Origin of the sequence: Devosia indica (assembly GCF_003056405.1) — a bacterium.
Lineage (GTDB): Bacteria > Pseudomonadota > Alphaproteobacteria > Rhizobiales > Devosiaceae > Devosia > Devosia indica.
This window is the reverse complement of record NZ_PYVZ01000010.1, coordinates 111,566-152,760: the sequence shown is the minus strand read 5'-3', so window position 1 is coordinate 152,760 and position 41,195 is coordinate 111,566. Positions and strand designations below refer to the sequence as shown.

Here is a 41,195-nt window from a genome sequence, read left to right as displayed (position 1 = left end):
CAGCTGCCCTGTAATCGCTACAGATCGGACAAAATCACAAACTTGCCGACACGCTCACCCAAGTTCAGGCCTCCTGCCATTCCCATCCACTCGACAATTCTCTCCGTTTGGTCAATGTCCGTTATTGCATGCCCGCTGCGAGAAGCCGAGAGTCCGCCTCCCACCCCAAATCAGCCTGAGCAACACCGCCTGACCGCCCCACCCCGCCATTGACCCCGTCAGCCTTCCGGGTTCACCTAAGCGCCATGTCGAGAATTGGTTCCCGCCCGCCAAAGGATTGGGCCCAAAGGGCAAATGCCTTTTGGGATGCGGTGGCCTATCATCTCTCGCCGCCGGGGCTGCTGGTCGGGTCGATCTTTTTTGCGCTGTCGCTGACGCCCTCGCTGCTGCCGCGCACCGAGACGGTGCAGGGCATTCTGTCGGGGTGCTGCTTTGCCATCGGCTATGGCTTTGGCAATCTGGCGCATTGGCTTTGGGGGTTCCTCGGGCTCAAGGTGCCGCCGGGGCGGGTCACGCGCGCGCTGGGCCTGCTGGTCGGGCTGGTCTGCCTGGGGCTGGTGCTGGTGGCGCTGTGGTATTCCAACACATGGCAGAACTCGGTGCGCGCGGTGATGGAGATGCCGCCGGTAGAAGAAAACCAGCCGCTGCAGATCGCGACTTTTGCCCTGCCCATTGCCGCAACCATCCTGATTATCGGCAAGCTGCTGGTGACCATCATCCGGCTGATCTGGCGCTGGCTGCTGCCGCATATGCCGCGCCGGGCCGCCTTTGTGGTGGCAACGGCCCTGGTGGCCCTGCTGATCAGCATTCTGGTCAACAATCTGTTCCTGCGCTCGGCCCTGCGGGCGGCCGACACGTTCTACGAACGGCTCGACGCCCTGGTGCAGACCGATGCCGAAGCGCCCGGCCAGTGGTTCCAGACCGGCAGCGCCGAGTCGCTGATCGAGTGGGAGACCATCGGCCGGGATTCCCGGGTCTATGTGCGGTCCGGGCCCGATGCGGCCGCGATTGAGGCCATGACGGGCAAGCCGGCGCTGCAGCCGCTGCGCACCTATGTTGGCCTGCGTTCGGCCCCCACGGTGATGGAACGCGCCCAGCTTGCCCTGGCCGAACTGGTGCGCATCGGCGCCTTTGAGCGCTCGGTGCTGGTGCTGGTGACGCCGGTGGGCACCGGCTGGGTCGACCCAGCGGCCATCGACACGCTCGAATATCTCCACGGGGGTGATGTGGCGAGCGTGGCGGTGCAATATTCTTATCTCACCAGCGTGCTTTCGCTGTGGATCGAACCCGAACTGGGCACCGAAACCGCCCAGGCGCTGTTCAACACTGTCTATGACTATTGGACGCAATTGCCGCGCGATGACCGGCCCAGGCTCTATCTGCACGGATTGAGCCTGGGGGCGCTGGCCTCGCAGAATTCGACCACGGTCTATGACGTGCTGGCTGACCCCTTCGACGGGGCGCTCTGGGCCGGGCCGCCCTTTTCCAGCCCGATCTGGTCGCGCATGACCGAGAGCCGGGTGCCCGGATCGCCCGCCTGGCTGCCCCGCTTCGGCAATTCATCGGCGGTGCGCTTCATGAACCAGACCGGTGCCAAGGATTGGGAGGGCCTGTCCTGGGGGCCGATGCGCATCGTCTTCCTGCAATATGCCAGTGACCCGATCGTCTTCTTTTCTTTCGATGCCGACTGGCAGCGGCCCGACTGGCTCAACGCGCCGCGCGGCCCCGATGTCTCGCCTGCGCTCAACTGGTATCCGGTGATCACCTTCCTGCAATTGGCGGTCGATGCGGCGCTGGCGCAAACCCCGCCGGTGGGGCATGGCCATGTCTATGACCCGGCGGACTATATCGACGCCTGGGTGGAGGTCACCCAGCCTGAAGGATGGACGCAGGGCGAGCTGGAGGCGTTGAAGGCCGCGATCGATCCAGAAAAATACGCGCCGGACTGAGCAAGCGGGCCGGGGTGCAATCATCCCGGGGCTGGGGTATGCGGAGTGTGATGTGGCGCTGGGACGCCACGAATAGAGGACGAAACGGATGTCGAGCGCGCCTTCGCCGATGGAACTGGCCCTGGCCCTGGCTGAGGAGGCCGCCACCCAAGGCGAGGCGCCGGTGGGTGCGGTCATCGTCGAGGGGGAGACCGTGCTGGCCGCAGAGCGCAATCGCATGCGGGCGCTGGCCGACCCGACCGCCCATGCCGAGATGCTGGCGATCAGAACAGCGCTGGCGGCGCGCGGCACCGGACGGCTGGATGGCTGCGACCTCTATGTCACGCTCGAACCCTGCGCCATGTGTGCCGGGGCCATTGCCCATACCCGACTGCGCCGGATCTATTTCGCCGCCGAGGACACCAAGGCCGGGGCGGTGGAAAACGGCATCCGCCTGTTCGAGCAGCCCACCTGCCACCATCGGCCGGAGGTGATCGGCGGGCTTTCGGCCGGTCGTGCCGAGGCGATGCTGGTGGATTTCTTCAGGAAGCTCCGGGACTAGGCTCTGCGCCAGATAGCTATGGAAGTCTTACATAACATGATGTCAAAGATTATTGACATCATGTTTGAAATGGTTGATATAGCGACAAGGATGTTTGGCACGGAGACGATGAATGTCGATGCGGGAAAAAGTGGCGTGGATCGCGGTGACCACCTCGCTGGTGATCTTTGGCTGGTATTTCTGGAGCGTCTGGGCCGACTTTGCCGCGCGCCAACTGGACGGGGACGTGCTGTTCTGGCGGTTCCTCTGGTGCTTCGGGATTGCCGTGGTCATCATGTTGCCGGCCGCGATGATCGCAGCGCGTCTGGGCGGGCAGGCATTCGACCCGCCGGCTGATGAAATGGAAGTGCGGATCGAGGCCATTTCGAACCGCTACGGACTGGCGCTGCTCGAAATCCTGCTGGTCACCATCGTGCTGGCGAGCAAGTGGATCACCGAAATTGCGCGCACCGATTTCACGATCGATCCGGTGGGGGCGACGGCGATCATGCTGGTCAACCTGATCCTCTTCGTCACCGCCTTTGCGGCCCTGGTGCGCGAGATCATCATCATTATCCAGTACCGGATGTACGCCTGATGCCGGCGCCGCCCCCTATTTCCAACACCATCCGGCGGCTGCGCTTCGAGCATGGCGAGATGACCCAGCAGCAACTGGCCGATGCCATCGGCATGACCCGGCAGACTGTCGCGGCCATTGAGCAGAACAAATATTCGCCCTCGCTCGAAGCTGCCTTTCGCATCGCCGAGGTCTTCGGCGTCGAGATTGGCGTGGTTTTCCAGTGGAAAGCCGACGAGGAACAGGGCCGCTAGCGGCCCCAAGGAGCAAGGTAATGAAAGCCTGGTTTGCCCGCGATTATGGCCGCCCTGACGTGCTGCGCCTCGAGGAGGTCGCCAAACCCGTCCCCAAGCCCGGAGAAATCCTGGTGAAGGTGCACGCGACCACGGTCAATTCGGGAGACCGCCGCATCCGCGCCTGCGATCTTCCGCCCGGCATGAAGACGCTCGGACGGTTGGCGCTGGGCTGGAGCCGGCCGCGCCAACCGGTCCTGGGGACGGAACTCTCCGGGGTGGTCGAGGCCGTGGGGCAGGGCGTCACGCGGTTCTCGCCCGGCGAGGCGGTCTATGCCTTTCCCGGCGGCAGGATGGGCGCACATGCCGAGTATGTGCTGCTCAAGGAAACCGGCCCGGTCGCCCATCTGCCTGAGGGTGTCGACATGCAGACCGGTGCCGCGCTCTGCTTCGGCGGCACCACGGCCCTGACTTTTCTGCGGCGCGGCGCGGTGCGGGCGGGGCAATCCATGCTGGTGCTCGGTGGTGCGGGCGCCGTCGGCTCGGCCATGGTGCAACTGGGCAAGCTGGCGGGGGCGCATGTCGCCGCCACGACCAGCGCGGGCAATCTGGACCTGGTCAGGGCGCATGGCGCGGACACGGTGATCGATTATCAAAAGACCGATATTGCCCGGCTGGCTGAGCGTTTCGAAGTCATTGCCGACACGGTCGAGGCGATGGATTTCGCCACGGCACAAAAGCTGCTCACCCCCAATGGACGCTATCTCGCCATTGCCGGAACGCTGAAGGAAATGCTGGGCAGCCTGCGCAAGGGACCGGAGGGAAAACGGATGATTGCCGGGCCGGCCGATGAGCGGATCGAGGATATTGTCGAACTCGGCCGACTGGCGGCGCTGGGCCAGTACCGGCCGCATATCGACAAAATCTATGCCTTCACCGACATGCCGGCCGCCCATGCCCATGTCGACACCGGGCGCAAGCGTGGCAGTGTCGTGGTACAGGTCGCTCAGTAGGGTCAGTCGTTTGGGTTGGAGTCGATCGGCGCGATCTGGTTCTGGATATAGGCTTCAATCTTGTGCTCGAGCATGCGCTTGAAGCGGTCCTTCTCGGCATCGGCATGGGCGATGATTTCCCGTACCCGCCAGAATTCCATGGCCCCGATATGGGAAACGCGGGGGCGGATATAGATATCGGGCGGATAGGCCGCCATCATGTGCGCCGTCAGCGAATGCATCATGATCTGGGCGGAGCCGAACCAGATATCGATCGCCTTGTGGTCGGTCTTGGTGAGATTGGCCGAGGGGTCCCCGGCCACATCGATGCCGATCAGGAAATCGGTGCCGATATCGGCCTGGTCGAGCGGCAGCGGATTGACCACGCCGCCATCGACCAGCAGGTGATTGTTGTAGATGACCGGTTTGAAAAAGCTCGGAATGGCCAGGGAGCCGGATATGGCCGGGCGCAGCAGACCGGAATTGAACACCACCTGGTGCCAGGACTGGAAATCGGTGGCCACGACATAGAGTGGCACCTTGAGGTCCTTGAATTCGAGCGGGAAATTGTCCGGCAGGAAGGCGTCCACCACGCTGGTGGCTTCGATCTGCATGGAAATGCCATTCTTGAGCAGGCCGCCAAGGCCACGGATCTGGGTGGCCCAGAGCCGGCTGGCAATGGTGCGCAGCGTGCCCAGCACCTCGAAGGAATGCTCGCGCAACTCCCTGCCGGTCATGCCTGCGGCCCAGCCGGCGCCGATCAGCGCCCCGATCGAAGTGCCGGAAATCACCGTGGGCTTGAGGCCGAGTTCGTCCATGGCCTCGATATAGGGAATATGGGTGAGGCCACGGGCCGAGCCGCCGCCCAGGGCCACGCCGATTTTCGGTTCGCTGCTCGTGTTCATCCTGCCACGCTCCGCACCCTTCATGCGCAGCCTGTCCGCCAGCGCCATGCCGCGCTGTTGCAATGGCGTCAGCGGGCGTTGCGGCGGGGCCGCGTCAAAGACGGTTCGCAGCAAGCTTAGCGATTTAAGATTGAAGAATGGTTCAGCCTTCTCGGGCGATTTCGCGCCAGCCGATGTCGCGTCGGCAGAAGCCTTCTGGCCAATCAATTGCGTCCACGCCTCTGTAAGCACTTTCCTGTGCCTCTTTGACCGATGCCCCGAGCGCCGTGACATTGAGCACGCGCCCACCATTGGCGAGTAAACGGTTGCCATCACGCTTCGTTCCGGCGTGGAACACGGTCAGTGCATTATTATCGAGGCCGTCGACCCCTTTTATCTCGCTGCCCTTGCCGTAGTCGCCGGGATAGCCCTGGGTGGCCATGATGACCGTGAGGGCAAACTGGTCTTTCCAGGCGACATCGTGGCCGGCCAGGGTGCCGGTGGCGACCGCGTGGAGCAGGGGCACGATGTCGCTGTCCATGCGCATCATCATCACCTGGCACTCCGGATCGCCGAAGCGGGCATTGTATTCCACAAGCTTGGGCCCGGCCTCGGTCAGCATCAGTCCGGCATAGAGGACGCCGGCATAGGGTGTGCCGCGCTGGGCCATGCCGCGCACGGTCGGCTCGACGATGCGGGCCATGGTCTCGTCATAGATTTCGCGGCTCATCACCGGGGCCGGCGAATAGGCGCCCATGCCGCCGGTGTTGGGGCCGGTATCGCCGTCAAAGGCGCGCTTATGGTCCTGAGCGGTGGTGAGGGGGAGAATGGCGGTGCCATCGGTGAGCACGAAAAGGCTGACCTCTTCGCCCTCCATGAATTCCTCGATAACCACGGACGCGCCAGATTGTCCGAAGGCGCCGGCAAAGCAATCGATAATGGCGGCCTCTGCCTCCTCGACACTCATCGCCACAGTGACACCCTTGCCGGCGGCAAGACCATCGGCCTTGATCACAATGGGTGCGCCCTGCGTATAGAGATAGGCCAGGGCCGAGGCCTCGTCCTCGAACCGCCCATAGGCGGCGGTGGGGATATCGAATTGGTCGCACAGCGCCTTGGTGAAGCTCTTCGAGCCTTCGAGCTGGCCGGCCTGTTTCGACGGACAGAAACAGGTGATGCCGGCGGCGCAGACATCATCGCCCAACCCGGCCACGACCTGCGCATCGGGGCCGACCACGACGAAGTCGATGGCGTGTTCCTGCGCCGCGGCGATGACCGCGGCATGGTTGGTGATGTCGATATTAAGGTTGGTGGCGACGCTCTCGGTCCCGCCATTGCCCGGCGCCACGAACAGGGCTTCGACCAGCGGCGACTGCGCAATCTTCCAGGCCAATGCATGTTCGCGCCCGCCCGAACCAATGACCAATACGCGCATGTCGTGCCTCCGTGCCGTTTGCGGGCGTGATGCACGAGACAGGAGAAGAGGGCAAGGGGGAGCTGCGGGTTATTGCCGGGAAGGCCTCCTCACCCGGTCCTCCGGGCCGACCCCTCTCTGAAGGGAGACGCCAAGAGTGCGAGTTCGCGTAGCGACACCTCGCCCCCAGGGGGAGATGTCGACGGCGAAGCCGGCGGGTGAGGGGTCTTGACGCCAACCTCATTCGCCGGACGCACCTCCCTTAAAGCTCGGCTTCCTTGAAGATCGGCGTCAGGTCGCCCTTCCATTCGCCGTGGAATTTGTCGAGCCAGCGCTGGGCCGGGGCTTTGCCGCTGCGCACGGTTTCTTCGAGCGGGGCGAGATAGATGGTTTCGTCCTGGCCTTTGGCGTTGAGGCGATTGCGGCGCACCAGGCCCGCTTCGGCAATGCCCACGGCCTGGGCGGCGACATCGAACAGCGAAGAGCGATCGAAGGGCGTGTCGAGCCCGAGGCGGGGCACTTCGCGGCGCAGATGCTCGCGATCATCATCGGTCCAGTTGCGCACCAGCTCCCACGCACCTTCGAGCGCGATGTCGTCATAGAGCAGGCCCGTCCAGAACGCGGACAGCGCCACCACATGCGCCTCATCGCCCATATCGGCGCCGCGCATTTCCAGGAACTGCTTGAGACGCACTTCGGGGAAGAGGGTGGAGAGGTGATCTTCCCAGTCCTTGATGGTCGGTTTCTCACCCGGCAGTTGCGGCAGGCGGCCATCGAGGAAATCGCGAAAACTCTCGCCGGCGACATTGACGTATTTGTGGTCGCGGATGACGAAATACATCGGCACGTCGAGCGCGTAGTCGGCATAGCGTTCGAACCCGAAGCCAGCCTCGAACACGAAGGGCAGCATGCCTGTGCGTTCGTCGTCGGTATTGCGCCAGATTTCGCTGCGGAAGCTGAGATAGCCGGTGTCGCGGCCGCCCGCGAAAGGCGAATTGGCGAACAGGGCCGTGGCAATGGGCTGCAGCGCCAGCGAGACGCGCAGCTTCTTGACCATGTCGGCCTCGCCGGAGAAATCGAGATTGGTCTGCACCGTGGCCGAGCGATACATCATCGATGTGCCCAGCGTGCCGGTCTGGCCCATATATTTGGTCATGATGGCGTAGCGTGACTTGGGCATGGAGGCGATTTCCTCCACCGCCCAGAGCGGAGTGACGCCCAGCCCCAGGAAATGAATGTCGAGCGGTTCGGCGACTTTCTTGGCCACCCGCATATGCTCAGACAGTTCGTCGGCTGTGCCGTGCAGGTCCACCATGGGCGAGCCGGAAAGCTCGAACTGGCCGCCCGGTTCGAGCGAAATGCCGCCGGCGATCTCGTTGTTCCGAAGACCGATCGGGTGGTCGCCATCATAGAAGGGATGCCAGCCGGTTTCCTTCTCGATGCCGTCGAGCAGCGCCCGAATGCCCTGTTCGCCCTCATAGGCGACCGGGCGCAGCGGATTGGTGTGGAACACGTGTTTCTCGTGCTCAGTGCCGATGCGCCATTGATCCGCCGGCTTGGCGCCGCGTTCCATCGCCTCGATAAGATCTGCCCGTGAAGAAATCAGGGGCGAGGGGGTGTCGGCACCGGCCATATGGTCCTCATGTTCGAGGGTCTAAACTGTGGCGCGAACATAGCGAGAGCAAGACGGAAAGCAATCGCCTTTTATCGCCAATCACCGATGATAGCCTGTATCACCGCCAATCCGGCCACCGCCGCCGTGTCGGCGCGCAGGATTCTGGGCCCAAGGCTGATGGGGACAACGAAGGGCAGGGCGCGCAGTTTTTCCCGCTCGGTATCCGAAAATCCGCCTTCCGGCCCGATGACGAGGCCAATACGCTGCCCGCGTTGCTGTTCCAGCGCATGGATCGGCGATGAAGACGCCTCGCCTTCGTCGGCGAACACCAGCTTGCGGTCGCCATGGGCTGCAACCCAGCCATCGAGCAGGGTATTGAGATCAACGGCCGGAGCAATCTGCGGCACGCTGAGCACCTCGCATTGCTCGGCCGCTTCTATGGCGTTGGCAGCAAGGCGCTCGGGCTTGAGGCGGTGGAGCTGGGTAAACTGGGTCATGACCGGCTGGATGGTGCCCGCGCCCATCTCGACCGCCTTTTGCACCACATAATCGAGCCGTTCGCTCTTGAGCGGGGCAAAACCGTACCAGAGATCGGATGGTGGGGTTTGCGGGGCGATTTGCTCGACGGTTGCCAACGCGACCGACTTTTTCGAATCGCTGGTCAGCCGGCAGAGCCAGGCGCCGTCCCGGCCATTGAACAGCACCACCTCCTCGCCCACGCTCTTGCGGAGGACCGCGGCGAGATAGAGGGACTGGTCCTTGTTCAATGTCAGTTCCGTTCCTACCGCAAGATCCGGCTCGACGAACAGGCGGGGAAGCGAGGCGTGGCTTCGGGGCATGAATAGGCACCATTTTTCCTTCTCCCCTTGTGGGAGAAGGTGCCCCGAAGGGGCGGATGAGGGGTTTTGCGCGCCACCATAAACGCTGTATGCGTGGAGAGAACCCCTCACCCTGATTTTCTGCTGAACGCAGAAAATCCGTCCCCCTCCCACAGGAGGGGGGGAAATCGGTGGCACGCGAGAGACGCACATGAATACCCCAAATCCCACCGGCACCGTTGCCGACGCGCAAAAGGACAATTGGCTCGATCGCCATGCGCCCGAGCCGGTCAAGCCCTATGGCCGTCTGGCGCGCTGGGACCGGCCTATCGGTTTTTACCTGCTGTTCTGGCCCTGCGCCTGGGGGATTGGCCTGGCCGCGCTCGCCCAACCGGCATTTGGCTTTGGCTGGTGGGCGGCCATTCTGATGTTTCTCGGCGCCATATTGATGCGCGGAGCGGGGTGCACCTTTAACGACATTGTCGATCGCGACATCGACATGAAGGTCGCCCGCACCCGCTCGCGCCCGATTCCCTCGGGCCAGGTCACATCCCGAGAAGCCTTCTATTTTCTGGTGGCCCAGGCGCTGCTGGCCTCGGCAATCCTGTTTCAGTTCAATCGCTTCACGGTTTACGCGGCCATTGCCTCGCTGGTGCTGGTGGCGATCTACCCCTTCATGAAGCGCATCACCTGGTGGCCGCAGCTTTTCCTGGGGCTGGCCTTTTCCTACGGGGCGCTGGTGGGCTGGTCGAGCCAGACCGGGGGCCTGAGCTGGGCGCCGGTGGTGCTCTATGCCGGCACCATCCTCTGGGTCATCGGCTATGACACCATCTATGCGCTGCAGGATATCGAGGATGATGCGCTGGTCGGCGTCAAATCCACCGCGCGCCTGTTCGGCGACAATGTCCGGCCGGCGGTGGCAGTGCTCTATGCCGGCGCCTTCCTGCTCTGGAATGTGGCCTCGCTGATGGCCGGGGGCGGGGTGATCTTTGCCGGTCTCTCGCTGGTAGCGGCGGGCCTGCTGGCCTGGCAGCTCTGGACGCTGGACAGGGAAATCCCGCTCAATCCGTTCAACCGCTTCTACAACAACCATTATGTCGGCATGGCCCTAACACTGGCGCTGCTGGCCGAATGGGTTTGGTAGCTGCCGCCAGAACAGCCGAAAGGGCCAACCGCACCACCGGTTGACCCTTTTCGGCTTGCTTTGGAGAGCAATGGATCTAGTGCGCGTCCGCCTGGCCGGGCTTGCGGCGGTTGAGGAAACGCGGGCGGCGCGAGGCATCGGCGGCGAGCTTCCGGCGCGGGGCGGTATTGCCCAGCATGACGCCATCGACCTGCTGGCTATAGGGCATGTAGGCGCCATCGCCGGCCTTGATGAACAGCGGCAGGCGGAGTTTCTTGCCCCAGTTCTGCCATTCGGCCACGACGTTGTGATTGCCCTCTTCCTCGAACACCTTGTAGTTCAGCTCGGCGTCCGAATGGACCAGTTCGATCGAGCTGGTCAGCATGCCGTCTTCGGAAATCGCGGTGGCCACGGCCACGCCGATGAATTCGGTGACCGGCACCTTGATCTTGATCGCCACGCCGCTCTGCTCGAGCATCTTGCGGACCGTAACGGTCTTGACCGGGTCCTTGGGACCATTGTCGTTGGCCGCCATAAAGCGGCGCTCGGCTACGGCCGGGCGGCCAAAGGCCAGAACAACCGACGACCCTTCCATCGCAACGCCATGAACCATTTTTGATGCCTTCCTGTAACTTCGAGAGCTTGTTTCTTGTGCTCCGTTTGTAAGGGCAATCTACCCCAGCCCCTTACCCACGCCCTTAATCGGTTGGGTTAAATTTATGTTGTTTTCCCGGAGGGTTAGCGGGGTATTGCACCCAGTCAGAAGCGGTTAACCCAGCCTCTTGCACTCCTGTTTACCCTGCCACATTTGCCCGTGAGCGCCGCGCTCTTGTGGAAAAGCGCCACCAAGCCTAAAAGGCCCGCACAATGCCGGCTTTCGCCCCACCCTATGATGATGATCTTGAACTGCTCCGCTCGACAGCGGTGGCAGCGGGCATCATCGCCTCGAGCTATTTCAGGCGCGACATCAAGTCCTGGACCAAGGAGAATGCCTCGCCCGTGAGCGAGGCCGATATCGTGGTCGACCGGTTTTTGGCGGCAAACCTGCTGCAGGCGCGGCCCGATTATGGCTGGCTCAGTGAAGAAACGGTGGACAATCCTTCACGCCTGGACTGCGAGCGGGTGTTTGTGGTCGATCCCATTGACGGCACGCGCGCGTTCCTGCGCGGCGAGGATTACTGGACTGTCTCGCTGGCGGTGGTGGAAAACGGGGTTCCGGTTGCCGGCGTGGTGTACGCGCCGGCGCGCGATGAGCTCTATGACGCCCATAGGGGAGGCGGCGCCCGGATCAATGGCAAACCCCTGACCCGCACCCGCCGGGCGGGAGCACCGCCCCTGATCCCTGCGCCCGGCGCCGTGCATCAGGAATTGCAGGCCGCCGGGCTCGACTATGCGCGCGGCCCCGCCTTTCCCTCTTTGGCCTATCGGCTGGTGCAGGTGGCCACCGGCAGGCTCGACGCAGCAGTGGCCCGGCGCGGCGCCCAGGATTGGGATATTGCCGGGGCGGCGGTGATCCTGAGTGAATGTGGTCTGGACTTCGCCGATGTCTGCACCGGGTTCCCACAATTGAACAAACGAGATGTGCGTCACGGGGCGCTTGCGGCCCTGGGGGACATCAGCCTAAAACCCCTCGTGCACGCCGCGCTGGTCAAGGTTTATGGTTGCCCCCAGGCCCAGGACAGCGCGGATACTGCCGAGATTCAATTGCCTCAAACGCGGGACTGACCGATGGCTGAAACGACCGAAAAGCAACTGCTGCACCTGGTGATTGGTGGTGAACTCGCCAGCACGGACGGCATCACCTTTGCCGATCTTGACCAGGTGGACATCGTGGGCGTCTATCCCAATTACGCTGCGGCCGAAAAAGTCTGGCGTGCCAAGGCGCAGCAGACCGTCGACAGCGCCCAGACCCGCTATTTCATCGTGCATCTGCACCGCCTGCTGGACCCCGACAGCGACAAAACCAAGGCCTGACCTTGAAGCTGGACCTTTGGTCCGCCGTCGGCGGACTAGCCCTTGTGGCCGGGCTGGGCTTCATGGGTACCGCGCCATTTATCGCGGACTATGTCGTCATCGTCTGCGGGTTGGTTGGCCTTGGCCTTGCTGCGTTCGCGCGGAGCAAGGCCCTGGTCGGACCCGCTGCGGTCATGATCTATGCCGCGTTGCTGCTGCTGGCTGCGACTCTGCCCTTTGTCTATCGCTCATCCATGGACCTGCTGCCGCTGGCGGCCTGCCTTCCCATGCTGGCGGCGCCGGGCATTGCGGCATTGCTGGAGCGGGGGAAGGCAGGTCTCGACAGGCTTGGCGAGCACATTTTTCCGCTCTTGTGCCTCTTCGGTGTCGGCAGCGCTGTAGCCTTTGGCCTGTGGGAGGCAATATCCACCGGAACGGCGCGCGCCGGCGTGGGCAACAATCCGATCCATTTTGGCGGCATCACCACGATCTTGGGCTTCCTGGCACTGGTCGGCATGGTGTCCAACGCAGCGCGCTGGCGGGTGATCTATCTGGCCGGACCGGCGCTGGCCATGGTCGGCGTGGTCCTCTCCGGCTCGAGGGGGCCGCTGCTCGCCTGGCTGGCGCTGGCCGCGGTCAGCCTGCCGGTTCTGCTGATCGGTTTCAAAAGCTGGCGCCTCGCCTTCGCGACCATCGCTGCCGCAGTCGCAGGTGCGGTGCTGTTCGTCGTTCTGGCAGCGGACAGCCTATTGGTTCAGCGGCTGCTGACGGTCCCGTCCAGTCTGGCCTCGGCCCTTTCCGCAGAAGATCCGATGACGGCCCTGCTGGCATTCATGACGGCCAACGACCCCTATCGCACGGCGCTCTATGAAGCGGGCTGGCAAGCCCTGCAGTCCTCGCCCATCGTTGGGATCGGCTATGGGCAGATGATGCCTCTGGTGCGTGCGCTGTACCCGGATATGACATCGCTCCATACGCTGGAAAACCTGCATAGCGACATCGCCGATTTCGCCGCGCTGGGCGGCGCCATGGGCATTCTTGCCTATTTCCTGCTGCTGCTTTCGCCTGCACTCGCCCTGAGGGGCCTCCGCCTGCGGGATGTTCCGGGACTGTGGCTTGCGGCTGTGGTGCTGATCGTTGGCTATGCCACGCTTGGGCTGACCAATGCCATGTTCGGCGTCTTGCCGCAGACCGCCCTGTTCGCGGTGGCGCTGGGTGGCTTGATGGCGCTGGGCCATCGGGCGCGGGTCAGGAGCCAAGCGCGGCCAGAACCTCGTCAATAGCGCCCGGGCCGCCAATGCGGTCCCGGCCAATGGCGCCGAGGCGCGCCCGTTCCTCGGGGGAATTGATCAGCCTTTCGAGCGCCTTGGCCACAGCCTCGGCATCACCCGGAACGGCGATGCGCGCCTCGCCATAAAGGCGCTGTTCGTCCTCGAAGCGGGATTGCCGGTCTTTCGGGCTGGTCATGTAAATGACCGGCTTGCCCAGGCCGAGCGCCTGGGTGGTGGCGGTCCCGGCCTGTGACAGCACGATGTCGGAAACGGCGAGCACATTGCCCATGGCCCGGCCGCGCAGGAGATGCACCGTGATGTCGCCGTCCGAAAGACTGCCCAGATCATCGCCTTCGGCGCTGAGCAGATTGGTGCGCTGCAGGCCACTGGCTTCGGCCAGGTCGGAGACAGGTATTTCCCCCGCCACGGCCAGGAAGGCATCGGGCCGGTGCTCGGCCGGCATGCGGCGCAGGGCATCCACCTGGCGGGCAAAACTGGCCGGTGTTTCCCCCCGGCTGCCGGGCAGCAGCGTCACCGCGAGCGGCTGGCTGCGCCGGCTCTGGGCGTCATAGTCGCCATAAGGGATGGTATCCATCATCAGATTGCCCGGGGCGGTCGCCTCGACGCCCACCTGGCGCAGTATTTCGGCAAGATTATCGGCCCGGCAGAAAACCCTTCGGCAAGTGCGGGAAATCACATGCCGTTCCAGGCCCGAATAGAGCCGGGCCGCGCCGGTCTTGTAGCAGTCGACATAATAGAGGCCGCGATGGCCGGTGATCCAGGCCAGCAAGGGCACGATGGCGTCGCCCACCACCAGGATGCGGTCATAGCGATTGCGGATCGAGCGCATATAGCGCAGCGCCGGAGGAATGGTGGCCAGCCCGCCCTTGGCCAAATCGCGGCGCAGCGAGCCCTTGGCCGTGCGCGCGCCACCCGATTCGAGCCGGGCCCGGGGCCCCACGATCGGGCAGATGCCGGCATAGGCATTGCCGCTCCCCAGCACGGGCCAGGCTTCTACAAGAAATCTATCGGTGAGATGTTTGGCAATTGCGGAGGCGATCCAGTCCTCGCCATGACCGTTCGAAATGACCAAGAAGCGCTGACGCGGCGCCGCCTCGACCACTCCTAATGGCCCCGGCCAAAGCGTTCGAAGGCCGTATTGGCGGCAATGGCGTCGGCATAGGGTTCCTGCCGGTCCACACTCCAATAGAACAGTTCATCGAGCGGAATTGGCTTGCCGGTGATTGCGCAGCGCACAAAACTGCCGGGCTTGAGCACGACATAATCGCCATCGAGATAGCGCAGGTTCGCTTCTGCAGGCGCAAACCCCTTGTCGAAAATGTTCATGGTCTCATTCCTCGGCTGACAGGCCTTTATACCGGACTGAAATGCTCATCAAAAGAGGCTTTCCTGTGAACCTTCGTCCGGACCGGACCGGGCAGGTTTCCGCTTGGCTGCGGGGGCGCCGGCAACGACAACACCGACCTCGCCATCGGCAAAGCTCAGCTTGAGCGCGTCGCCCGGCCGGGTCGCCGCATGACTGGTGACGATCTGGCCGACTTCGTCCTGTACCAGTGCATAGCCGCGTGCCAAGACATTGCGATAACTCAGGGTTTCCAAAAGCTTGCCCAATTGCTCCCATTGCGAGCGACGCGCCTGGGTCGTCTGGGTGACGGCGGCATTGAGCCGGGCACCAATGGGAGAAAGCCGCCCCTGGGAATGCCGCAGTTCGGCGCGCAGCGGCTTGTCGGACAGTCGGGGCAAAACGCGCGCCAGGGCGGTTTGCTTGCGCTCGAGCGCATTGGCGGCCGCCTGGGGCAATTGACGCGCGCGCGGCGCAAAAGTGAGGCGGGCGCGGTCGATTGTGGTCAGGAGCCCCGCCGTCCTGCGGCGCCCAAGGGCCTCCAGTCGTTCGCCCAGTTCAGCGTGACGCTGCCGGACCAGGCGCGGCTGCACCGAGGCCGCCAGATTGGAAAAGCGGATGCGCCGCGCCTGCACGAAGTGGCGAAGCGCCCCGGAAAGCTGGCTGCTGGCGAGGTCCAGGCCCTGCCGTTGCGTCGAGACCAGGTCGGCCGGGCGTGGCAGGCCAGCCCCGGCGGCCCGCAGTCGGTCCTTGAGGCTCGACAGCTCCCGCCGCATGGCCTGGCGCTGGCGCAGGCCCTGGTCATCGACATAGGCGATCAGCTCGGCGCGCACCGGCACCGAAGCTTCGGCAGCAGCGGTCGGCGTGGGTGCCCGCATGTCCGAGGCATAATCAACCAGCGTCGTGTCTGTCTCGTGGCCGACTGCGGTAATGACCGGGATGTCCGAGCCGGCAACAGCGCGGACCACGGCCTCCTCGTTGAACCCCCATAGGTCTTCGATCGAGCCGCCACCGCGCGCCACGATCAAGAGATCGGGCCGCGGTATTGGCCCATCGGGCAGAAATGCGTTGAAGCCCTCAATGGCGTTGACCACTTCGGGGGCGCAGGTATCGCCCTGCACGCGCACCGGCCAGACCAAGACGTGCGAGGGGAACCGGTCATCAAGCCGATGCAGGATATCGCGGATCACAGCGCCGGTCGGGGAGGTGATGACGCCAATGACCCTTGGAAGATAGGGCAGGGGGCGCTTGCGCTCGCGGGCGAACAGCCCCTCGGCGAGCAGCTTCTTGCGGCGCTCCTCGAGCAGCGCCATCAGCGCGCCGGCACCGGCCGGCTCGATGTTCTCGATGACGATCTGATATTTCGAAGAACGCGGGAAGGTCGTCAGCCGCCCCGTGGCGATGACTTCCAGGCCTTCCTCGGGCTTGAAGGCGAGACGCGCATAATTGCCCTTCCAGACCACAGCGTCGATTGAGGCCGCATCGTCCTTGAGCGTGAAATAGGCGTGACCCGAGGAGTGCTGCCCGCGAAAGCCGGATATCTCGCCGCGCACCCGCACATGGCCGAATTCATCCTCGACCGTGCGTTTGACCGCCTGGGCAATCTCGGAAACGGTGAACTCGGCGGCATTGGTCAGAAGCTGGGACATACGCCTCTGGTGCGACAAAGCCGGGAACGGGTCAAGCCGCTACTCGGCAGCTTCCACCTGTGCCGCCCCCTCCAGATTGCCCATGGACTGGACGATGTGGTTGGCCAGCGCGTCATAAATGCCGCCATAGGCGTGGCTGGCGCGGGTGAGGGCGATCTGCGCATCGGCCAGTCGGGGCAGGCCATATTCGTCGCCGATCACGCGCATGCCCGGCTGCAACGCGCTTTCGGGCAAAAAACCGATGGCCAGGTCCGACAGAACGGCCGAGGAAATGGCGGTGGCGTTGGATGAGGTATAGGCAACGCGATAGTCCAGCCCGCTGCGGTCGAGCTGTTCCATCGCGTCCTTGCGCCAGATGCAGCAATTGGGTCCGCAGGCAATCCCGAGCGGCTCATTGGCAAGGGCGCGGCCCCCGTGGCTGGCCACCCAGAACATCTTTTCGGTGCGGAACAGCTCCCCGAAATTGTGATCGGTGCCCTGGGTGAAGACGATGAGGTCATAGCGGCCCGCCTTCATCCCGTTCAGCAATTCCTCCGAGGCCATGCAGCTCACGTCCACCGCAATCCGGGGATGGGTCCGCTGGAAACTCGAGAGGATCACCGGCAAGAGGCGCACGGCATAATCGTCCGGGACGCCGAACCGGATGGAACCGGCCAAATCGCTGTCATTGAAGTGATCAAGGATTTCCGCATTGGTGCGCAGCATCTTGCGCGCCCGCTCATAGAGCACCTCGCCGTGATGAGTAAGGCTGACACTGCGCCCATCACGGGTGAGCAGGGTCTGGCCCAGTCTTTCTTCGAGGCGCTTGATCTGCATCGACACGGCTGACTGGGTTTTGTTTACCCGCCGCGCCGCTTCCGTGAAGCTGCCGCAATCGGCAATGGCGCAGAAACTCTGCAACTGATCGAGGTCAAGGGGGGCAGCCATCGTTCCATCACCCAAATTGATCGAGTGGATGAAATCTATTTGTTGGACGAATGGAAGTCCAGAGCCTTATCTAGGGATCATCGATACAACGTCGTGTCGACGCCCGCCGGCCTCCCTCCGGCGGCCAGTCCTGTCCATTGGAGAAGAATATGGCTCTCTCGCTTCCCGGCGAGCGGTCAGTTGTGGCCGGCTCGCACGTCACCCCTGTACGTGCTCTTACCGCCTGGTTCGCCAGCGCGAAGCTGGCGCGCGCCCGTCGCAAGACGCTTCGTGGGCTGCTGGAGCTCGATGCGGCCCAGCTCAAGGATCTCGGGATAACTCGTGGCGACATTGTCGAGGCCGGCCAGGCCTGCAATGGCCGCACCCCCGGCATGGTCCTCAATGCTGCCCGGGCCCGCAACGCCCGCATCTGAGCACATTGAGAATTCGCGGCCATCAGCGATGGCCGCACCTAAAGTTGGGACGATCACTTTTGCCGGTGCGCGTCCCATCTCCCGGGCCGGTTTTCCCACCGGCCCCGTTTCCTGAAAACTTGCCGGGCCGTGCAGCGCATGTGCCCGGTTTTTTGCCTCAGATAAAGCGCACACCGATCTCGGTTTCGCTGTGCCAGGCCAGTTCGCAATCCAGCTTGCGACCATCAGCCATGGCCAGGACGAAGCGCTGCGGCACGCCAAAGGCGCTCGTCACGGTCAGCTTGGCGCCGGTGTCCGAGAGATTGCGGATTACACAGTCAAAAGTGGACCGCCCGTCATTGAAGACGATCTTGCCGCTTTTCAGGGTGCGATGCCGCTGGGCCCCGCGTTCCTCGTTGCTCACGCGATCGTGCCTCCGCAATCAGGGCAGGGCTGCAAAGCCCTCGGAAAATCCATCGAGGGAGACCGGAATGCCAACGCCCTCCTCGGGGGTCTTGAAGACCACGAAGATGGCAGTGGTGCCCTCGGAGAGCACGCTGATGATGTCATCATCGAGTTCGACTTCCGCTATGCAACCATTCGGCAGGCAGCGCACGAAGGCGACGCGCCCCATATCGGTGCCATCGACATTCAGGCCCAATCCGTTGGGCAGCAATACGCCCAGCGGCGCCAGCACGCGCAAGAGCCGCGCTTCACGATCCGCTGTGCGCAGCACAATGACGGAGAGGCCCACATTGGGCTGATCTTCAGCCAGCACATTCTGGATGATCGCGCACTGTTCAAAACTGGCACCCGGTGGCGTATCGCAGCTCATCTGCCAGTCGCCATATTCGGCGCGCACGGTGCCCTGGGCCAGGGCGGGCGCCGCCAAAAGGGCCATTGCACATGCACCGATCACACCAAGCCGCTTTGCCCAGACCATCACTTCTTCCAACTCTCCCGTCGAATCGACGTATTGCGCGTGGGGTCAGTCTGTTTCCGACACGCACTCGATGCTGTCAACCAAACCCCTGATTTCCGGCCCGTTGTGGGTAGAAACTGCGGCGCGCATGAGGCGAGGGCGGCATCAGGCAGCACCAATATGCCGCAGTGCGCACACCCACGCACAGAATAGACTCGGGGTAAGCAATGTGATTTAGGTCAAGCACGAGTTTTGCGCTCCGAAGTTGAGTCGGGGCGGCGTTCGCTATGCCGCTATTCAACCAATCCTGCTTCGGTGCACGCCGCCAGAACGTGTCGATAGGGGGTATATGGTGACCGGGCAGTTCTTTAGGAAGATGGGTGCCGTTTCCGCGGCCGCTATGGCGCTGGTGCCGGCAATGGCATCTGCCCAGGAGGTCGGCCGAGGCCACCCTGAGCCGGGGCAGTTCCACCTGCAGGAATCGGTGACGCCGATCATGGATTCCATCGTTGCCTTCCATGATGGCATCCTGATGTGGACCATCACGCTGATCGTGCTTTTCGTGCTGGCCCTGCTGGTGGTCATCGTGGTGCGGTTCAACGCCAAGGCCAATCCCGTGCCGGCGCGCTTCACCCACAACACGCTGATCGAAGTGGTCTGGACGGTCGTGCCGATCCTGATCCTGGTGGTCATCGCCATCCCGTCCTTCGGAGTGCTGTCCGACCAGATGACCGTACCCGATGGCGAGCGCAAATATCTTGGCGCCAACATCTTCTCGCTCGGCGAAGTCGAGGTTCCTGAAGCCAGTGTCACCATCAAGGCTTCCGGCGAGCAGTGGTATTGGAACTATGAATATGTGGATCAGGGCGTTGCCTTCGATTCCAACATTCTCTCCGAAGAGGAAATCGCCGAGCTCAAGCCCGGCCAGCCGCGCCTTCTGGCTGTGAACAACGAGCTTGTCGTGCCCGTCGATACCACCGTGCGTCTGCAGGTGACCTCCAGCCCGACCGGCGTGATCCACGCCTTCGCGGTGCCCTCCTTCGGCATCAAGGTCGATGCTGTCCCCGGTCGCCTCAACGAAACCTGGTTCAATGCGCGCGAAACCGGCATCTATTACGGTCAGTGTTCCGAGCTGTGCGGCAAGGATCACGCCTATATGCCGATCGCCGTGCGTGTGGTGAGTGCCGAAGAATATGAAGCCTTCATCACCGCGTTCGCCGAAAGCCGCAACTATGCCGAAGCAGCCGCGCTGCTACCGGCTCTCTAAGCGAAGGGTCAGAGGAAAAGACAATGGCAAATACCGCTAACCTCGAAGCCCACGCCACCGGGCACGATCAGGCCAGCCACGATCACCACACCCCAACGGGCTGGCGGCGCTGGGTCTATTCGACCAACCACAAGGACATCGGGATCATGTATCTCGTGTTCTCGATCGTTGCCGGCGTGATCGGCGGGCTGCTCTCGGGTGCCATGCGCATGGAGCTGCAGGAACCGGGTATCCAGATTTTCCATGGCCTTGCCGCCATGTCCTACGGCCTTGAAGGTGATGCGGCGCTCGACGCGGGCAAGCACATGTTCAACGTCTTCGTGTCCGCCCACGCGCTGATCATGGTGTTCTTCACCGTGATGCCCGCGACCATGGGCGGCTTTGCCAACTATTTCGCCCCGCTGATGATCGGTGCCCCCGATACTGCCTTCCCGCGCATCAACAATGTGGCCTTCTGGCTGCTGCCGCCGGCGCTGCTGCTGACCGTGATGTCGATGTTCTTTGAAGGTCCTGCTGGTGCGCTGGGCTTTGGTGGCGGCTGGACCGCGTATCCGCCGCTCTCGACCACCGGTCATCCGGGCCCCGCTACCGACTTCGTGATCTTCTCGCTGCACGTTGCCGGCGTGAGCTCGATCCTGGGCGCGATCAATTTGATCACCACCATTCTCAACATGCGCGCCCCGGGCATGACGCTGCACAAGATGCCGCTGTTTGCATGGTCCGTGCTGGTCACCGCCTTCCTGCTGCTGCTGGCCCTGCCGGTGCTGGCCGGCGCCATCACCATGATGCTGACCGACCGCAATTTCGGCACCACCTTCTTCAATCCTGACGGCGGTGGCGATCCGGTGCTGTACCAGCATCTGTTCTGGTTCTTCGGCCACCCAGAAGTGTACATCATGATCCTGCCGGGCTTCGGCATTGTCAGCCACATCGTGGCGACGTTCTCCCGCAAGCCCGTCTTCGGCTACATGGCCATGGCCTATGCCATGGTGGCGATTGGCTTCGTCGGTTTCGTCGTGTGGGCGCACCACATGTACACCACCGGCCTGAGCCTCGACGTCCAGCGCTATTTCGTGGCCGCCACCATGGTCATCGCGGTGCCCACGGGCGTGAAGATCTTCTCCTGGATCGCCACCATGTGGGGGGGCTCGATCACCTTCCGCATTCCCATGCTCTGGGCCATTGGCTTCATCTTCCTGTTCACCGTTGGTGGTGTGACGGGCGTGGTGCTGGCCAATGCGGGTGCTGACCGTGCGCTGCACGACACCTATTACGTGGTGGCCCACTTCCACTATGTGCTCTCGCTGGGTGCAGTGTTCTCGATCTTCGCCGGCTGGTACTACTGGTACCCCAAGATGTTCGGCTACATGTACAATGAGTTCCTGGGCAAGCTGCACTTCTGGGTCATGTTCGCCGGTGTGAACCTGATCTTCTTCCCGCAGCACTTCCTGGGCCTGGCCGGCATGCCGCGCCGCTACATCGACTACCCCGATGCCTTCGCGCTGTGGAACCGCGTCTCTTCTATCGGCTACTACGTAACCTTCGTGGCGATGATCATCTTCTTCTACGCCACCTGGGAAGCGAGCCGGAAGAAGCGTCCCGCCGGTGACAATCCCTGGGGCGATGGCGCGACCACCCTGGAATGGACCCTGAGCTCGCCTCCGCCGTTCCACCAGTTCTCGACGCTGCCAAAGATCGAGAGCAAGGACGCGCACTAGGCGCTCCGGACGGACAGAATTGCGGATCGCGCCCCTGGGTGCGGTCCGTTCACCAAGGAAAGACCCGTGGCCTATATCGACAACAGCAGTGATGTTCCCGCCCTTGCTGGCGGTGCACGCGTCGAGGACTACCTCGCGCTGCTGAAGCCACGTGTCATGTCACTGGTCGTGTTCACCGCATTGGTGGGCATGCTGGTGGCCCCGGGCGGGATCAATCCCTTTGTCGGCCTTGTTGCCATTGTCTGCATTGCCATCGGGGCAGGCGGCTCGGGCGCGCTCAACATGTGGTACGACGCCGATATCGACGCCGTGATGAGCCGCACGCAGAACCGCCCGATCCCGGCTGGCCGGATGACCGGCGGGGAGGCCTTGGCCTTCGGCCTGATCCTTTCGGTATTCTCGGTGACCCTGCTGGGCCTGGCCACGAATTGGGTCGCCGGCGGATTTCTCGCCTTCACCATCTTCTTTTATGCCGTCGTCTACACGATGTGGCTCAAGCGCTCGACCCCGCAGAACATCGTTATTGGCGGGGCCGCCGGGGCCTTTCCGCCCATGGTGGGCTGGGCCGCTGTCACCGGCACGCTGAGTTGGGAGAGCTTTGCGCTCTTTCTGATTATCTTCCTGTGGACCCCGCCCCATTTCTGGGCGCTGGCGCTCTACAAGCAGGGCGATTATGGCGCTGCCGGCATCCCCATGATGCCCAATGTGGCGGGTGAAAAATCCACCAAGTGGCAGATCTTCGGCTACTCCATCGTACTGGCCGCCTCCAGCGTGCTGCCCAACCTGCTCGGCTTTTCGGGTTGGATCTATGGCGCGGTTGCCGTGTTGAGCGGCCTGAGCTTCATCTGGCTGTCGCTGCGCCTGCTGCGTGCGCCTGACAGCATCTCCATGCGCCGCACCGCGCGAACATTGTTCACCTTTTCCCTGAGCTATCTCTTCGTGCTGTTCCTGGCGCTGCTGACTGACAATATTGCCTTGCGGCTGGGAGTAATCTGACCATGGCTGAATCCACCGGCGCCAAGCTCGCCCCCAACGGGATGACCGAAGAGCAGCAGGAAGCCTTCCGCAAGCAACGCCGCCGTCGTTCGCTGGCACTGGCCGGCGCACTGGCGCTGTTCGCCCTGACCTTTTACGTGCTGACCATCATCAAGATGGGTCCGGCCCTGTTCGACCGGGCAATGTAATGGCCGATACAACCGCGTCCTACCACCAGGTCGATCCGGGCAAGCGCAATAAGCGCGTGGCCGTGATGCTGGCTGGCGTGGCGGCTGGCATGGTGGGGCTGGCCTTTGCCTCTGTTCCGCTCTACCAGCTTTTCTGCCAGGTCACTGGCTTTGGCGGGACCACCCAGGTGGCCTCGGAAAATCCAAAGGGTGTCATTGCCCGCGACATGAAGGTCCGGTTCGACGTCAATATCGACCGCGCACTGGATTGGACCGTGACCCCGGCAGCGCCGATCACCGACCAGATCGGGCGGGTCGATACGGTCAACTACATCGCAACCAACAATTCGGACAAGCCGGTCACCGGCCAGGCGATCTTCAACGTGGTGCCAGAAAAAGCAGGCTACTACTTCAACAAGATCGAGTGCTTCTGCTTCACCGAGCAGACGCTTCAGCCTGGTGAAACGGTTGAAATGCCCATCGTGTTTTTCGTCGATCCTGATATCGATGAGAACCGCGAACTCGACACCATCAAAGAGATCACACTCTCTTATACGTTCTACGCTTCAGACAGTGAGGGAAGCTGACCATGGCTGCCATTGAGAAGAACCATGACTATCACATGGTCGAACCCAGCCCCTGGCCGTTCGTAATTTCGGTCTCGGTTTTCGTGATGATGATCGGTGCCATCGCCTGGATGCAGGACTGGACACCCTGGCTGTTCTTCATTGGCCTGGCCGGTGTGCTCTACACATTCTACGCCTGGTGGGCCGACGTGGTGAAGGAAGCCAATAACGGCGTCGACCATACCCCGGTCGTGCAGATGCACCACCGCTACGGCATGATGCTGTTCATTGCTTCAGAAGTGATGTTCTTTGTCGCCTGGTTCTGGGCCTATTTCGATGGCTTCTTCCGCCTCGACGATATCGAGCAATATGCCCGTGTCGCCGCGACTGGTGGTCACTGGCCCCCGATGGGCGTGGAGCTGTTCGACCCGTTCCACCTGCCGCTGTTCAATACGCTGATCCTGCTCACCTCGGGCACCACCGTCACCTGGGCGCACCATGCGTTGCTGGAAAACGACCGCCAGGGCCTGCGCTGGGGCCTGGTGCTGACCGTTGCCCTGGGCATCCTGTTCTCCTTCGTGCAGTATCTTGAATACAGCCACGCCGCCTTCTCGTTCTCGGGCAATTACTATGGCGCCACCTTCTTCATGGCGACCGGCTTCCACGGCTTCCACGTGCTGATAGGCACGATCTTCCTGGCCGTTTGCCTGATCCGTGCTGAAATGGGCCAGTTCACCCCGGAACGTCACCTCGGCTTCGAGTTTGCCGCCTGGTACTGGCACTTCGTGGACGTGGTCTGGCTGTTCCTGTTTGCCTCGGTCTATGTCTGGGGCGCCTGGGGCGTGCCGCTGAGCCATTAGGGCCAGTCTTATGACGACAAGGGGGCGCGGCATGGCTGCGCCCTTTTGCTTTGTTCGGGGAGCTGCGCGATGACCGAGCCCAATCCAATCCTTGCAGGGCTGGCCTGCCGTTGCCCACATTGCGGCAGGGGCAAGCTGTTCTCTGGTTATCTCAAGCTGCGCCAGGCCTGTGCAGCCTGTGGCCTGAGCTATGACTTTGCCGATAGCGGCGATGGCCCGGCGGTCTTCGTGATCTTTCTGGTGGCGCCACTGGTCATCATCCTGGCGCTGCTGGTGGGCTCGATCTGGACGCTGCAGCCCTGGGTGCATCTGCTGATCTGGTTGCCCACCACCGTCGTCCTGAGTCTTGTGCTGCTGCCCCCGTTCAAGGGCGTCCTGATCGACCTGCAATATTCCAACGATGCCCATGAGGGTCGCCTATGAGTCAGAAGGCCACACGCCAATTGCGCTGGACTGATTGGCTGTTCACCGTGCTGATGCTGGTGCTGGCCGTTGTCTGCGTGTTTCTGGGCAACTGGCAGATGGCCCGGCTTGCGGAAAAAGAAGCCCTGGTGGCCGCCGTCGACCAACGGCTGAACTCCGAACCGGCCACCGTGCCGGAAGCAGCGGCGTGGGCTACGCTCGATATGGAGCAGTGGAACTTCCAGCCCGTCACCCTTACCGGCAGCTATCGCTACACGCAGACGGTGACAGTGTTCACCAGCCTCGCCAATGCGCGTGGCCGCTTCTCGGGGCCCGGCTACTGGGTGGTCACGCCCTTCGAGCTGGATAGCGGCGGAACGGTCTTCGTCAATCGCGGTTTCGTGCCCGAACAATATCAGGAACAGGCGGCGCTCGGCGATCTGCACGGCGACGATCCGGGCAGCGTGACCATTGCGGGGCTGTTCCGTCCTGGCGAGGCGGTCGGCTTCATGGCGCCGGAGCCCAATATGTCCGACCGCATCGAATGGGTGCGCAATCCCGAGCGGCTGGCAGCCATGGTCGATCCGGCCCTGGCCCCGATCGCGCCCTTCTATGTTGATCTATTGGCTGCAGGCGCAGGCGACCTGCCTCAGGGCGGGGAGACGGTGGTGCGTTTCACCAACAATCATTTCGGCTATGCACTGACCTGGTATGGCTTTGCCATTGTTGCGGTCGTGATGCTCGGTTTCTGGCTGTGGCGGCAACGCCGGGCGCCGGTACCATCCGCTTGATACAGGCCAAACCTTGCAGCACCGGTCTGGTTTGACTAGGTTGCGACAATTCTAGAAGGGCTCTTCCCCCCGATGCAGTTTGTTTCCACGCGCGGCCAGGCGCCAGCGCTCGGCTTCTCCGACGCAGTTCTGGCAGGACTTGCCGCTGATGGCGGTCTTTATGTTCCGGCCGCCTGGCCCCAGATTGGCGCCGACGAGATTGCCGGTTTTGCCGGCAAGCCCTATGCCGATGTGGCCTATGCGGTCATCTCGCGTTTTACCGGCGACGAGCTTCCCGCGGACAAGCTCAAAGCCATCATCGACGCGGCCTATGCCAGCTTCCGCCATCCCTCGGTGGCGCCACTGGTGGAACTGGAGCCGGGCCATTTCGTGCTCGAGCTGTTCCATGGCCCGACGCTGGCCTTCAAGGATGTGGCCATGCAGTTCCTCAGCCGGGTGATGGATCATATCCTCGCCGAACGGGGCCTGCGCGCGACCATTGTCGGGGCCACTTCGGGCGACACTGGCTCCGCGGCGATCGAGGCCTTTCGCGGGCGTGACACCACCGACATCTTCATTCTGCACCCCAAGGGGCGCACCTCCGAGGTGCAGCGCCGGCAGATGACCACGGTGCTCGACGACAATGTCCACAATATCGCGCTCGAAGGCACGTTTGACGATTGCCAGGACGCAGTGAAGGCCATGTTCAACAATCACGGCTTCCGTGACCGGGTGCGCCTGTCTGGCGTCAACTCGATCAATTGGGGCCGGATCGTTGCGCAGATCGTCTATTATTTCACGGCTGCCGTTTCCCTTGGCGCACCCCAGCGCAAGGTGAGCTTCACTGTGCCGACCGGCAATTTCGGCGACATCTTCGCCGGCTATTGCGCCCGGCAGATGGGCCTGCCGATCGAAAAGCTCGTGATTGCTACCAACGCCAATGACATCCTGAAACGCACGCTCGACACCGGGCGCTACGAGATGGCGGGCGTTGCGCCCACCATCAGCCCGTCGATGGATATCCAGATCTCGTCCAATTTCGAACGTCTGCTGTTTGAGAGCGTGGGACGCGATGCCGATACGGTCAATCGCATGATGGCGGGCCTCAAGCAGTCGCGCGGCTTCGACCTGCCCGACACGGCCATGGCGGCCATTCGCCGGGATTTCGTCGCCGGCACGACCGACGAGGCCGCGACCCGCAAGGTGATTGCCGACACCCGGAAGGCGTCGGCCTATCTGCTCGACCCGCACACGGCCGTCGGCGTCGGGGTAGCGCGCAGCCAGGCGCATGGCCAAACTCCCATGATCACGCTGGCAACAGCGCATCCGGCCAAGTTTCCAGCCGCGGTGGCCGAGGCATCGGGCATCGAGCCTGCGCTGCCCGACTGGCTGGGTGATCTCTACGAGCGGCCCGAACGGGTCACGGTGCTGGACAATGACCAGCGCCAGATTGAAGACTTCATCGCGGCCCGCAGCCGCGCCTGAACGACACGGAAGAGCCGCGGTCGTTTCGGCCGCCGGTTCAGGAGGACCAGTGTGAGCGTAAGATCAACGACCCTGAAAAACGGCATGGTGGTGCTCACCGACAATATGCCCCATCTCGAAAGCGCCTCTCTGGGCGTCTGGGTGAAGGCCGGGGCGCGGTCCGAGCGCAAGACCGAGCATGGCATCTCGCATCTGCTCGAACACATGGCCTTCAAGGGCACCAGCTCGCGCTCGGCGCTCGAGATTGCCGAGGCGATCGAGAATGTCGGGGGCGATCTGAATGCCGCGACATCCATCGAGCATACCGGCTATTTTGCCCGGGTGCTCAAGGACGATGTCGTTCTGGCCGCCGATATTCTGGCTGACATCCTGCAGAATTCGACCCTCGACGAGGGCGAGCTGGCGCGCGAAAAGCAGGTGATCGTCCAGGAGATCGGCGCGGCGCGCGACAATCCGGACGATCATGTCTTCGACCTGTTCCAGGAAGCGGCCTATCCCACCCAGCCCATTGGCCGCACCATTCTGGGCACCGTGGATTCGGTGCGCGAGTTCAACCCGGACATGATCCGCAAATATATGCGCCGCAACTATGTGGGGGACCGCATGGTGATTGCCGCCGCCGGCAATGTCGATCACGACGGGCTGGTGCGGGTGGCCGAGCAGCGCTTTGCCGATCTCGCGCCCAATGGCGCTCCGGACCCGCAGCGGGCCGAGTATCATGGCGGCCAGGAAAGGCTGATTTCCGACCACGAGCAGGCCCATATCGTGCTTGGCTTTGAGGGACGTGCCTATAATTCGGACGGCTTTTATGCCGCTCAGGTGCTGGCCTCCATTCTTGGCGGCGGCATGAGCTCGCGCCTGTTCCAGGAAATCCGGGAGAAGCGCGGCCTGTGCTATTCGGTCTATTCCTTCCACTGGGCCTTTGCCGATAGCGGCGTGTTTGGTGTCGCCGCGGCCACCGGGGAAGAGGAAGTGGGCGAGCTTGTGCCGGTGGTGATCGATGAATTGCGCCGGGCCACCGAGACCATCAGCGATGAGGAAGTGGTGCGCGTACGCAACCAGATCCGCGCCGGGCTGCTGATGTCGCTCGAGAGCCCCTCCGCCCGCGCCGGCCAGCTTGCGCGCCAGCAGATCCTCTGGGGTCGGCCCATCGAAATGCACGAGACCGTGGAGCGCATCAACCGCATCACCGCCCAGCGGGTGCGTGACGTGGCCGAACAGATTTTCACCTCGGGTACCCCGACGCTTGCCGGTATCGGGCCGATCAGCCGCCTCGCCGATGTCGAAAGCATCGGCGATACGCTCAAGCGCTGATCCCATGTTCTGGCCCTGGTCCTCGCCGGCGCCTCTGGTCACCCTGCGCGGGCAGCGCGTCTTGCTGCGCTTGCCGCAAATGCGCGACTACGAGGCCTGGTACAGGCTGCGCCGCGACAGCCAGGAGTTCCTGCGCCCTTACGAGCCGCGCTGGACCGAGCTCGACCTGGCCCGCCGCGTCTATGCCATGCGCGTCCGCCGCGCCCGGCAGGAGGTGGAAGAAGGCACCGACTACACCTTCTTTATTTTCCTAACCGGCGGGCGGCACGAGCAATTGGTGGGCGGCATCACGCTGTCCAATATTCGCCGCCGCGCCGCCCAGTTCGTCAGTCTGGGCTACTGGATGGGGCAGAACCATGCCGGCAAGGGCCTGATGACCGAGGCAGTCGGCGTGGTGGTGCCCTTCATTTTCGAAGCGCTCGACCTGCATCGCATTCATGCCGCCTTCCTGCCCGGCAATATCGCCTCGCGGCGCGTATTGGAAAAGAACGGCTTTGTCGAAGAAGGCTTTGCCGAGCACTATCTGCAGATCAATGGGCGCTGGGAAGATCACGTGCTGATGGGCCTGACCCGCGAGCGCTGGGAACTGGCGCGGCTAGGCCAGCGCCATATCGATCATTCCCGCTTCGCCTGACGCCAAATCCCTGTGTGTTGCGCCTTGGCAACAGCGGCGAACGCTTGTCGCAAGCGTCAATCTCTCGTACCAAGTGAACGTTCCGCTGGAGGATCAAGAAGACAAGGGCCTGTCCGCACCGCACACGCTGTCACCGGACTGCCGCCATAAAGAAGCCTAGCGCCGGATTTAACTGCTTTTGATGCGTCATTTTCTTGCATTCGCGTTCTGTCTAGCGTTCGCGCTGTTTGGCCTCGCGCCCGTCAAGGGCTTCGAGGTCATCTCGGTTCCCGAGGATGTCAACGCAGTCAATCTGTCCGACGTGGTCGAAATCGTGCCCGGTCAGGATGGGCGCGTGCAATTGTCCACCGCGCCCGACGCCGACGGCATCATCCGCCGCATCGAAGTGCTGGCCAGCGACCCCGAGACCAACCCCTATTTCGCGCTGATCGCGTTACGCAATGACAGCGACCAGCAGATCCAGCGCCTTCTCGTGGCGCCGTTTTTCCGCCTGCCGGGCTCGGGCGTCTTCCAGCCCGATCTGGGAGAAAACCGCGTCACCGCCATTACCCCCAGCGCCGGGATCCGGCCCGAGCGCCAGCCCGACCCGGAAGCCGATGTCTTCGAGGTGACGCTGGACCCCGGCGCCACCATGACGGTGATCGTCGAGCTGGCATCCGACGATCTGGCCGAGTTCTATCTGTGGGAACCGAACGCCTATCGCGACTACATCAACGCCTTCACCCTGTTCCGTGGCGTGGTGCTGGGCGTGGCCGCGCTTGCCTCGGTGTTTCTCACCATCATGTTCGTGGTCAAGGGGCGGGGTGTGTTCCCGGCAACGGCAGCCTTTGCCTGGGCCGTGCTGGCCTATCTGCTGATCGACTTCGGCTTGCTGGGGCGCATTCTGGGGCTGTCGGCCAATGGCATGCAACCCTGGCGCGCGGCGGCCGAGGCGGGCATCGCCACCACGCTGGCCGGGTTCCTGTTCATCTATCTCAACCTGCATCGCTGGCATCTGCGGTTCATTCACCTGGCCCTGGGGCTGGCCGCGCTGTTCCTGGCGCTGTTCCTGTTTGCCTTCTTCCAGCCCGCCATTGCCGCAACCATCTCCCGGCTGGTGCTGGCGCTGCTGGGCGTCTCGGGCTTTTTCCTGATCCTGCTCCTGGCCTTGCGCGGCTATGACCGCGCGGTGCTGCTGGTGCCCACCTGGATCATCTACATCGCCTGGCTGTTCTATGCCTGGCTGGTGATCTCGGGACAGGTGACCAATGACGTCGCCCAGCCCGCCGTGGGCGGTGGCCTGGTGCTGATCGTCATGCTGCTCGGCTTTACCGCCGTCCAGCATGCCTTCTCGGAAGGTCAGGTGTCGATCGGCACGCTGAGCGAGGTGGAACGCCGCGCATTGGCCCTGACCGGTTCGGGCGATTTCGTCTTTGACTGGAATATCGAGCGCGACCGCGTCACGGTCAGCGACGAATTGACGACGCGGCTGGGTGAAAAGCGCGGCGCGCTGCGCGGGGCCATCAAGCGCTGGCTCGACCGGGTGCATCCCGATGATCGCGACCGGTTCCGCACCGCCTTCGACACGCTTGTCGAACTGCGCCGCGGCAAGGTGTCGGCCGACATGCGCGTCGCCAGTCATGATGGCAATTACCGCACCTTCCGTATGCGGGTAAAACCCGTGCTGGGCGGCGATGGCCAGGTCAACCGCATCGTCGGCACCCTGCAGGATGTCACCGAGGACCGTGCGGCGCGCGAGCGCCTGTTGCATGACGCGGTGCATGACAGCCTTACCGGCCTGCCCAATCGTCAGCTCTTCCTGGATCGGCTGGAGCGGTCGCTGGTGCGCGCCCGCACCCCGGGTGGCACAAAGCCGGCCGTGTTCCTGATCGATATCGACCGCTTCATGGAACTTGAGGAGCGTATCGGGCATTCGGCGGCGGATTCGGTCTTGCTCGCTATATCGCGCCGCATTGCCCGCATCATGCGGCCGCTTGATACCGTGGCACGCATCGGTGGCGACCAGTATGCGGTGATCCTGGCCTCCGAACAGGCGGCCGCCAAGATTGCCGAGACCGCCGAGCAGATCCGCAAGGCGCTCAAGGCCCCGTTCAATTTCGGCGACCGCGACCTGGTGCTGACCGCCTCGATCGGCGTCACCATCTATGACAGCAATCCCTCGACCGCTGCCGATGTGCTGCGCGACGCTGAACTGGCGATGTATTACGCCAAGCGGCTGGGCGGCGACCGGATCGAGGCCTATCGCGCCTCCGCCCGCTCGATTGCGTCTTACAGCAAGGCCAGCGAGGAAGATCTGGAGCGCGGGCTGAAGCAGGGTGAGTTGCATGTGCAGTTCCAGCCGGTCATGGATATCCAGTCTGGCCAGATCGCCGGCGCCGAAGCGCTGATGCGCTGGAACCACCCGACGCGAGGCCTTGTGACTCCCGACGAATTCGTGCCGCTGGCGGAACGTTCAGGCCAGATCGAAAAGCTCGGGCGGCTGGCCTTCGAGCAGTCTGCCGCACAGGCCAAGGACTGGCTGACCACGATCGGTTTGCCAGACGAATTCTTCATCTCGGTCAATCTCTCGCCCACCCAATTGGCCACTGAGACCCTGTTGACTGACATGCGCAACCTGGTGGCGCAGGATCGGGACCTAGCCGGCCATCTCAAGCTCGAAATCACCGAAAGCCAGGTGATGACCAATCCCGAGCACTCGGCCTATATGCTCGAAGCATTGCGCAGCATGGGGCTGGGACTGGCGCTTGATGATTTCGGCACGGGGCACTCGTCGCTGAGCTATCTGCATCGCTTCCCCTTCGATACCATCAAGATTCCCGCGCCTTTCGTGCGGATGGGCAGCGATACCGGCATTGCCCATACCCAGGGGCCGATCATCCGCGCGATTGTGGCCCTGGCCAATGATCTCGATCTGATGGTCATTGCCGAGGGTGTCGAAAGTCTCGACGAGATCGAGCGCCTGCGCCAGCTCAATTGCCGCTATGCCCAAGGCTTTGCCTTCGGTCCGGCTATTGTCGGTGCCGAATTGGGTAAGAAGCTCGCCGCACAGATGGGGAAGTGAGCACTCCGCTTCTGGCGCGGGGAGTTACCCGTGTCCGGCCTCTGTGCTCAATGTGGCCCGCGTAATATTGAGGCTCGCAAGGGCCTCGTCGTAGCGGCGTTCCACCGGAACCTCGAACAGCAGGTCGCGCTGGAACGGGACGGTCAGCCAGCCATTGGCGCTGATCTCGTCTTCCAATTGACCCGGCGACCAGCCGCAGCATCCCAGGGCAAAAAGCGCAGCCTTTGGCGCGGGGCCGAAGGCCATGGCCTTGAGAATATCGAGCGTGGCGGTCAGGCCGATTTCCTCGGTGACCTTGTAGGTATTGCCGCTGTGGTAATCGCCCGAATGCAGCACGAAGCCGCGGCCTTTCTCGACCGGCCCGCCGCGCATCACCGCACGATCACGAATGGTGTCGGGCAGGCGGATGACCGCGTCCGGATCGCCCAGATCGAGCTCGTCCAGAATATCGGCAAAGCGCAGATTGGCCAGTTCGTGATTGACCACCAGGCCCATGGCGCCCTCTTCGCCGTGACCCACGATCAGGATCACGCTTTCGGCGAAGCGCTCATCGACCATGTCGGGCATGGCGACCAGGAATTGACCTTCGAGTGATTTCATGGGGTCAATAGTATGCGCCGGGTTCCGGCCTGCCAAGCGCACGCCTCGTCACATCCTTCACGAAGGCCTGATGCGGCGCTATCTGGCTGTTCATACTTACCTGCGCTAATGCCATGTCATGCGAATTTCCATTGCCCTTTTTGTCTCCGCCTGCCTTGCCTGCCTGCCCGCTCAGGCGGGTGAGACTGCATGGCAGGAGATCGCGCCCGGCGTGGCCGTGCGGCTGATCAGCGCGGGCGCGCCTGATGCCTCCGGCAAGGCGCTTTTTGCGCTTGAAATCGATATGCCGGAGGACACCAAGACCTATTGGCGCGTGCCCGGAGAGACAGGCCTGCCGCTTGAGCTCGACTTTGCCGGATCAAGGGGCGTGACCCTGATCGGTCAGCACTGGCCCTTGCCCCAGCGCGAGAACGTCGCCGGATATCTCGACTATGTCTATTATGGACACACCGTGCTGCCGCTCGAACTGGCTGTGGCCAGCGAGAATGGGCTGGTCGATATCGATGCCACGCTTGGCGTTTGCTCGGATATCTGCGTGCCGGCCCAGGCGCGCCTGACCTTGCCGGTGGCAGAAATGGCGCCCAACAGCGCCAATGCCTTGCGGATCGATCAGGCTCTTGCCGAAGTGCCGATTGCCTGGGATGGTGCCGGTCAGCCGATCGGGGTGGCGACGCTGTTGCCCGACGCCGGCGCGATTGCCGTGGAAATCGACCCAAGCATTGTCGATCCCTCCAGCCTGATCGCGGCGACCGACCTGGATGGTCCCCTGTTCGGGGCGCCGCAAAAAAGCCCGCAAGACAATCTAGTGCTGCTTCCCATCCTGGGCAAAACCGACAATAGTGCCCTGGAAGGCATGGAGGTTGAATTCTTCTTCATGTCGCCGAGGGGCGCCTATCAGGTCAGCCGGACACTAGAAACCGGCGCTGATGCGGGTGTGGACGAATTGGCCGATTAGGCCAATGGCCTTGTGTCGATGGCCAATGCCGCATATCGCAGGTGCAAGCGTAATGGAGTAAGGCGGCCCGGCCGCCAGTTATGGGGCAAATCCACCGATGATCGAACGCGGCAATCCGGTCCCGTCCGTTGGGACCAAGCTTGTGACGGCGGACGGTGTGCAAGACACCACCAGTGACATGGTGCTGGGGCAGGGAACAGTTGTGCTGTTTACCGTGCCGGGCGCCTTCACTCCGACCTGTCATGTCAACCATCTGCCCGGCTTTGTCACCAACGCGGCCAAGCTGCGCGCCGCCGGTGTCGACCGGATCGTGTGCGCATCGACCAATGACCACCACGTGGTCAAGGCCTGGGCCGAGGCCTCCCAGGCGCTTGACGACATTACCTTTCTCGCCGACGGCAATGGTGCCCTGGCCAAGGCACTTGGCCTCGAAAAGGACCTGAGCGGCGCCGGTATGGGGACGCGTTTTGCACGCGCCGCCTTGATTATTCGCAAAGGTGTGGTTGATGCTGTCTTTGTGGAAGATGCGCCTGGCGTGACGACCAGCGGCGCACCCGCTATTCTCATGGCTCTAGAAGCCGCTGCATAGTCGCCAGGAGCCAAGCAAGACAATGACCATGACCCTGACGTCCACCCTGCGTTTCTCTGCCCTTGGCGGGCTAGCCGTGCTGTTGGCCGGCTGTTCTATGGGCTCCATGTTCGGCGGCGGCGCCGCCTCGAACGCCAATCTGCAGAACGCCGCCGCAACGCCAGAAGCCGTTGCCCAGGCCCAGACCAGCGCCCTGCCGGTCATCGCGACCGAATGCCCGCCGATCCGGGTGCGGCGCGGTGGCGAGGCGATGTACTACTATGGCGGCGGTCGGGTGGGTGATGCCAACGCCCTGCAATATCAGGGCGTGATCGACGAGACCTCGCGCAATTGCGTGGTCTCGAACGGACAGATCACCGTCAACATGGGCGTTACCGGACGCGTCCTGCTGGGGCCCGCCGGTTCGCAGTCCAGCGTCAACGCGCCGATCCGTTTTGCCGTCGAGCGTGACGGCCAGGCGATCTTCTCGGAGAAATATACGCTGAGCGTGCCGCTGACCCCGCCTAGCCAGACCGCCGAATTCGTCAAGGTCGTCGAGAACGTGACCATCCCCTATCTGGGCGGCGAATCCATCACCATCTGGGTCGGTTTCGATACCAGGGGATAAGCAGACAATATGACACGCACCGCCATCTTCTATATCCGCATCCGCACCGCCTGACGGCGGTGCCGGTCCATAACATGATTGTTCTGGTGGTCCGCCGCTGGAACGTCATTGCGTGCGGTGTTTCAGCCGTTCAGCTGTTGGCCTGAACGCCGAAACGGCACCGTCTCGTCACTCGAACAGCTTTCGAGTTCCAACGAGACTTTCATGACCAATAAAAGAAACTTCAATCGCGCCCGCTCGCAGAGCTGGGACGCTGTCGCACAATGGTATGCCGGTTGGTCAGGACGGGATGGTAGTCACTACCATCGCACCCTGGCAGTGCCCCTGCTGCTTGAATTGCTTGAACTCAAGGCGGGTGAGCGCCTTGCTGATCTTGGTTGCGGCCACGGCATTCTGGCGCCGCCGGTGGCGGGGCTGGGCACCCGCTATATCGGGGTCGACCTGGCGCCCAGATTGATTGCCGAAGCGCGACGCCATCATGTCCGTCATGGGCGTTTTCTTGTGGGCGACGTGACCTGCCTGCCAGAGCACAGACTGCTGACTGGTGGCGCGTTTGACGCGGCGGCCTTTCTGCTTTCCATCCAGGACATCAATCCGCTGGAAGAAGCGCTAGAGGAAGCAGCGCGACTGCTCCGTCCCGGTGGACGCTTGGCCATGGTCATGCTCCATCCTTGCTTTCGGATACCCCGCCAGAGTGGCTGGGGTTGGGACGAAGATCGCGGGCTGAAGTTCCGGCGGCTGGACAGCTATCTGTCCCGCCTGGCCATACCGATGCAGGCGCATGGACAGGGGACAACACGGAGCTATCACCGGCCTTTGGGCGACTATGTAACTGCCCTCTATGCCGCAGGTCTGGCCGTGACAGGCATCAAGGAAGTGGCGGATCTCACGGCCCAACAGAACGGCCGGGCCGACAAGCGCGCTGCGCGTGAGTTTCCGCTGTTTCTGGGCCTGAAGGCGGTGAAGCTGGGCTAGGAAAGGGAAGGCCCGGAGCTTGGCTCCGGGCCTTCTTGCTATTCGGCCGCCTGTGGCAGGTCCGCCGGGCGTTCCCATTTGAGAATGGGCTGGCGGGCGGCGCGGGTTTCATCCAGCCGCCGGCGTGGCGCTTTCATGGGCGCAGCGGTGAAGCGGGCCGAATTGCCGGACTTCGCGTCTGTCGCCAGTTCGGCCATCACGTCGCAGAACCGGTCCAGCGTCTGCTTGCTCTCGCTCTCGGTGGGCTCGATCAGCATGGCGCCATGCACGACCAGCGGGAAATACATGGTCATGGGGTGGAAGCCCTCGTCGATCAGCGCCTTGGCGAAATCGAGCGTGGAGACATCCGTGCCATTGAGGAAGCTGTCGTCGAACAGGGCCTCATGCATGGTGGGGTAGTCGGGGAACGGCACCGAGAACAGGTGCTCGAGGCGTGCCTTGACGTAGTTGGCGTTGAGGACGGCGTCTTCGGCTGCCTGGGCGAGCCCGTCGGCGCCGTGGCTGAGCATATAGGTGAGGGCGCGCACATACATGCCCATCTGGCCGTGAAAGGCGGTGACGCGGCCCAGGGCCTCGCCCGCGACATGTTCGACCAGCTCCAGACCATCCTGGCCCCTGCGGACGAAGGGGACGGGCGCAAAAGGCGCCAGCGCTTCAGACAGCACCACTGGCCCCGCGCCAGGTCCACCGCCGCCATGCGGGGTCGAGAAGGTCTTGTGCAGGTTGATATGCATGGCGTCGATGCCCAGGTCGCCGGGCCGCACCACGCCCATGATGGCGTTGAAATTGGCGCCGTCGCAGTAAAAGAACGCTCCGGCATCATGCACGGCCTGGGCAATCTCGATCACCTGCGGCTCGAACAACCCGCAGGTATTGGGATTGGTCAGCATGATCGCGGCAACCTCGGGCGAAAGGGCATCCTTGACCGCCTGCACATCCACCGTGCCGTCGTCGCGGGCTGGGATCGGCTTGACGCTATAGCCCAGGAAGGCGGCGGTGGCTGGATTGGTGCCATGGGCGCTTTCGGGAACGAGGACTATTCTGCGATGCGCTTCACCCTTGGCGTCCTGCGCAGCCTTGATCGCCATCATGCCAAGCAATTCGCCATGCGCACCGGCCTTGGGCGAAAGGGCCACGGCGGCGGTGTTGGTCAGCGTCATCAGCCAGTGCGAAAGCTGGTTCATCAGCTCCAGCGCGCCCTGCACGGTCGAAACCGGCTGCAGCGGATGAATATCGGCGAAGCCGGGCAGGCGCGCCATCTTCTCGTTGAGGCGCGGATTGTGCTTCATGGTGCACGAGCCCAGCGGATACATGCCGCTATCGATCGAGTGGTTGAGGCGCGACAGGCGCACATAATGGCGCATCGCTTCCGGCTCGGTGAGGCCGGCCAGATCGAGCCTGGTGCTCCGGCCAAAACCGCCAAGGCGATCATTGGTGAGCGTTACCTCGGGCAGGTCGACACCGGAATGTTCGGTATCGCCGATTTCGAACAGCAGCGGTTCGTCCGGCAGCAATGCCGAACCGGATGCGCCTGTGCCTGCAGTGCCAATGCCGGTGGGGCGGCCCTGATTGTTCATGCTCATGCCAGTTCCTCCGTCAGCGCGGCGCAAAGGGCAGCGATATCGGCTTCGGTGGTCAGTTCGGTTGCGGCCAGGATAAGGAGGTTGTTGACCTCGGGATCCTCGGGCAGCAGGCGGCTCGCGGGGACTCCGGCCAGAATGCCGCGCTTCGCCAGTCGCTCGACCAGACCGGCGGCAGGTTGGGTAACGCGAATGGTCATTTCGTTGAAGAAGGTCTGGTTGAGGACGGTGACGCCGGGCACACCGTCGAGGGCGTCCGCCAGGCGGATCGCGTTGGCGTGGTTAAGGCGGGCGAGACGCACGAAGCCGGCTTCACCCAGAAGTCCCATATGGATCGAGAAGGCGAGGGCACACAGGCCCGAATTGGTGCAGATATTGCTCGTCGCCTTTTCGCGGCGGATGTGCTGTTCGCGGGTCGATAGGGTCAGGACGAAACCGCGATTGCCATCGGCATCGACCGTTTCGCCGCAGACCCGGCCCGGCATCTGGCGAATGAATTCCTTGCGGGTGGCCATGAGGCCCAAATAGGGGCCGCCGAAATTGAGCGCATTGCCAATCGACTGCCCTTCGGCCACGACGATATCTGCGCCCAAGGCACCGGGCGCCTCAAGCAGGCCAAGCGACACCACCTCGGTGACCACCACGATCAGCAGTGCGCCCTGGGCATGGGCGGCCTCGGCAGCGCCCTTGAGATCGCGCAGATGGCCGTAGAAATCCGGGGTCTGGATGACGATGGCCGCCGTGTTGCCGTCGATATGCTCGAGAATATCGCCCTGACCCTCGGGGGAGGGGGAGAGGCAGACCAGATCGGCGTCGTCTTTGAGATAGGCCTTGACCACATCCCGGTAATGCGGGTGCAGGCCGCCCGACAGCACGATCTTGTTGCGGCGGGTGAGGCGGCGGGCCATCAGCACGGCCTCGGCAGTGCCGGTCGAGCCGTCATAGAGCGAAGCGTTCGCCACATCCATGCCGGTGATCTTGGCCACCTGGGTCTGGAATTCGAACAGCATCTGCAGCGTGCCCTGCGAGATTTCCGGCTGGTAGGGCGTGTAGGCCGTCAGCCATTCGGAGCGCTGGATCAGGTGGTCGACCGTGGCTGGCACATGGTGCCGATAGGCGCCGGCGCCGACAAAGAACGGGCCGTCACCGCCTGCCTGGTTCTTGTTGGCGAGCGCGCGCATATGCGCCTCGACCATAAATTCAGGGCTGTGGTCGGGCAGGTCGAGCTTGAACGACTTGAGCGCCGATTTCGGCACTGCGGAGAACAGCGCGCCGATATCGGCAGCACCGATGGCGCCAAGCATCTCGGCGCGCTCGTGGTCGGAATGGGGGAGGTAGCGCATGGACGTCCGGTCTGGTCAGAGGGTCAATTCGGCGTAGCCGTCGGCATCAAGCAGCTTGTCCAGTTCGCCGGCATCGCTGACCTCGATCTTGAACATCCAGCCACCGGCTTCCGGATCGGCGTTGACCATGCCCGGTTCACCGTTGAGCGCATCATTGACGGCCGTGACGGTGCCCGACACCGGGGCGTAGATTTCCGAAGCGGCCTTGACCGATTCCACCACGGCAGCCTCGTCGCCCTTTTTCAGCACCTTGCCCACTTCGGGCAGCTCGACAAAGACGATGTCGCCCAACTGTTCCTGGGCATAGCTGGTGATGCCGACAGTGCCGGTGGAGCCTTCAACGCGAATATATTCGTGGTCGGGGGTGAACTTGGTGGTCATGGCGGGGGCCTCAGACTGACTTGCGGAAATAGCGGTGGGGGACGAAGGGCGTGGGCACGATCTCGGCTGGCTGCGCGCGGCCGCGCACCGAAACCTGGAGCTGTGTGCCAATGGCGGTGTGGTCGGGCGAGACGAACCCCAGGGCAATCGCCTTGCCCAGGGAAGGCGCAAAGCCGCCGCTGGTGACCACCCCAATGGCAGTGCCCGACGCGTCGAGAATTTCGGCACCCTCACGGGCAGGGGCGCCCTGGACAATCAGGCCAACGCGCTTGCGGGTGAGCTGGCCTTCGCGTTCGCTCAGAATGCGGGCCGCGCCAGGAAAGTCGGCCGCCTCGCGACGGCGCTTTGAAACGGCAAATCCCAGATCGGCCTCGATGGGCGACACGGTTTCATCCAAATCATGCCCATAGAGCGGCAGGCCGGCCTCAAGGCGCAGGCTGTCGCGGGCGCCCAGCCCAATTGGCTTGACGCGCGGGTCGTCCAGAAACGCGTCCCACAAACGGGCAGCATTTTTGGCCGAACAGAGCAGTTCAAAGCCATCCTCGCCGGTATAGCCGGAGCGGGAAATGATGAGTTCCTCGTCCTCCCACTGGAACGCGCCGAACTGCATGAAGCCCAGTTCGACCACGCCCGGCACCATTGCAGTGAGCACCCCGACGGCCTCGGGGCCCTGGAGTGCCAGCAGCGCATTGTCATCGACCCGCTGGAAATCCGCCTTGTCACCGGCGGCCTTTGCCAGCAGCTCGAAATCGGCCTCCTTGGTGCCGGCATTGACCACGACATAGAGTGCGCCGGGGAAGCGGGGCGAACGGGCGACCATCAGGTCATCCAGGGCACCGCCGGTTTCGTTCAGCAGCAAGGTGTAGCGGACCTGGCCGGGCTTGAGGCCGGCAATGTCACCGCAGATCAGCGGTTCGACGAGCGCCGCGACGGCGGCATGATCGGCCTCGGCATCGCCACTGCGATCCTTGAGGGTCAGAAAGCTCGGGCCCATATGGCTGACATCGAACAGACCCGCCTGGTCGCGGGTCCATTTGTGCTCGGCCATGATGCCGGTGGGGTATTGCACGGGCAGGGCATAGCCGCCGAACGGTACGATGCGGCCACCGGCAGCCACATGACGCTCGTAAAGCGGGGTTTGCAAAAGGTCTTCGGATCTGGCTTCAGCCATGGGCACCACTCGGGTTCAAAGGCGACACGTCAAGGCTCCGCCGGAAAGCGGAAATACGTGCCCCCTCTGTCCTTGCCCTGAGAGATTTCCCGGCTGAGCGCCGGTTGCTCCTTCGGAGAGGCTGGATCAGCCTGCTTTCCAGAGTGTTTGACCCAACTGCGGTCCGTTGGCCTGAGAGTTTCCGGGGCGGTTGCTCCTTCGGCGCTGGCGCGTGGCCAGTCTCTCCCGCAGTTGACGGCACCATGGTGGAGATTCACCGGGTCGTCAATTGGGGGCTGATGCTGGGCACAGGATATGTGTCATGTACGCCCGTCCTAGTACCCCCACCTAGCCTCCCCCTGATAGGGGGAGGGATCGCTTCGAGCTTGATCAACAGCCGAGGCAAGCTCGATCTGCTCCTCCCCCTATCATTGGGAGGCGGGGTGGGGGTATCCAAACAAGAAAGGCGGGCATCGCTGCCCGCCTTCAAATCTGGTGCGACCGGATCGGTCTTAATTCAGTCGGCTGGCCACATCGGCGATGGCCGCGTCGACGACCTTGCCGCCATTTTTGTTCATCTCGTCCGAGAGAACGCTTCGGGCGGCCTCGATGGCGATATCTGCGGAGCGGGCCCGCACTTCGGCAACCGCCTGGGCCTCGGCCTGGGCAATCTTGTCCTCCACCGCAGCGGTGCGGCGGGCGACGAGATCAGCCAGCGATGCCTGGGCTTCCACGGTCAGGCGCTCAGCCTCTTCCTTGGCAGCGGCGACAATGCCTTCGGCTTCCTTTTCGGCAGCGACGCGCTTCTGCTCATATTCAACGAGCAGGGCGGCGGCTTCCTCGCGCAGGCGCTTGGCTTCGGCGATATCAGTCTCGATCTGCTTGATCTTGCCATCGAGCATCTTGCCGATGATCCCCGGCACGCCGAAGAACACCATCAGCCCGAGGAACACCACTAGGCCGACCATGGCAAAGAAGCTGTTATCCAACCATTCTGGCATCAGGCTTACCCCTTAACCTTGGCAACGGCAGCGCGGATGCTGTCGGCCGGAACGTCGCCAACGATCTGGCTGACCACGGCCTGAGCCGTTTCAGCCGCGATTTCGTCGACATGGGTGAGGGCCTCGGCCTTGGTCTTGGCAATGCTGGCTTCAGCAGAGCTGACCTTGGCGG

At 63.1% G+C, this 41,195-nt stretch carries 44 protein-coding genes and 1 riboswitch (1 of these 45 cut by a window edge); of the genes, 26 read left to right on the top strand and 18 right to left on the bottom strand.

Translation table 11 applies throughout. The annotated features are described in order from the left end of the window. The first annotated feature begins 311 nt into the window (after nucleotides 1-311). The 5 genes from DDE76_RS11580 to DDE76_RS11560 all read left to right on the top strand — a co-directional run bounded on the left by DDE76_RS11580 (nucleotide 312) and on the right by DDE76_RS11560 (nucleotide 4,292). Nucleotides 312-1,949, top strand: a complete 1,638-nt coding sequence (locus DDE76_RS11580) for an alpha/beta hydrolase (protein WP_245891889.1) — start codon at nucleotides 312-314, stop codon at nucleotides 1,947-1,949. Nucleotides 1,950-2,037: 88 nt separating this feature from the next. After that, nucleotides 2,038-2,490 (top strand): nucleoside deaminase, encoded by a 453-nt coding sequence (locus tag DDE76_RS11575; RefSeq protein ID WP_104891839.1) that lies wholly within the window; start codon nucleotides 2,038-2,040, stop codon nucleotides 2,488-2,490. Between the two features lie 112 nt (nucleotides 2,491-2,602). Further along, complete coding sequence (locus DDE76_RS11570) at nucleotides 2,603-3,067, top strand: hypothetical protein (protein ID WP_104891838.1); 465 nt, start codon at nucleotides 2,603-2,605, stop codon at nucleotides 3,065-3,067. Beyond that, nucleotides 3,067-3,300, top strand: a complete 234-nt coding sequence (locus DDE76_RS11565; protein WP_104891837.1) for a helix-turn-helix transcriptional regulator — start codon at nucleotides 3,067-3,069, stop codon at nucleotides 3,298-3,300. Before DDE76_RS11570 ends, DDE76_RS11565 begins: the two co-directional genes overlap by 1 nt. 20 nt (nucleotides 3,301-3,320) lie before the next feature. Continuing rightward, complete coding sequence (locus DDE76_RS11560) at nucleotides 3,321-4,292, top strand: NAD(P)-dependent alcohol dehydrogenase (protein WP_104891836.1); 972 nt, start codon at nucleotides 3,321-3,323, stop codon at nucleotides 4,290-4,292. 2 nt (nucleotides 4,293-4,294) lie between these two features. Here DDE76_RS11560 and DDE76_RS11555 read toward each other — a convergent pair whose 3' ends face one another. From DDE76_RS11555 to DDE76_RS11540, 4 genes are all read right to left on the bottom strand, one after another. After that, nucleotides 4,295-5,290 (bottom strand): patatin-like phospholipase family protein, encoded by a 996-nt coding sequence (locus tag DDE76_RS11555; RefSeq protein WP_157955768.1) that lies wholly within the window; start codon nucleotides 5,288-5,290, stop codon nucleotides 4,295-4,297. A 28-nt stretch (nucleotides 5,291-5,318) separates the two neighbouring features. Further along, a complete protein-coding gene (purD, locus tag DDE76_RS11550; RefSeq protein ID WP_104891834.1) occupies nucleotides 5,319-6,590 on the bottom strand; it encodes a phosphoribosylamine--glycine ligase in 1,272 nt (423 codons plus the stop codon). Nucleotides 6,591-6,831: 241 nt separating this feature from the next. Beyond that, a complete protein-coding gene (locus DDE76_RS11545; protein ID WP_104891833.1) occupies nucleotides 6,832-8,202 on the bottom strand; it encodes a glutamate--cysteine ligase in 1,371 nt (456 codons plus the stop codon). Nucleotides 8,203-8,273: 71 nt separating this feature from the next. Further along, nucleotides 8,274-9,023 (bottom strand): 16S rRNA (uracil(1498)-N(3))-methyltransferase, encoded by a 750-nt coding sequence (locus tag DDE76_RS11540; RefSeq protein WP_104891832.1) that lies wholly within the window; start codon nucleotides 9,021-9,023, stop codon nucleotides 8,274-8,276. Between the two features lie 190 nt (nucleotides 9,024-9,213). Here DDE76_RS11540 and ubiA point away from each other — a divergent pair, with 190 nt between their 5' ends. Next, complete coding sequence (gene ubiA, locus DDE76_RS11535) at nucleotides 9,214-10,146, top strand: 4-hydroxybenzoate octaprenyltransferase (RefSeq protein WP_104891831.1); 933 nt, start codon at nucleotides 9,214-9,216, stop codon at nucleotides 10,144-10,146. A gap of 76 nt (nucleotides 10,147-10,222) precedes the next feature. On the opposite strand, the gene DDE76_RS11530 is transcribed toward ubiA, so the two are convergent. Next, complete coding sequence (locus DDE76_RS11530; RefSeq protein ID WP_157955767.1) at nucleotides 10,223-10,738, bottom strand: DUF6101 family protein; 516 nt, start codon at nucleotides 10,736-10,738, stop codon at nucleotides 10,223-10,225. 254 nt (nucleotides 10,739-10,992) lie between these two features. Between DDE76_RS11530 and DDE76_RS11525 the strand changes: the two genes are divergently transcribed. The 3 genes from DDE76_RS11525 to DDE76_RS11515 are packed head-to-tail and all read left to right on the top strand — an operon-like array spanning nucleotide 10,993 to nucleotide 13,361. Then, nucleotides 10,993-11,850, top strand: coding sequence for a 3'(2'),5'-bisphosphate nucleotidase CysQ (locus tag DDE76_RS11525; protein WP_104891829.1), 858 nt, complete (start codon nucleotides 10,993-10,995; stop codon nucleotides 11,848-11,850). Between the two features lie 3 nt (nucleotides 11,851-11,853). Beyond that, nucleotides 11,854-12,099 carry a DUF4170 domain-containing protein gene (locus DDE76_RS11520; protein ID WP_104891828.1) on the top strand — a complete coding sequence of 82 codons (246 nt, stop codon included), beginning with the start codon at nucleotides 11,854-11,856 and terminating at the stop codon, nucleotides 12,097-12,099. Between the two features lie 2 nt (nucleotides 12,100-12,101). Next, nucleotides 12,102-13,361, top strand: a complete 1,260-nt coding sequence (locus tag DDE76_RS11515; RefSeq protein WP_157955766.1) for an O-antigen ligase family protein — start codon at nucleotides 12,102-12,104, stop codon at nucleotides 13,359-13,361. Here the strand turns inward: DDE76_RS11515 and DDE76_RS11510 are convergent. From DDE76_RS11510 to DDE76_RS11495, 4 genes are read right to left on the bottom strand one after another with little or no spacing between them, the layout of a single operon-like run. After that, entirely contained in the window at nucleotides 13,327-14,442 is a 1,116-nt protein-coding gene (locus DDE76_RS11510) for a glycosyltransferase family protein (protein ID WP_157955765.1), read from the bottom strand. The genes DDE76_RS11515 and DDE76_RS11510 overlap by 35 nt on opposite strands. A 32-nt stretch (nucleotides 14,443-14,474) precedes the next feature. Then, nucleotides 14,475-14,696 (bottom strand): DUF2093 domain-containing protein, encoded by a 222-nt coding sequence (locus DDE76_RS11505; protein ID WP_104891825.1) that lies wholly within the window; start codon nucleotides 14,694-14,696, stop codon nucleotides 14,475-14,477. A gap of 48 nt (nucleotides 14,697-14,744) precedes the next feature. After that, complete coding sequence (gene xseA / locus DDE76_RS11500; protein WP_104891824.1) at nucleotides 14,745-16,361, bottom strand: exodeoxyribonuclease VII large subunit; 1,617 nt, start codon at nucleotides 16,359-16,361, stop codon at nucleotides 14,745-14,747. 39 nt (nucleotides 16,362-16,400) lie between these two features. Then, nucleotides 16,401-17,288, bottom strand: a complete 888-nt coding sequence (locus DDE76_RS11495) for a LysR family transcriptional regulator (RefSeq protein ID WP_104891823.1) — start codon at nucleotides 17,286-17,288, stop codon at nucleotides 16,401-16,403. Nucleotides 17,289-17,437: 149 nt separating this feature from the next. Here DDE76_RS11495 and DDE76_RS11490 point away from each other — a divergent pair, with 149 nt between their 5' ends. After that, nucleotides 17,438-17,701, top strand: a complete 264-nt coding sequence (locus DDE76_RS11490) for a DUF1127 domain-containing protein (protein WP_104891822.1) — start codon at nucleotides 17,438-17,440, stop codon at nucleotides 17,699-17,701. A gap of 157 nt (nucleotides 17,702-17,858) precedes the next feature. Here the strand turns inward: DDE76_RS11490 and DDE76_RS11485 are convergent, their stop codons facing one another. Beyond that, nucleotides 17,859-18,104, bottom strand: a complete 246-nt coding sequence (locus DDE76_RS11485; protein ID WP_104891821.1) for a PilZ domain-containing protein — start codon at nucleotides 18,102-18,104, stop codon at nucleotides 17,859-17,861. 18 nt (nucleotides 18,105-18,122) lie between these two features. Beyond that, complete coding sequence (locus DDE76_RS11480) at nucleotides 18,123-18,623, bottom strand: invasion associated locus B family protein (RefSeq protein WP_104894731.1); 501 nt, start codon at nucleotides 18,621-18,623, stop codon at nucleotides 18,123-18,125. Nucleotides 18,624-18,978: 355 nt separating this feature from the next. Here DDE76_RS11480 and coxB point away from each other — a divergent pair, with 355 nt between their 5' ends. The 12 genes from coxB (at nucleotide 18,979) to DDE76_RS11420 (ending at nucleotide 31,842) form a co-directional block, all read left to right on the top strand. Further along, a complete protein-coding gene (gene coxB, locus DDE76_RS11475) occupies nucleotides 18,979-19,869 on the top strand; it encodes a cytochrome c oxidase subunit II (protein WP_104891820.1) in 891 nt (296 codons plus the stop codon). 23 nt (nucleotides 19,870-19,892) lie between these two features. Next, nucleotides 19,893-21,587 (top strand): cytochrome c oxidase subunit I, encoded by a 1,695-nt coding sequence (gene ctaD, locus DDE76_RS11470; RefSeq protein ID WP_104891819.1) that lies wholly within the window; start codon nucleotides 19,893-19,895, stop codon nucleotides 21,585-21,587. 66 nt (nucleotides 21,588-21,653) lie between these two features. Next, nucleotides 21,654-22,583, top strand: a complete 930-nt coding sequence (locus tag DDE76_RS11465) for a heme o synthase (RefSeq protein WP_104891818.1) — start codon at nucleotides 21,654-21,656, stop codon at nucleotides 22,581-22,583. Nucleotides 22,584-22,585: 2 nt separating this feature from the next. After that, complete coding sequence (locus tag DDE76_RS11460) at nucleotides 22,586-22,771, top strand: hypothetical protein (protein WP_104891817.1); 186 nt, start codon at nucleotides 22,586-22,588, stop codon at nucleotides 22,769-22,771. Continuing rightward, entirely contained in the window at nucleotides 22,771-23,337 is a 567-nt protein-coding gene (locus tag DDE76_RS11455) for a cytochrome c oxidase assembly protein (protein WP_104891816.1), read from the top strand. The genes DDE76_RS11460 and DDE76_RS11455 overlap by 1 nt, the downstream gene beginning before the upstream one ends. 2 nt (nucleotides 23,338-23,339) lie before the next feature. Continuing rightward, complete coding sequence (locus DDE76_RS11450; RefSeq protein WP_104891815.1) at nucleotides 23,340-24,176, top strand: cytochrome c oxidase subunit 3; 837 nt, start codon at nucleotides 23,340-23,342, stop codon at nucleotides 24,174-24,176. A 69-nt stretch (nucleotides 24,177-24,245) separates the two neighbouring features. Then, nucleotides 24,246-24,599, top strand: coding sequence for a DUF983 domain-containing protein (locus DDE76_RS11445; RefSeq protein ID WP_104891814.1), 354 nt, complete (start codon nucleotides 24,246-24,248; stop codon nucleotides 24,597-24,599). Continuing rightward, entirely contained in the window at nucleotides 24,596-25,369 is a 774-nt protein-coding gene (locus DDE76_RS11440) for an SURF1 family protein (protein WP_104891813.1), read from the top strand. Before DDE76_RS11445 ends, DDE76_RS11440 begins: the two co-directional genes overlap by 4 nt. A gap of 72 nt (nucleotides 25,370-25,441) precedes the next feature. Next, complete coding sequence (gene thrC / locus DDE76_RS11435; protein WP_104891812.1) at nucleotides 25,442-26,833, top strand: threonine synthase; 1,392 nt, start codon at nucleotides 25,442-25,444, stop codon at nucleotides 26,831-26,833. 51 nt (nucleotides 26,834-26,884) lie between these two features. Continuing rightward, nucleotides 26,885-28,147 (top strand): M16 family metallopeptidase, encoded by a 1,263-nt coding sequence (locus DDE76_RS11430; protein WP_104891811.1) that lies wholly within the window; start codon nucleotides 26,885-26,887, stop codon nucleotides 28,145-28,147. 4 nt (nucleotides 28,148-28,151) lie between these two features. Next, nucleotides 28,152-28,781 (top strand): GNAT family N-acetyltransferase, encoded by a 630-nt coding sequence (locus DDE76_RS11425; RefSeq protein WP_104891810.1) that lies wholly within the window; start codon nucleotides 28,152-28,154, stop codon nucleotides 28,779-28,781. Between the two features lie 181 nt (nucleotides 28,782-28,962). Further along, nucleotides 28,963-31,842, top strand: a complete 2,880-nt coding sequence (locus DDE76_RS11420; protein ID WP_104891809.1) for an EAL domain-containing protein — start codon at nucleotides 28,963-28,965, stop codon at nucleotides 31,840-31,842. A gap of 24 nt (nucleotides 31,843-31,866) precedes the next feature. On the opposite strand, the gene DDE76_RS11415 is transcribed toward DDE76_RS11420, so the two are convergent. Then, nucleotides 31,867-32,442 carry a YqgE/AlgH family protein gene (locus DDE76_RS11415; protein ID WP_104891808.1) on the bottom strand — a complete coding sequence of 192 codons (576 nt, stop codon included), beginning with the start codon at nucleotides 32,440-32,442 and terminating at the stop codon, nucleotides 31,867-31,869. A 118-nt stretch (nucleotides 32,443-32,560) separates the two neighbouring features. Here DDE76_RS11415 and DDE76_RS11410 point away from each other — a divergent pair, with 118 nt between their 5' ends. The 4 genes from DDE76_RS11410 (at nucleotide 32,561) to DDE76_RS11395 (ending at nucleotide 35,568) form a co-directional block, all read left to right on the top strand. Continuing rightward, nucleotides 32,561-33,397 carry a protein-disulfide reductase DsbD domain-containing protein gene (locus DDE76_RS11410; RefSeq protein ID WP_104891807.1) on the top strand — a complete coding sequence of 279 codons (837 nt, stop codon included), beginning with the start codon at nucleotides 32,561-32,563 and terminating at the stop codon, nucleotides 33,395-33,397. A gap of 97 nt (nucleotides 33,398-33,494) precedes the next feature. Then, nucleotides 33,495-33,986 (top strand): peroxiredoxin, encoded by a 492-nt coding sequence (locus DDE76_RS11405; RefSeq protein WP_104891806.1) that lies wholly within the window; start codon nucleotides 33,495-33,497, stop codon nucleotides 33,984-33,986. 28 nt (nucleotides 33,987-34,014) lie between these two features. Further along, on the top strand, nucleotides 34,015-34,593 hold the full coding sequence (locus DDE76_RS11400) for a hypothetical protein (RefSeq protein ID WP_104891805.1): 579 nt from the start codon (nucleotides 34,015-34,017) through the stop codon (nucleotides 34,591-34,593). A 204-nt stretch (nucleotides 34,594-34,797) separates the two neighbouring features. Next, nucleotides 34,798-35,568, top strand: coding sequence for a class I SAM-dependent methyltransferase (locus DDE76_RS11395; protein ID WP_104891804.1), 771 nt, complete (start codon nucleotides 34,798-34,800; stop codon nucleotides 35,566-35,568). A 38-nt stretch (nucleotides 35,569-35,606) separates the two neighbouring features. Here the strand turns inward: DDE76_RS11395 and gcvPB are convergent, their stop codons facing one another. The 6 genes from gcvPB to DDE76_RS11365 all read right to left on the bottom strand — a co-directional run. Continuing rightward, nucleotides 35,607-37,151, bottom strand: a complete 1,545-nt coding sequence (gene gcvPB / locus DDE76_RS11390) for an aminomethyl-transferring glycine dehydrogenase subunit GcvPB (RefSeq protein ID WP_104891803.1) — start codon at nucleotides 37,149-37,151, stop codon at nucleotides 35,607-35,609. Continuing rightward, nucleotides 37,148-38,491: an aminomethyl-transferring glycine dehydrogenase subunit GcvPA gene (gcvPA, locus tag DDE76_RS11385; protein ID WP_104891802.1), complete on the bottom strand. Its 1,344-nt coding sequence runs from the start codon at nucleotides 38,489-38,491 to the stop codon at nucleotides 37,148-37,150. Before gcvPA ends, gcvPB begins: the two co-directional genes overlap by 4 nt. Before the next feature lie 15 nt (nucleotides 38,492-38,506). Then, on the bottom strand, nucleotides 38,507-38,872 hold the full coding sequence (gene gcvH, locus DDE76_RS11380; RefSeq protein WP_104891801.1) for a glycine cleavage system protein GcvH: 366 nt from the start codon (nucleotides 38,870-38,872) through the stop codon (nucleotides 38,507-38,509). Nucleotides 38,873-38,882: 10 nt separating this feature from the next. Beyond that, nucleotides 38,883-40,043, bottom strand: coding sequence for a glycine cleavage system aminomethyltransferase GcvT (gene gcvT, locus DDE76_RS11375; protein ID WP_104891800.1), 1,161 nt, complete (start codon nucleotides 40,041-40,043; stop codon nucleotides 38,883-38,885). A gap of 149 nt (nucleotides 40,044-40,192) precedes the next feature. Next, a riboswitch (glycine riboswitch) is annotated at nucleotides 40,193-40,281 on the bottom strand. Nucleotides 40,282-40,534: 253 nt separating this feature from the next. Continuing rightward, nucleotides 40,535-41,023: a F0F1 ATP synthase subunit B family protein gene (locus tag DDE76_RS11370; protein WP_104891799.1), complete on the bottom strand. Its 489-nt coding sequence runs from the start codon at nucleotides 41,021-41,023 to the stop codon at nucleotides 40,535-40,537. A gap of 5 nt (nucleotides 41,024-41,028) precedes the next feature. Beyond that, nucleotides 41,029-41,195, bottom strand: partial view of a F0F1 ATP synthase subunit B family protein gene (locus DDE76_RS11365; protein WP_104891798.1) — the 3' end only. It continues 484 nt past the right edge of the window; 167 of the gene's 651 nt are visible here — the last part of the coding sequence; the start codon falls outside the window, past its right edge — the gene reads right to left on this strand; the stop codon is at nucleotides 41,029-41,031.

Coding starts and splice junctions, on each gene's coding strand:
- DDE76_RS11575 (WP_104891839.1), top strand. CDS start 2,038: ATGTCGAGCGCGCCTTCGCCGATGGAACTGGCCCTGGCCCTGGCTGAG.
- DDE76_RS11570 (WP_104891838.1), top strand. CDS start 2,603: ATGTCGATGCGGGAAAAAGTGGCGTGGATCGCGGTGACCACCTCGCTG.
- DDE76_RS11565 (WP_104891837.1), top strand. CDS start 3,067: ATGCCGGCGCCGCCCCCTATTTCCAACACCATCCGGCGGCTGCGCTTC.
- DDE76_RS11560 (WP_104891836.1), top strand. CDS start 3,321: ATGAAAGCCTGGTTTGCCCGCGATTATGGCCGCCCTGACGTGCTGCGC.
- purD (WP_104891834.1), bottom strand. CDS start 6,590: ATGCGCGTATTGGTCATTGGTTCGGGCGGGCGCGAACATGCATTGGCC.
- DDE76_RS11545 (WP_104891833.1), bottom strand. CDS start 8,202: ATGGCCGGTGCCGACACCCCCTCGCCCCTGATTTCTTCACGGGCAGAT.
- DDE76_RS11540 (WP_104891832.1), bottom strand. CDS start 9,023: ATGCCCCGAAGCCACGCCTCGCTTCCCCGCCTGTTCGTCGAGCCGGAT.
- ubiA (WP_104891831.1), top strand. CDS start 9,214: ATGAATACCCCAAATCCCACCGGCACCGTTGCCGACGCGCAAAAGGAC.
- DDE76_RS11530 (WP_157955767.1), bottom strand. CDS start 10,738: ATGGTTCATGGCGTTGCGATGGAAGGGTCGTCGGTTGTTCTGGCCTTT.
- DDE76_RS11525 (WP_104891829.1), top strand. CDS start 10,993: ATGCCGGCTTTCGCCCCACCCTATGATGATGATCTTGAACTGCTCCGC.
- DDE76_RS11520 (WP_104891828.1), top strand. CDS start 11,854: ATGGCTGAAACGACCGAAAAGCAACTGCTGCACCTGGTGATTGGTGGT.
- DDE76_RS11505 (WP_104891825.1), bottom strand. CDS start 14,696: ATGAACATTTTCGACAAGGGGTTTGCGCCTGCAGAAGCGAACCTGCGC.
- xseA (WP_104891824.1), bottom strand. CDS start 16,361: ATGTCCCAGCTTCTGACCAATGCCGCCGAGTTCACCGTTTCCGAGATT.
- DDE76_RS11495 (WP_104891823.1), bottom strand. CDS start 17,288: ATGGCTGCCCCCCTTGACCTCGATCAGTTGCAGAGTTTCTGCGCCATT.
- DDE76_RS11490 (WP_104891822.1), top strand. CDS start 17,438: ATGGCTCTCTCGCTTCCCGGCGAGCGGTCAGTTGTGGCCGGCTCGCAC.
- DDE76_RS11480 (WP_104894731.1), bottom strand. CDS start 18,623: ATGGTCTGGGCAAAGCGGCTTGGTGTGATCGGTGCATGTGCAATGGCC.
- coxB (WP_104891820.1), top strand. CDS start 18,979: ATGGGTGCCGTTTCCGCGGCCGCTATGGCGCTGGTGCCGGCAATGGCA.
- ctaD (WP_104891819.1), top strand. CDS start 19,893: ATGGCAAATACCGCTAACCTCGAAGCCCACGCCACCGGGCACGATCAG.
- DDE76_RS11460 (WP_104891817.1), top strand. CDS start 22,586: ATGGCTGAATCCACCGGCGCCAAGCTCGCCCCCAACGGGATGACCGAA.
- DDE76_RS11455 (WP_104891816.1), top strand. CDS start 22,771: ATGGCCGATACAACCGCGTCCTACCACCAGGTCGATCCGGGCAAGCGC.
- DDE76_RS11450 (WP_104891815.1), top strand. CDS start 23,340: ATGGCTGCCATTGAGAAGAACCATGACTATCACATGGTCGAACCCAGC.
- DDE76_RS11445 (WP_104891814.1), top strand. CDS start 24,246: ATGACCGAGCCCAATCCAATCCTTGCAGGGCTGGCCTGCCGTTGCCCA.
- DDE76_RS11440 (WP_104891813.1), top strand. CDS start 24,596: ATGAGTCAGAAGGCCACACGCCAATTGCGCTGGACTGATTGGCTGTTC.
- thrC (WP_104891812.1), top strand. CDS start 25,442: ATGCAGTTTGTTTCCACGCGCGGCCAGGCGCCAGCGCTCGGCTTCTCC.
- DDE76_RS11425 (WP_104891810.1), top strand. CDS start 28,152: ATGTTCTGGCCCTGGTCCTCGCCGGCGCCTCTGGTCACCCTGCGCGGG.
- DDE76_RS11420 (WP_104891809.1), top strand. CDS start 28,963: ATGCGTCATTTTCTTGCATTCGCGTTCTGTCTAGCGTTCGCGCTGTTT.
- DDE76_RS11415 (WP_104891808.1), bottom strand. CDS start 32,442: ATGAAATCACTCGAAGGTCAATTCCTGGTCGCCATGCCCGACATGGTC.
- DDE76_RS11410 (WP_104891807.1), top strand. CDS start 32,561: ATGCGAATTTCCATTGCCCTTTTTGTCTCCGCCTGCCTTGCCTGCCTG.
- DDE76_RS11405 (WP_104891806.1), top strand. CDS start 33,495: ATGATCGAACGCGGCAATCCGGTCCCGTCCGTTGGGACCAAGCTTGTG.
- DDE76_RS11400 (WP_104891805.1), top strand. CDS start 34,015: ATGACCCTGACGTCCACCCTGCGTTTCTCTGCCCTTGGCGGGCTAGCC.
- DDE76_RS11395 (WP_104891804.1), top strand. CDS start 34,798: ATGACCAATAAAAGAAACTTCAATCGCGCCCGCTCGCAGAGCTGGGAC.
- gcvPB (WP_104891803.1), bottom strand. CDS start 37,151: ATGAGCATGAACAATCAGGGCCGCCCCACCGGCATTGGCACTGCAGGC.
- gcvPA (WP_104891802.1), bottom strand. CDS start 38,491: ATGCGCTACCTCCCCCATTCCGACCACGAGCGCGCCGAGATGCTTGGC.
- gcvH (WP_104891801.1), bottom strand. CDS start 38,872: ATGACCACCAAGTTCACCCCCGACCACGAATATATTCGCGTTGAAGGC.
- gcvT (WP_104891800.1), bottom strand. CDS start 40,043: ATGGCTGAAGCCAGATCCGAAGACCTTTTGCAAACCCCGCTTTACGAG.
- DDE76_RS11370 (WP_104891799.1), bottom strand. CDS start 41,023: ATGCCAGAATGGTTGGATAACAGCTTCTTTGCCATGGTCGGCCTAGTG.